Below are 57,671 nucleotides of genomic sequence, written 5' to 3'. Positions count from 1 at the left end.
GCAGCCTCGTCCGCGCCGCCGATCAGATGCACGCGGCATCCGGCGGCCTGCAGTTGCTCCGCCAGCTCGCGCGACGGCTCCTGCCCCGCGCAGATCACCACGTTGTCCACCGGCAGCGTCTGCTCGACGCCGTCGATCGTCACGTGGAAGCCGTCGTCGTCGATGCGCCGGTACGTGACCGACGACGACATCCCGACGCCGCGCGCCTTCAGCGCCGTGCGGTGAATCCATCCCGTGGTCTTGCCGAGCCCGTCGCCGACTTTCGACGCCTTGCGCTGCAGCAGATGCACGTGCCGCGCCGCCGGTTCGGGCCGCGCTTCGCCCAGGCCGCCCGCATTCGCATACGACCGGTCGACGCCCCATACGCTGAAGAACCGGTCCGCATCGACCTGCTCGCCGCCGTCGCGATGAACGAGATACTCGGCGACGTCGAAGCCGATCCCGCCCGCGCCGACGATCGCGACGTGGCGACCGACGGCCTTGTCGTCGCGCAGCACGTCGAGATAGCCGAGCGCCTTCGGATGCCCGATGCCGTCGATCGGCGGCGTGCGCGGCACGATGCCCGTCGCGATCACCACTTCGTCGAATGCACCCTGCAACAGCATCTCGGCGGTCGCACGCGTATTGACGTGCAGCGCGATGCCGCGCAGTTCGATCTGCCGGCGGAAATAGCGCAGCGTCTCGTTGAACTCTTCCTTGCCGGGCACCTTCTTCGCGATATTGAACTGGCCGCCGATCTCGGCGCCGGCTTCGTACAGCGTGACCGCGTGACCGCGTTCGGCCGCCGTGACCGCGAAGCCGAGGCCCGCCGGCCCCGCGCCGACCACCGCGATCCGCTTGCGCCGCGGCGCCGGCTGGATCACGAGCTCGGTTTCATGACACGCACGCGGATTCACGAGACACGACGTGATCCGGCCGCTGAACGTATGGTCGAGGCATGCCTGGTTGCAGCCGATGCACGTGTTGATTTCGTCCGCGCGCCCTTCCCGCGCCTTGCGGACGAACTCGGCATCGGCGAGGAACGGCCGCGCCATCGACACCATGTCGCAATAGCCGTCGGCGAGCAGTTGCTCGGCGACTTCCGGCGTGTTGATCCGGTTGGTCGCGACGAGCGGGATGCGGACCTTGCCCATCAATTGCCGCGTCACCCACGCATACGCGGCGCGCGGCACCTTGGTCGCGATGGTCGGAATGCGCGCCTCGTGCCAGCCGATGCCGGTATTGAGGATCGTCGCGCCGGCCGCTTCGATCGCCTGCGCGAGCCGGATCACCTCGTCGAGCGTCGAGCCGCCTTCGACGAGATCGAGCATCGACAGCCGGTAGACGACGATGAAGTTCGCGCCGACACGCTCGCGCACGCGCCGCACGATCTCGACCGCGAAACGAATGCGGTTCTCGTACGCGCCGCCCCACGCATCGTCGCGATGGTTCGTGCGCGCGGCGATGAATTCGTTGATCAGGTAACCCTCGGACCCCATGATCTCGACGCCGTCGTAGCCCGCATGCTGCGCGAGCGCCGCACATCGCACGAAATCGGCGATCGTCTCGTCGACCTCGTCGCTCGTCAATGCGTGCGGCGTGAACCGGTTGATCGGCGCCTTCAGCGCGCTGGGCGCGGCGAGCGCCGGGTGATACGCATAGCGCCCGAAATGCAGGATCTGCAATGCGATCCTGCCGCCCTCCGCGTGCACCGCGCGCGTCACGACACGATGGCGTTCGGCTTCCGCTTCGGTCGTCAGCATCGCGCCGCCCGGCGCCGGACGGCCGCGCTCGTTCGGCGCGAATCCGCCCGTGACGATCAGGCCTGCCTCGCCCCGCGCACGCTCCGCATAGAAAGCGGCCATCCGCTCGAAGCCGTTCGGCGCTTCCTCGAGGCCGACGTGCATCGACCCCATCAACACGCGATTCCTGAGCGACGTGAAGCCGAGTTCGAGCGGGGTCGTCAAATGCGGATAACGGGAGGTCATCGGGGCGTCTCCATCTTTTATGCAACAAGTTGCACGAATGGTAGCGCGTCGATTCCGTTTATGCAACATGTTGCATAAACGGCCCTCTGTCGCTTGTGCCGCGGCCCCGATATGGCAAGATGCGGTTCACTGCGCAGCCTCCTTCGATCCGACATGTCCCTGCCTCACGCGCTTCTTACCGCCCTCGCCGAACGCCCCGGTTCGGGGTCCGAGCTCGCCGACCGTTTCGATCGCTCGATCGGCTATTTCTGGCAGGCGACGCACCAGCAGATCTATCGCGAACTCGGGCGTCTCGAAGAGATGGGCTGGATCGAATCGCTGCCCGCCGAATCCGGTCGCGGCCGCAAGCGTGCGTACCGGATCCTGCCGGCCGGCAAGAAGGAACTGCGCCGCTGGATCGCCGAACCGGAAGATCCGACGCCGCTGCGCGAGGCATTGATGGTGCGCCTACGCGCGGAAGCCGTGCTCGGGCCGGCCGGCCTCGAGGACGAGATCCGGCGGCGCATCGCGCTGCATCAGGAAAAGCTGGATTTGTATCTGCAGATCGAGGCGCGTGATTTTTTGGCGGCCGGCGATCCGGCGGACGGCGATTCGGCCGCTGACGATTCACGCACGAAGCGCCTGCAGCATCTGGTGCTGCAGGCCGGCATCGCCAACGAACGGTTCTGGGTCGAGTTTTCGCAGCACGCACTCGACACGCTGCGTTTGCCCAAGGATTGAAGCCGCTGACGAATGGCGGGCGGCGTTCGCTTCAGCGCCGCTCGGCATCGTGCGCCAGACTAACCGGGCGCGACGCCTTCACACCAGATCGCACCGCGCCCGCTCTCATGAAGCCCAGGCCGCGCGGCCTGCGTCGCAGCGCCGCGCGGCGAACCCGGATCACGCATCCGGAAAAATCACCACCTTGCCTTTCACCTGCCGGTTCGCCATACGCGCGATCGCGTCGGCCGCGCCGTCCAGCGGCACGCGTTCGGTGATCGCGGGCCGCACCTTGCCGGCCGCGAACCATTCGGCGAGCAGCCGCATGTTCGCTGCATGTTGCGCCGGATCGCGGCGCACCGCATCGCCCCAAAACACGCCGAGTATGTCGCGCTCCTTCAGCAGCGCGAGGTTCAGCGCGAGCTTCGGAATCTCGCCGGCCGCGAAGCCGACCACGAGGAACCGGCCGCGCCACGCGGTCGCACGCAGCGCCGCCTCGCTGTATGCGCCGCCCACCGGATCGTAGACGACGTCGGCGCCGCGCCCGCCGGTCAGTTCGTCGACGCGGCGGCGCAGGTCTTCGGTCGCATAGTCGATCGTCTCGTCGGCGCCCGCTTCGCGGCACAGCGCGAGCTTGTCCGCGCTCGACGCCGCCGCGATCACGCGCGCGCCGAGCGCTTTCGCGATCTCGATCGCGGCGATCCCGACGCCACCGGCCGCGCCCAGCACGAGCAACGTCTCGCCCGCCTGCAGGCGCGCACGCTGCTGCAACGCGTGCAGCGACGTGCCGTAGGCGAGCACGAGCGCCGCGCCCTGCTCGAACGTCATGCCCGGCGGCAGCGCGGCGAGCTGGTGCGCGTCGGCCACGCACTGTTCCGCAAACCCGCCGTGGCCGGTAAACGCCATCACCGAATCGCCGGGTCGCCATGCAGTGACGCCCTCGCCGACCGCGTCGATCACGCCGGCGAACTCGGCGCCCGGCGAAAACGGCAGCACCGGTTTCACCTGATACAGCCCCTGGACGATCAGCGCGTCGGGGAAGTTCAGCGACGCCGCCTTCACCTGGATCCGGACTTGCCCGGCAGCCGGTTCGGGAATCGCGACGTCCTCGATGCGCAAGCGGTCGATCGGGCCGAATGCGGTACACAACAGGGCTTTCATGCGCTTCTTTCTCCTTGCGCGGCGTGGCCGGGCATCGGTACGGTATGCGGGATCCCCCCGCGCGGCCGGCTCACGACGCGTATGCGACGCCCAACGGCATCGGCCACATCGTCAGTATTCCGGAAGGTCGTTGAAGGCACGGTCAGAACCACGCGTCGCGCATGTCGAGCGTCGTCGTGTCGACGCTCGACAGCAGGTCGAGCTGCGCATCGACCTTCGGCAGTTCCCAGCGGAAAAAGTACCGGGCCGCCGCGCGCTTGCCGTCGTGGAAATCGCCGTCGCGCCCGTGCGCGGCGAGCGTCACGTCGAGCCACAGCCAGGCGACGACGAGATGGCCGAACGCTTCGAGATACACGCTCGCGTTCGCGAGCCGCGTCCGCGGATCGCCGATCGCGCTCAACCGATGCGTGACGTCGCCCAGCCGCGCCCAACGCCGCGCCAACGCATCGGCGTGCTCGCGCGTGCCGGCATCCAGCGCTCGCGCGCGTTCGACGGTCGCGCCAACGCGCGCATCGAGTGCGCGCAGCGACGCGCCGTCGTCCTGCACGACCTTGCGGCCGAGCAGATCGAGCGCCTGGATGCCGTGCGTGCCTTCGTGAATCGGATTCAGGCGATTGTCGCGATAAAGACGCTCGACCGCGTAGTCGCGCGTGTAGCCGTAGCCGCCGTGCACCTGGATCGCAAGATCGTTCGCGGCAAGACACCACTGCGACGGCCAGCTTTTCGCGATCGGCGTCAGGATATCGAGCAGCCGCGCGGCATCGGCGCGCACCGCCGTATCGTCGTGCGCACGCGCTTCGTCGACGCGTTTCGCGCAATACAGGATCAACGCGAGGCCGCCCTCGACATACGCCTTCTGCGCGAGCAGCATGCGCCGCACGTCCGGATGGTCGACGATCGGCGCCTGCGGCGCGGCCGCATCCTTGCCGGCCGGCCCGAGCGGGCGCCCTTGCGGACGGTTGCGCGCATAGTCGAGCGCATGCAGATAGCCGGTGTAGCCGAGCGCCACCGCGCCCGCACCGACCCCGATACGCGCCTCGTTCATCATGTGGAACATGTAGGCCAGGCCTTGATTCGGTTTGCCGATCAGATAACCGATCGCGCCCGCACACCCTTCCGGCCGATACCGCGTGCCTTCGCCGAAATTCAGCAAGCAGTTGGTCGTGCCGCGATAACCCATCTTGTGGTTCAGCCCGGCGAGCACGACGTCGTTGCGCTCGCCGCTCGCGCCGCCATCGGCGCCCGTCAGGAACTTCGGCACGATGAACAGCGAGATGCCGCGCGTGCCGGGCTGCAGCCGGCCGTGTTCGTCGGGGATCTTCGCGAGCACCAGATGGACGATATTCTCGGCCAGTTCGTGCTCGCCGCCGGAAATCCACATCTTGTTGCCGGTCAGCCGGTAGCGCGGGCCGAGCGGCGAATCGCATTCGAAATCGGCGCGCGTCGCGATGTCGGACAGCGACGAGCCGGCCTGCGGTTCGGACAGGCACATCGTGCCGAGGAAACGCCCTTCGAGTTCCGGGCGAGCGAACGCGTCGATCTGCGCGGCGCTGCCGTGCGCGACGAGCAGGTTCGCATTGGCGACGGTCAGGAACGGATACGCGGCCGTCGCGATGTTCGCGGCCTGGAAGAACAGGAACGACGCGGCTTCGACCAGTTTCGGCAAGCGCATGCCGCCGAGCGCTTCGTCGTGCCCCGCGGCGATCAGCCCGGCGCCCGCGAACGCGCGCACGGCCGGTTCGACTTCCGGGATCAGCGTCACGCGCTCGCCGTCGAACCGCGGCTCCTCGCGATCGCCGCGCGCCGCGTGCGGCGCGAACAGGTCTTCCGCAATCCGCTCGCTGGTGTCGAGCACCGCGTCGAAGGTTTCGCGACTGTGCTCCGCGTAGCGCGGCAGCGCGACGAGCGCTTCGGCGTCGAGCCAGTCATACAGCAGGAACGCAAGATCGCGTCGCGACATCAACAGGCTCATCGTGCTGCCTCCCGGGGTGCCGGCCGTGTCGGCCTAATGAAGGGTTGCGTGGCTCCAAGTGCTGGCAGGAATTTAGCACGGTCGTTCGCAAACAACAACGATGCGCACGCCGGTCGGTCCACCTATACGGGAAGTCGGCCGGGCCGCACGATGCGGCCCGGCGCGGGACGGCTGTCGCGTCAGCCCGCCTGCGGTTTCGCGAGCTGATCGGCAACCGGCAGGCTGCGGATGCGGGTGCCGGTCGCCGCGAAGATCGCGTTGGTCAGCGCCGGCGCGACGGGCGGCAGGCCCGGTTCGCCGACGCCGCCGAGCGGCGTCGCGTAGTCGTCCGGCGCGACGAGATGCACGCGGATTTCGCGCGGCGCCTCGTTCATCCGCAGCACCTGGAAGCCGTTGAAGTTACTCTGCTCGGGGTGCCCGTCCTTGAACGTGATCTCGCCATGCAGCGCGATGCCCAGCCCCATCACGACCGCGCCCTCGAGCTGCGAGCGCACCCGTTCCGGATTGACCTGCGGCCCGCAGTCGATCGCGATGTCGACGCGCGGCACCGAGATCCTGCCGTCCGCATCGACCTGCACCTCGCACACCGCCGCCGTGTACGACACGAAGCTGCGATGCGCGGCGATCCCGAGCCCGTGCCCCTTCGGCAGCTTGCGCCCCCAGCCGGCTTCGCGCGCGACCGTCTCGATCACGCGCCGCAGCCGGCCCGTATCGACCGGATACAGCGCGGGATCCTCGCCGTAGTTCACGTTTTTCACCGTGATGTGCGGCTCGAAACGCCGCGCGGGCCCGATCAGGTCGAGCAGGAAATCCTTCGGATCGCGGCCGGCCGCATGCGCGAGTTCCGACACGAAACTCTGGATGCCGAACGCATGCGGGATGTTGTACACCGAGCGGAACCAGCCGATTCGCGTGTGCGCTTGCGCGGCCGGATTCTCGATCCGCACGTTCGGAATCGCGAACGGCAGATCCGCGATACCTTGCGCGAGCTCGCCCGGCTGCTCGTGCACGACGCCGGCGCGGAACGTCGACTGGATCGACGGCGCGACCGTGCGATGCTGCCACGCGACGACCTTCCCCGCCGCATCGATCCCGCCGTCGAACGCTTCGAGCGACACCGCGTGGAAGTAGTCGTGCGCGATGTCGTCCTCGCGCGTGAACGTCAGCTTCACGGGCACGCCGGCCGCCTTCGACAGCAGCGCGGCTTCCACCACGTAATCGGGCTTCGACTTGCGGCCGAAGCCGCCGCCGAGCAACGTCACGTTGACCGTCACGCGCTCGGTCGGCACGCCGAGCGCCTTCGCGATCTCGTCGCGCGTGGTCTGCGGCGCCTGCGTGCAAGTCCACACTTCGCAGCGGCCGTCGGCCACCCGCGCCACCGCCGCGGGCGGCTCCATCGTCGCGTGTGCCAGATGAGGAACGTAGTACGTCGCGCGCACGCGCTTCGCGGCGCCTGCGAGTGCGGCCGCCGCATCGCCGTCGTTGCGGATCACGTCGCCCGGCTGCGCGGCGGCCGCTTCGAGCGTCTTGCGATACGCGGCCGAGTCGTAGCCCGCATGCGGGCCGCGCTTCCAGTCGATCTTCAACTGCGCGCGGGCCTGGATGGCCGTCCACGTATCGCGCGCAATGACGGCCACGCCGCCGAGCGGCTGGAAGCCGGACGGCAGCGGCGTCGACGCCAGTTGCACGACCTTGACGACACCCGGCAGCTTCTCGGCGGCCGATGCATCGAACGACGCGACCGTGTCGCCGTACGCCGGCGGGCGCGCGACGACCGCATACAGCATGCCGTCGAGCCGCGTATCGATTCCGTACCGCGCGCGGCCGCCGACGATGTCGCGTCCGTCGATCAGCGCCGTCTTGCCCTTGCCGATGTAGCGGAATTCTGTCGGCGCCTTCAACGCCACGCTTTTCGTATCGGGCACCGGCAGCGCGGCTGCCTTCGCGGCCAGTTCGCCGAAGCCGAGCTTGCGCCCGCTTTGCGTGTCGACGACCTCGTGCACCGCCACCTTCACGTGGCGCACATCGACGCCCCACGTCGCTGCCGCGGCCTGCGCGAGCATCGTGCGCGCGGCGGCCCCCGCACGGCGCAGCGCGGCGAAGCTCTGGCGCAGGCTGCGCGAACCGTCGGTGTTCTGGTTGCCGTAGCGCGGCTCGTCGCCGACCGCTTGCGCGACCTTCACGCGCGACCAGTCCGCGCCCAGCTCGTCGGCGACCACGAGCGCGACGCTCGTGCGTACGCCCTGGCCCATCTCGGAGCGGATGCAGGTCACCGTGACGGTGCCATCAGGTGCGATCGCAACGAACAGGTTCGGATCGTCGCGCAAGCCGTGCGGCATTCCCGCGCCGCCATATTGCGGATTCGCGCTGACGGGCGGCTGCACCGGCGCGGCCGCCTGCGCGAGCGACGGCACGCCGAACGCGAGCAGCAGCCCGCCCGAGGCGAAGCCGAGCAGCAGCGCGCGGCGGCTTTCGTTGTGGACGGAGAGTTCGGGCGCACTCATGCGTCACCTCCGCGACGCACGGCCAGCCGGATCGCCGCGCGAATGCGCGTATAGGTGCCGCAGCGGCAGATATTGCCGGACATCGCATCGTCGATGTCGGCGTCGGTCGGATGGGGATTCGTCTTCAGCAGCGACGCGGCCTGCATGATCTGCCCGGACTGGCAGTAGCCGCATTGCGCGACGTTCAGTTCCTGCCACGCCTGCTGCAACGGGTGCGTGAGATCGGTCGACAGCCCCTCGATCGTCGTCACGCGCCTGGACGCCGCCGCCGCGACCGGCGTGACGCACGCGCGGATCGCGACGCCGTCGAGATGCACGGTGCACGCACCGCATAGCGCCATCCCGCAGCCGAACTTGGTGCCGGTGTGGCCGAGCACATCGCGCAGATACCAGAGCAACGGCATATCGGGATTGCCGTCGAAGTGCTGCTCGCTACCGTTGACGGTCAGCGTGATCATCGTTCACCTCCTGGTTGCGATGCCCGCCGGGCGGGCAACGAGTGGGGTTTCGAACGGCGCGGCGCACATTCCGAACGATCAGGCAGGCGTGGCGCCGTTTCGTCGACCGTATCGCGTGCAGGCACGGTCGGGCGGATGCTGCGAACGATGCCGCCGGCCGGTTGCCTGCGCAGCCTTTCCCCTTCGCGCCGGCCGGCGCGCGTCCGCATGGATCGCCGCCCGCATTATCGAACCATTTCGGATTCGACGTCGGATCGCGGCGATTCGGGCGTTTCAGGCAAGGGGGACAAGGCACGGCCAGGGAACGGGCGTGTCATTGGAGGAGCTTTCGAGTGCATCGGATGCGTGCGTTCCGGTCGCGCATAGGCAAACATCCGGCCGACCTCGCGGCCGGACCGGATGCTTGATGTCTACGGCGAACGCGCCGCAACGCGCTACGGCACGATCTTCCTCACGGCGAGCGCAGCGCCTGCAACCCGAGCGTGAGCGCGTTGAACGGCATCTCCACGGCGCCCATCGAGAAGCTGGTCGTCTTCGTGGGCACGCCGGGCGTACGCATCAGCGCGTGAACGATCCGCTCGCTCGCATGGCCGTCGCCGTACGGATTGCTCGCGCGCGACATTTCCTCGTACGCGCTCTCGCTGTCGAACAGACGCGACGCCTCCCACACGATCCGGTCCTGATCGGTGCCGACGAGCCGCGCGGTGCCGGCCTGAATCGCTTCGGGCCGCTCGGTCGTCTCGCGCGTGACGAGCACCGGCTTGCCGAGCGCCGGCCCTTCTTCTTGAATGCCGCCCGAATCCGTGATGATGAAATGCGCGCGCGACATCAGGAATACGAACGACAGGTATTCCTGCGGCTCGATCAGGTAGATGTTGGGCACGCCGCCGAGCCGCGCGCGCGCCGGCTCCTGCACGTTCGGGTTCAGGTGCAGCGGATAGACGAACTGCGCATCGCGATAGCGGTTCGCCAGCGTGCACAGCGCGTCGCAGAAGTGCCGGAACGGTTCGCCGAAACTTTCGCGGCGATGGCCGGTGATCAGCACGACACGCCGCGACGGTTCGAGAAACGGGAAGTATGCGGCGATCTTGTCCGACAGCGAGGCGGTGCGATCAAGCATGCGCTTGACCTCGTGCAATGCATCGATCACGGTGTTGCCGGTCAGCGAGACCGCCCCGCCCGGCACGCCCTCGCTCAGCAGGTTGTCGCGGGCCTGCCCGGTCGGTGCGAAATGCCACGACGACACCGCGTCGGTCACGCGGCGATTCAGCTCCTCCGGCCACGGCGACCAGATGTCGCCGCTGCGCAGGCCGGCCTCCACGTGACCGACCGGCAGATAGCGATAGAACGCGGCCAGGCTCACCGCGAGCGTGGTCGTCGTATCGCCGTGCACCAGCACGACGTCCGGCCGAAAATCGTCGAAGACGATGCCGATCGCCTGAAGAATCCCGGTCGTCACGTCGGTCAGCGTCTGGCCTTGCCGCATCAGGTTGAGATCGTAGTCGGGCTTGATGTCGAACAGCGTCAGCACCTGGTCGAGCATTTCCCGATGCTGCGCGGTCACGCACACCCGGGCGTCGACATCCGTCTGCGCCTTCAGCGCACGCACCAGCGGCGCCATCTTGATGGCCTCCGGCCGAGTCCCGAACACAAGCAAGATCTTCTTCATCGTTATCCTCGTTTAGCCGCTTCGCGCCCGGCGATCCCGCACGCGGCGCGAAGCATGTATTCGGGCGGCGCATCCCGTACTCGCACGCGATCGACATGCGGCGGTGTGGCGGGGCGAGCGCACCGCTTCGTCCGCGCGGTTCCGGCCACACGAATCGTCGTACTACGGGCATCCCGTTGCACTGGATCAATCACGTCATGAGTCGTTCCTCGCTGTGTCGAGCGTTACGTCCTCCCACACCAGCAATATTCAAACCAGCCGGCTCGCGTCGCGGCCCGCTTCGCTCCGCGACCCTTGCCCGCGGACGGTGCGTGACGGAATGTTTCACAACTGCTACGGACACCCGCATCGCCGGATCGACGCGACAACGATAAACGCCCGGACGCGCGCGCGATCCGTCTGACGACGCCGTCCGACGAATCGCGCATGCATGTCGCGCGGCCGTGACGCAGCGGATCGCGTCGACCTTTCGACACGCGTTGCGTCGCCTCGCTTCGCCACTTTCGTCTGTGCAGTGCGCGGCCCGCACGCGGGCGTCGACCGCCGTCGCGCGCGCAGGATTTCGTCGACGCCCGACACCGCCTTGCATCACACGAATCGTGGAGCGGGAAATGTTGCGAATGTGTAACGCAGACCGGAAACCGGCAAATACATCGGAGTCCGGTCCATTCGTCTCATGTGAAAGCAGCGCGTCGCGACCGCCCGGCCGACACGCGCACGCCGAACGACATGCGACGGACCGGCATCGCAAGCCGCACCCGGGAAGGTGGTATCAGCCGGTTGGCCGGCCGGGGCGCCGCGCTCGATGCTCGACCGACCGTGCGGGGTCGGATGCCACGCGCGCATGCTGATTCGTCAGTGAATCAAAACACGCCGGCGCAGCGCATGCCGTATTCGTTTCCCTCGCGCGGCCCCTTGCTGCGCGCGGCATCGCGGCAGATGGCTCACGCCTTGCTTGATGTCGGACAGGTGCGTCCCGAAGCACTCGCATCGCAGCAGACAGACGGGGACGCCAAAGCAACGCAGCCGGGAGACGACGCGACGCATCCGTCCGGGGCAAGCCGAAACCGCCCCGTGCGACGAACGCGCCATCGCTTCCCATTGACGTCCGCGCGATCCACGGAGCGCCTTCAGCTCTCATCGGTCGTCGTTGCGGGCACGGGGATCGGGACATGAAGAAAACGCGGGCGGCGTCACTTTGCGAGCAAGGCATCCTGCTGCTGATCGTGCTTGCCTGCTCGCTGATCGTGCGCGACACCACCTCGCAGGCGATCGCCGAACCGGTCCGGTTCGGTGTGCCCGCCGCAACCGCCGCAACGGTCGCAACCACCGTGATCGCGATGGAGCGCACCGCGCTCGACCGCGTGACGCCCTCGCTCGTCGCGCCGGCCTCGCCCGATACGGACGCGTCGCTCGAGCCGCCGCCCGCCGCCACGCCGGACATCGCGTTCGATCCCGAACTGCTGCTGATACCGTGCGTAGCGTACCTGTGGCTGTTCACGCTGTTGACGTGCGCGTATGCCGCACGGCATTACGTATTCAGCCTCGACCGCCTGTTCAAGCCGCAGCACGCGCCCTACCGGACGATGACCCACGGCGATTGGCCGCGGCTCACGGTCTTCGTCGCCGCCCACAACGAGGAAACCGTCATCGTCGATTGCCTGATGGCGCTGCTGGCGACGACCTACCCGCGCGACCGGCTGACGATCATTCCGGTCAACGACCGCTCGACCGACAATACGCGCGCATTGATCGACGAAGTCCGCGCACTCGCGCCCGAGCTGATCCAGCCGTTTCACCGCGAGACCGGCAAGCCGGGCAAGGCAGCCGCGCTGAAAGATGCGCTGCGCTTCATCCGCGGCGACATCATGGTGGTATTCGACGCCGACTACCTGCCGCGCCCCGGGCTGCTGAAGGAGCTCGTCGCGCCGTTCTTCGACCCGGAAATCGGCGCGGTGATGGGCCGCGTCGTGCCGCAGAACGCCGACAGCAACCTGCTCGCGCGGCTGCTCGATCTCGAGCGCGCGGGCGGCTACCAGGTCAACCAGCAAGCCCGCAACAATCTCAACCTGGTGCCGCAATACGGCGGCACGGTCGGCGGCATCCGCAAGAGCGCGCTCGATGCCGTGGGCGGCTGGCGCGACGACACGCTCGCCGAAGATACCGACATGACCTACCGCCTGCTGTTGAGCGACTGGCGCACGGTCTATCTGAACCACGCCGAATGTTACGAGGAAGTGCCCGAGCGCTGGGCCGTCCGCGCGCGTCAACTGACGCGCTGGGCGAAGGGCCATAACCAGACGATGCTGCGCTATCTGGTTCCGGTGCTGCGCAACCCGCTGATCTCGCGACGCTGCCGGCTCGACGGCGCGCTGCTGCTCGGCGTGTTCACGATGCCCGCGCTGCTCGCGATCGCGTGGAGCGCGGCGCTCGCGCTCTACCTGTTCAACGGCGTCAACTCGACCGCCCTCGGCCTGCTGCTGTCGCTGTTCGCGCTGTTCTCGTTCAGCACCTTCGGCAACTTCGGCGTGTTCTTCGAGATCGTCGTCGCCGCGCGGCTCGACGGCCGCGCGACGCGGCTGCGGCTCGTGCCGGTCAACGTCGTCGGCTTTTGCGTGACGATCGCGGCGGTCGTCTCCGCGCTGTGGGGGCTCGCGCTCGACGCCGCGTTCCGCCGCGAACTGAAATGGGACAAGACCGAGCGTTTTCGCCGGCAGTTGAAACCGGAGCGATGAACGATGACGACCTTCAACGTAATGGTGCCGGTGGCCGGCGTGCTCACCCTGCCGTTCCTGCCGATGCTGCATGAACTGATCCGGCGCAGCGACGTCGCGGCGCTGCCGATCGGCGACGGGCCGTTCGTCGACCAGGCGCTGCTCGCCGCACGCTGGCACGACGCGCTGCGCGCGCACGTGGCCGGCACGCCGCCGGCGGATGCATCCGCCGCGCCGCCGTGGCAAGCGCTCGGGCTGGCCGTCCAGCATGCGGATGCGATCGACGTCGCCCGCGACGCGCATCGCGACGACGTGCTCTACGCCGATCGTTCGATCACGCTCGACGACGGCGCGCGGGCCGCGTACGCGTTCGCCGACCAGCGCATCGACATTCGCGCCGGCGCGACGATCGGCACGCTCGCGCATGCGCCGCTGATCGACGTCGACGACGCGGTGCTGCGCGGCGTCGTGGTCGGCGACACGGTGCGCCTGCGCGGCGCCGGCGGCTTCACGTGCCTGTATGGCGAGCCGCTCGTCTTCGGCGCGGCGCCCGGCCCGCGGCCCGCGGACACACCGGCCGCCCCGCGCCGCGCGATCACGCTCGCTCGCCACTTCGCGTCGCTGCCGCATCGCTTCCTGCACGGCCGTTACCTGCTGCCATGCGACGTTCGCCTGCCCGCGCACACGGTCGTGCAAGGCAACCTGATCGTCGAAGGGACGCTCGTCCTCGGCGAAGGCTGCGTGCTGCGCGGCAGCGTCAAGGCGCATCGCGTCGAACTCGAACGTCACGCGTTGCTGCACGGCGCGGTATTCGCGCGCGACGACGTGCTGCTCGCCCACGCGAGCTGCATCGACGGCGTCGTGTCGGCCGGCGGCCTGCTGCGACTGACGGGCGCGCGCATCGGCGTCGCCGGTCATCCGGTCAGCGCGTGCGCGCGCGACGTATCGATCGTCAATCATGCCTGCGTGCATGGCGATCTCGTCGCGTGGCGCAGCGGCTGGTTCCATACATCCCGTTAAGGAGCGCCTCATGTCCGATCGCCCCAGCCATCGCGGCCCGCACGTGCCGGTTGCCACCCTCGCGATGCTGTGCGGCGTCGCCTTCGGCGCGCCCGCGGCACTGGCGGAGCAGCCGGACGATGCCGCCGCCGCGCCCGCCGTGCAGCCGCCGCCGCCTACGACCGTCATCACGCCACGGATGCGCGACGAATCGATGTTCGTGCGCGTGGACGCCGAAGGCCTGCCGGACGGCGTGCCGCTCGCCGAGTTCACGCCCGAGGATACGAACCGGCCGCCGCTGCCCGATGCAGTCGTCACCCATGTGCAGGCGCCGCAAGAATCGCACACCGAACTGTCGCTCGGCTATTCCAGCGCACATCTGACGCACGGCTACGGCGACTGGTACGGCGTGCACCTGCGCGGCGTCTACCAGGATGGCAACCGCACCGTGCTCGGCGAACTGGCGCAACTGCACCGCTTCGGCGAGAACACGCAGCTCGGCGCGCTGACCTACGTGCAGAACTTCGGCCCCGACTGGTTCGGCGGGATCGGCTTTTCCGGCACCACGTCGGGCACGATCCTGCCGAGTGCGCGCGTCGACGCGTCGATCAACCGCAAGCTATTGCCCGACCGTTCGCTGGTCGTGTCGCTCGGCGCCGGCTACGCGTGGAACCGCAGCGGCCACCGCGACCAGCTCTATCACGCCGGCGTGATCTGGTACGCATTGCCGAAGTGGATTTTCGAGGCGGGCGCGAACTATACGGTCGATTCGCCGGGATCCGTGAAGGCGCCCGCCTACTACGGCGCCGTCACCTACGGCGAGGTCGGCAAGAGCGTGATCGTGCTGCGCGGCGGCGTCGGCCGCGAGGCGTATCAGGTCACCGGCTCAGGCTCGCAGATCGCGGATTTCCGCAGCCACGAGATCACCGCGAAATGGCGCTACTGGGTCACGCGCAAGTGGGGGACGCAACTTGAATTCGCGTACTACCACAACCCGTACTACTCACGAATCGGCGGCGAGTTCAGCGTCTTCTATCGCTGGTAAGCGGGCCGGCGCCATGCACACGCATCCCGTCCGTCCTCCCGTCGACCGTTCGCTGCGCACCCACGCGTACCCGCAGCGCTGGCTGTCGTCGATCGCGCTGGTGACGCCCGTACTGTACGCATCGCTCTGGTTCGGATTGCCGCTGGCGTGGCGCTACTGGCGCGCGGTGATGGCGTGGGGCGCGCGCCAGATCGATCCGGCGCTTCACGTGATCGTGATCGCTTATCCGGCCGACGCACCGCGCGTGCCGCTGCTGTCGATCGACGTCGCGGCCCGCATGCCGGGCGACACGCTGCTGGCCGCCACCGCCGCGCTCTGCATGATCGGCTTCGCCGCATCGTTCATCCGGCGCGCGCGCTGGTTGCCCGTTGCATATCTGTTACGTATCGCGAGCTTCACCCAACTGCTGATCTGCGCGTACTTCTGGCTCGCGCCCGGCACGTTCCCGTACGTCCCGCAACTGCATCTGCGCGACATGTTCGTGCTGCACGGCGCGGCGATCGCACTGATCCCGCTGGTCATGGCCGCGCTGTACTACCCGCTCGATTTCTCGTTGCTGCAAAAAGCCTGCGCGTCGCTGCTGGTGCTCGGCTACTTCGTGTTCGCGCTGCCATTCGTGATGCTGCTGCACGCGACGATCGTCCATCACGGCTCGCTGCTGTTCTTGCCGTTCTGCTATTTCCTGCTCGGCGGGCCGCTGCTGATCGGCCTGCTGGTCACGCTCTATACCTACTGCGCGAGCTGGCCCGGCGCACTGACGCGCGATCGCGATTCCGTCTGCCGATAGCGCGACCGAACGCGCCGTATCAGCGATGAAACGAATCCGCCGGGTTTGCGACCGTGCCGCGCAACCCGCATCGCAAGAAGCCAGCAGGACCGGGCCTCCTGCGCCAATGGCACGTTGTTCGCTTCTTTCAATGCGTCGCATCGAGTCCTCTCACGGGCGAAGGCAGCGCGGCGCACCGGCGCATTGGCGCGGCCGGACCGCCTGACACGCACCGCTCGATACCCGACGAACCGGACAGCCGCACACACCTACGGGGCTGGAATGCTCGACCTGGCGGCACGCGTATCCCGGCTGCCGCCCGCCCCCATTCCTTGAGCGAGGAGCACACCATGTTGGCAAAGTCAGGCAAGTTCTTGCGGATCCTGTTCGCGCTGTTCGCGCTCGCGTTCGCATTCAGTCCGGGCGGCGTTCAGGCGGCCACCAACCAGCTTCTCCTGTTGGTGCCCGATACGCTGACGCTGCCCGATTCGCGCGTATCCGCATGGCTCGACAGTGCCCAGGAGGAAGGGCTGCAGATCAAGGTGATGACCGACAGCCAGTTCATGGCGGCCGGCGCGACGCTATCGCAGTATCCGGGCCTAATCCTTCCCGATCAGGTGCATACGACGGCCTCCGACGCACTCGTGACGGCGATTCAGAACTACACGCTGAACGGCGGCAAGGTGATGCTCGTCTACGATTTCGGCGTGCTGAATTCGGCCGGCTTCTACGTCAGCCCGAAATCGCGCTTCAGCAGCATGGCCGGCGTGGACTACGTCCTGTATGACCAATACGGCGGCAACATGATCGGTCTGGGCAACGTAACCGGCATGAGCAGCTGGCTGCGCACGCTCCAGGTGCCCCCCCGGCAAGTCGATGGCGTGGACCACGACGTCGCCGACCACCACGACCGCGACTGCGCTCGCATCGACGAGCACCTCGGGCACGACGACGAATTCGACATCGGGCACCGCGCAGTTCCTGGCCGCGAGCCCGTCGAACCCCGGCGGCCTTGCCAACTACAACCACGGCGCATGGTTCCAGTACACGACGCCATCCACCGGCAGCGGCGTGCTGAACCAGACGGCCCCGAAGCTGACCGGCACCGTGACCGGCAAGCTGAAGAAGACCACGACGTATACGGCCAATTCGCTGCTGAGCACGTCGACCGGCAAGACGGCCACCGCGCTCGCGTCGACGCTCGCCACCACCACCGACACGCTAGAAGGGATCTCCGGCTACGTGTACGGCTTCCTCACCTATCCGAGCTTCGTCACGCAGGGAACGTACACCGGCACGACGATCCTCACCTCGCCGACCTTCGGGCTGGTGTCCGGCTACAACGCGTACGGCAACGGCGGCGTGCTGTTCGTCAATCTGCCGCTCGCCTACCTCGACGGCCAGACCGACGGCATGCTGATTCACGGCTACCTGCATTATTTCGGCACGCAGATGCTGAACCTGCCGTCGCTGTCGCCGCTGCCGAAGGCGATGGCGGGGCTCGTGTTCAACTGGCACTTCTGCGCGGGCGACCAGATCCAGCCGGCGCTTCAGCTGAAGAATCTCGGCGTGTGGAACAACGGGCCGTTCTCGCTCGTGATCACGGCAGGCCCCGATGAAGCGGCCTTCGGCGACGGTGGCGGCATCAATCTCGCCAACAACCCGACCGCGCAGAATCTGCTCAAGTATTTCGTGAGCAAGGGCCATCGCGTCGGCAGCCACGGCGGCTGGATCCACGACTACTGGGGGGCGAATGCGAGCGAAACGAACGCGAGCACGTTCACGCAGTACCTGGCGATGAACCACCAGGCCGTCCAGGCAGCGACGGGCTTGCCCGATGTCGAGTACGCGGCGCCGGAAGGCAACACGCCGACGTGGTCGGTCAACTGGCTCGAAAGCAACGGCTTCAACGGCTATTACTTCACCGGCCACACCGGCTCGGCGCCGACCCGCGCATACCGCAACGGCGCACTGTTGAACCCGGGCCTGTGGGCTTACCCGGTGATGCCGTTCGGCAAGTACGCGACGTTCGAGGAATTCCAGCAGTACGCGGTGCCGACCGCCGACGTGAACAACTGGTATGCATCGCTGATGAACTTCGTCGTCGCGAACCGCACGAGCCGGCTGATCTATGCCCACCCGCTCGGCGCGTCGTCCTACACGTCGACGCTGTCCGCGATCTTCAACCAGGCCAACATGCTGAAGCTCACGGGGCAGTTCAAGTGGTACACGATGAGCGACATCACGATCTTCGATCGTGCACGCCTGAACGTCACGTGGTCGGCCACCGATACGGGCAGCGGCTGGGCGTTCTCCGCCAGCCACCCGGCCAGCCTCGCGAACATGACGTGGCTGCTGCCGAAGAAAGCCTTCGGGCTGCCGTTGATCACGCAAGGCTTCGGCAGCGTCGTCATCACCGACTCGACGTACTGGCTCGTGACCGCGAACAGCGGCACCAGCCTCAAGTTCACCAGCGCCAAGGTGCACTGAGCCGCGACATCGACCCACCCGCCGGCGCGCGCCGCGGCCAACGCCGCGCCCGGCGGAATTTGCGCAGGACCACCGCGCAGGAGCCCCCCATCATGAACCGGCCCGCGCTTTTCCCGGCTGCCCGCGCACGCGCGGCGGCCATCGCCCGGCTATGCCGCTCGTGGTGCATCGCCTGCTGTGTCGCCGCCTGCGGCGTCGCACCGCACGCGAGCGCCGCCGAACTCCAGCTCAGCGGACGCTACCAACGCCCCGACGGCGCGATCACCGTGCGTCTGAACGGCGCCGGCATCGATCCCTATTTCGCGGCGAAGGCCCTGCTCGGCGCCGCCGACGCGGGGCTCGACGCCCGTCAGGCCGCGCTCGCATGGATCGCATGGTTGCTGCCGCGCCAGCGTCCGGACGGCGGCTTCGATCGCTACTGCATCAAGAGCGGCCAGTACAGCGCCTGCGCGGAAGCCGACGCCGACGACGCGATGATGGCGACCTGGATCGAACTGCTCGCCCGCTTCGCGCCGCCCGACGGCCTGCCCGCCGCATGGGAACTCAGCCTGAATCGCGCCGGTGCGCATCTGGACACGCTGCTCGGCAAGCCCGCAGGCGTGTATCAGATCTCGTCGACGCTGCACGTCGCGCTGCTGATGGACAACGTCGAGGTACACAGCGCGTTCCAGGCGCTCGCCGCGTATTACGTGCGGCGTGGCGACTACACGCGCGCCGGCCCGTGGAGCCAGCGCGCCGACCGGCTCGCGTCCGCGATCCTGAAGGTGTTCTGGCGCGGCACGCAGTCCGGCTTTCGCGCGAGCACGCAGCGCATCAGCGACACGACCTTCTATCCGGCGAAAGTGGCGCAGATCTTTCCGCTCCTGTCGGGCATTCAGGTTCCGCAGCAATCGAACGATGCGATCTACGCGCAGTGGATGCATAAGTACGGCAAGACCTGGCTGCAACTCGCCAGCTCCGATTATCCGTGGGGCTTGATCGCACTGGTCGCACTCAAGATGAACGACAGGAACACGGTCGCGTGCTGGCATGCGCTATCGGGCCCGTACCGGCACGGCGCACACTGGAACGTTCTGGAGGAAGCGCTTTACCTGGCATTCGAAAGCCGGATGGCCGACCCGGTCGCGCCCGCGAAATGCGGCTTCACGACGGCGGCGACAACGGAGACCGCGTCACGCTGATCCACGCGTGCGCACGGTCCGGGGGAATCTACAGGGAAGGAGACGTGTCATGTGTGGCATCGTCGGCGCGGTCGCGCAACGGGACATCGTCCCGATTCTGATTGAAGGTTTGCGCCGCCTTGAATATCGCGGCTACGATTCATGCGGCGTGGCGACGGTCGTCGACGGCCAGGCACGCCGCGAGCGCAGCATGTCGCGCGTCGCCGATCTCGACGCCCACGTGCGCAGTGCCGGCCTGGCCGGCAGCACCGGCATCGCGCACACGCGCTGGGCCACCCACGGCGCGCCGGCGACCTGCAACGCCCATCCGATCTTCTCGCGCGACGAAATCGCGCTCGTGCACAACGGCATCATCGAGAATCACGAAACGTTGCGCAAGCAACTATCCGGCGAACACTACGAATTCGACGGCCAGACCGACACCGAGGTGGTCGCGCACCTGATCCACAGCAAGTATCGCGGCGACCTGCTCGCCGCCGTACGCGACGCGACCTCGCAACTGCGCGGCGCCTATGCGATCGCGGTGTTCAGCAAGCACGAGCCGCAGCGGCTGATCGGCGCGCGGGCCGGCTCGCCGCTCGTCGTCGGCGTGAAGGACGGCGAATGCTTTCTCGCGTCCGACGCGCTCGCGCTCGCCGGCATCACCGACCGCTTCATCTTTCTCGAGGAAGGCGACATCGTCGAACTGACGCCGGGCGGCGTGCGCGTGCTCGATCGCACCGGCACGCCGATCGAACGCGCGATCCAGACCGTTCCGTCCGTGCAAGGCGTGGTCGAGCTCGGGCCGTACCGGCATTTCATGCAGAAGGAAATTTTCGAGCAGCCGCAGGCCGTGGCCGCGACGATACCCGATGCCGGACTGTTCGATCCGGCCGTATTCGGTCCCGACGCCGCGCGCGCATTCGAGCAGATCGACAACGTGCTGATCCTCGCATGCGGCACGAGCCACTACGCCGGCCTGACTGCACGCCGCTGGCTCGAGACGATCGCGCGCCTTCCCGCGCAGGTCGAGATCGCGAGCGAATACCGCTACAGCGACGCGCTCGCGATGCCCAACACGCTGGTGGTCAGCGTGTCGCAATCCGGCGAGACCGCCGACACGCTCGCCGCGCTCAAGTATGCGCAGGCGCTCGGCCATATCGACACGCTGGCGATCTGCAACGTGCCGACCAGCGCGATGATGCGCCAGACCGGCCTGCGCTTCCTGACGCGGGCCGGCCCGGAAATCGGCGTCGCGTCGACCAAGGCGTTCACGACGCAGCTCGTCGCGCTGTTCATTCTCGCCGTCACGCTCGGGCGGCTGCGCGGCTACGTCGACGATGCGCAACTCGCGCGCTATACGACGCAGTTGCGGCGCCTGCCGGGCGCGCTCGACGACGTGCTGGGGCTGGAGCCGCAGATCGCGCGCTGGGCGGCGGAATTCTCGCAGCATGAAAACGCGCTGTTTCTCGGGCGCGGGCTGCACTACCCGATCGCGCTCGAAGGCGCGTTGAAGCTGAAGGAGATTTCGTATATCCACGCGGAAGCGTATCCGGCCGGCGAGCTGAAACACGGGCCGCTGGCGCTCGTCACGCATACGATGCCCGTTGCGACGATCGCGCCGAACGATGCGCTGCTGGAAAAGCTCAAGTCGAACATGCAGGAAGTGCACGCACGCGGCGGCCAGCTTTATGTGTTCGCGGATGCCGATACGCGGATCGACAACGGCGAAGGCGTGTCGGTGCTGCGCATGCCGGACTACTACGGGTTGTTGTCGCCGATTCTGCACGTCGTGCCGTTGCAGTTGCTCGCCTATCACGCGGCGTGCCTGCGGGGCGCGGATATCGACAAGCCGAGGAACCTGGCGAAATCGGTGACGGTGGAGTGACGAGTGGTGCCGTGACGCACGCGGGCCCTTGAAGGTCGCCGACCGAGCGACCGGGCCCGCGCTGCGCGCTGCACGCTGCACGCCGCGTTCTCGATTCGTGCCTTGTCGAATCCCGAATACTTCGTACAATATTGAGAACCCATGTCGTCCAGTCCACGGTGAAAAGGCCGGCCGGGCCGCCTTCGCCCCGAATCGGGTCGCCCCGTTCGGCAAACGACAACGCAAACCTACCGCGCAACGCAGGCCGAATCTCTCCGGGGGGCCGCCACGTGTCGACGCAAGCCAGGAAGCCGCTGATATCGCTCGTCGTGCCTTTTCACGACGAAGAAGAAACGATCGACGCATTTTTTGCCGAAACGCTGCCCGTTCTCGAATCGGTCGCGTCGGCGCGCTTCGAGATCGTCTGCGTCAACGACGGCAGCCGCGACGGCACGCTGGACCGGCTGCTCGCGGTCGCCGCCGGCGACCCGCGCATGCACGTCGTGGATCTCACACGCCGCTTCGGCAAGGAAGCGGCGCTCACCGCGGGCCTCGACGAAGCGGCCGGCGCGGCCGTGATCCTGATCGACGCCGACCTGCAGGACCCGCCCGCGCTGATTCCCGCGATGCTCGAACGCTGGCGCGCAGGCGCCGAGGTCGTCGCCGCGAAGCGCACCGACCGCCTGTGCGACCCGCTGATGCAGCGCGTGGCCGCCGCGCTCTACTACCGCGTGCACAACCGGCTCTCCGAAGTCGAGATGCCGGAGAACGTCGGCGATTTCCGGCTGATGGACCGCGAGGTCGTCGACGCGCTGCGTGCGTTGCCGGAACGGCGGCGCTTCATGAAAGGGCTGTTCGCGTGGGTCGGCTACCGTACCGAGATCGTCGAATACACGCGCGCGGCGCGTAGCGGCGGCCGCTCGAAATTCTCCGGATGGCGGCGCTGGAATTTCGCGCTGGAAGGCATCACGAGCTTCAGCACGGTGCCGCTGCGCGTGTGGACCTATATCGGCCTCACGTTCGCGATGCTGTCGCTCGCGTATGGCGCGTTCATCGTCGTGCGCACGCTGCTGTACGGCAATCCGGTGCACGGCTACCCGTCGCTAATTTCCGTCGTGCTGTTCGTCGGCGGCATCCAGCTGATCGGCATCGGCGTGATCGGCGAATACCTCGGCCGGATCTATCACGAATCGAAGCAACGCCCCGTCTATCTCGTGAGGCGGCACTACCGAGCCGAGCGCGATGCGGCCGCTCGACCGGCATCGAAGCTGCTGCCGTTTCCGCTCAAGCGCGCGCACGCGGCGCGGCGCCGGGCCGCGACGCCGGCGGCCGTGGGCATCGCCGCCCGCAAGACGTCGTTCAAGTAGCACCGGGCGCGTCAATTGGACATCCTCCGGCAATCGACACGCCCGACCGAGCGGCCGGCCGTCGCGTGGCTCACGCCGCGACGCGTCGTCCTGTACAGCGCGATGGTGCTGATGTCGTACGCGGTGTTCATTGCGATCTGGACCGCGGTCGCGCGTCACGCGTCCGCCACCGGCGGCGTGATGCCGCGCCCGGGCGCCGATTTCTCGGTGTTCTGGTCCGCGTCGTACGTCATGCTGCACGGCGCGCCATCGCAGGCATACGATTTCTCCGCATTCTCGCGGCTGATGACCGCGCTGTTCCCGCACCTGCCCCACGACGTCTTTGCGCCGTGGCTGTACCCGCCCACCTATCTGCTGCTCGTGACGCCACTGGCGCTGCTGCCGTTCGCGCTCGGTTATCCGCTGTTCGTCGCGTTCGGCGTGTTGATGCTCGGCCTCGCCGCGTGGCGCGTATCCGGCCTCCGCGCGATTCCCGGCGCGGCGCACGCCGTCGCATTCGCGCTGATCGCCGCGCCGTGCGTGTTCGTCACCGCGACGCTCGGGCAGAACGCGTTCCTGACCGCATCGTGTGCGGCGCTCGCCGTGTATTGGGCCGACCGGCGGCCGCTGTGGGCCGGCCTCTGCATCGCGCTGCTGTCGGTCAAGCCGCAGATGGCGCTGTTGTTTCCGTTTGTGCTGGTCGCCGTGCGCGCCTGGCGCACGATCATGTGGGCCGCGCTCGCGACGGGCGCATTCGTCGCGTCCAGCGTGCTCGTCTGCGGCGTCGCGTCGCTGCGCCTGTTCGTCGCGAGCGCCGGCCTCGTCCGTTCGATCATCCTGGAGCATGGCGTCGTGTTCTGGCTCGCGTCGCCGACGCCGTTCGCGGCGTTCCGCCTCGCGGGCGTGCCGCTCGGCGCCGCGTATGCCGCCCATGCCGGCATCGCCGCGATCGCGATCGCCGCCGCGTGCATCGTCTGGACGCAATCGCGCGACACCCGCGTTCGCGCGGCCGTCCTCGCGGTCGCGACGCTCGTGGCGAACCCGTACGTGTGGCACTACGAACTCGCGTGGCTCGCGATCGCGATCGCCTGCATGCTGTCGATCGGCTGGCGCGACGGCTGGCTGCGCGGCGAACAGGCCGCGATCGCGCTGATGTGGGCACTGCCGATCGCCGACTACCTGAACCCGTGGCTGCAACTGCCGCAAGTCGGCCCGGCCGTGACGCTCTTCGCACTGCTGATGCTGCTGCGCCGCGCGCGGCACGACGCGCTTACCGCTTACAACGCGAGCCGCGGCGGTACGTACACGCCGTAATACGGCCCGACGCCCGTCGCGACGCCGGTCATCTTCACACCGGCGACGAAGTGCCCCTGGATGTACTTGTAGGTGCCGCCCAGCGACACGTCGATGCGGAATGCGGCGAACGCGACGATCGGCACGTAGGTGCTGCTCGACGTCTGCGTGACGACCGGCAGCACGACCGTCGTGCCGACCGGCACCGACGTATAGAGCGTCGCCTTCACGCCGGTCGCAAGATAGATGCTGTCGCCGATATTGAGCGTGGTCGGGTTGCCGGTCACCATCAGGCCGCTCATCGTCGTCGTGTCGGTCGCGGTCGACTGGAACGACGTCCACTGGCCGCCCATGCACAGCGTGCCGTACGTCTGCCCGTTCGTGATCGAAAACTCGTACGGCAAACCCGTCAGCGGATTGATCAGCGGCTGGTTGGTCGCCGCGTTCCAGTACTGGTTGTACACGCACTGGTCGATCGCGATCGGAAAGAGCCCGCCTGCCGCGACACCGCCCGGCGCGGCGAGCACCGCGATCGCGGTCGCGCCGCCGGATGCGCCGGGGATGCCCAGCAGCCCGCCGAGCAGCAACGGAATCGAGCCGCCGTTGACGCCCGGCGCGCGCGATACGGTCACCTGCACGGCCGGCACGTCGTAGGGGCCAGGCGTGATCGTGGTCGGCTGCATCGACGCCGGTGTGCGCGTCACGTTCCAGTAGCCGGCCGTCACCGTGCCGGTCGCCAGCGGCGCGCCCGCCGCCGAATTCCGCGCGATCACGCCGTTCGCCGCCGGCGCGGCCTGCGACCAGTTCAGCGCCCCGCCGGTCGGCGACATCATCGCATCGGCCGCGGCGAGCGCGGCCGCGTCCGCGGCATTCTGCAACTGATTGCGCACCGTGGCGATCCACGCGATGTCGATCGCGAGCGCGCCGAACGACAGCAGCGGAATCAGGAACATCAGGAAGAACAGCGCGACGGAGCCGCGCTCGCGCGCCGCGCCGCCGGACGGCTTGTCGGCCGCGTCATTCATACAGCATCACCGAGCTGGCGGTGAGCGTCACCGGGCCGGTCAGCGCGCTGAATGCCGAACCGAGCACCATCCCGGCATACGTGTAGGTCACCGTGACCGTCAGCGCGGTGCCCGCCGTCGTGCCGTTCGCCTGCGTCACGGTCACGGTCGGCGTCGTCGGCGTGCCGCCGGTGATCAGGCTGTTCTGCGTATAGCTCAGCGCGACGTTCGCGATCTGCGTCGGGGTCAGCATCGGCACGCGCAGCACGACGCCGGCCCGCGCGGCTTCGCGGCTCGCGTTCGTGATCACGGCCTTGTCGCACAGCAGCAGGCTCACGTCGATGATGCCGATCAGCACCATCAGCAGGAACGGCAGCATCAAGACGAACTCGAGGGATACGACGCCGCGCGCGTGGCGGCCGCGCATCGCCGCGCGTGTCATTTTGCGGCCCCCGCGGCAGGTGGCATCGTATGCGGCTCGAGCGCGGCGCCCTTCAACGGCCGCGCCGCATCGGCCGCCGGGCGCGCCGCGAGCTGCGCACGCACCGCCTGGTACACGCGCAGATTGTCGGCCACCGCCGACGCCGGCAGATCCGCGGACAGCAGCTTCTTCGCCGAATCGGTGTTGCCGAGCACGCCATACGCGAACGCGAGGTTCTGGCGCGCCTGCCACGGCGCATCGGGCAGCCCGGCCACGTCGAGCAGCACGTTCACGCCCTCGCGCGGACGATTGCTCAGCACGAGCGACAGCCCGAGGTCGACACGCAGCCCCTGCGCGTCCGGATGGGCGCGCAGCGCGTCCCGGTACACGGCCTGCGCGTCCTCGTGGCGGCCCTGTAAGTCGAGCACCGTGCCGAGCCCTTCCGCCGCGAGCGGAAGGTTCGGTTGGGCGGCGAGCAAGGCGCGATAGCGTCCGGCGGCCTCGTCGAGCCGCCGCTGCCGCAACGCGACGCGTGCGAGCCCGACCTGCGGCCCGAGTTCCGCGGGCGCCTGCTGCCGCGCCTGCTCGTAGAGCACGCGAGCGCGCTCCAGATCGCCGGCGCGGTAGTTGACGTCGGCGAGCCCTAGTTGCGCCGCGAGCGAGTCGGGATGCCGGGCAAGCACCTTCCCGTACAGCGTCGACGCGAGATCGACGTTGCCGCCGGCCAGCGCGCTGTCGGCAATGCGCAATTCGGCCTGCGGGTCGTCGCTCTTGTGCGACAGCGCCGGCCGTGTCTGGATGCCCGGCGCGCAGCCACCGGCCAGCAGCGGCAACACGGCCGCGAAAGCGAACGCGCATGGGACGAAGCCTTTCATTTGAACACCTCGAGCAGGCGGATGGCCGCCGGGCCTGCCGCGATCAGGCCGACCGTCGGCAGGATGAACAGCATCATCGGCAGCGTGATCTTCGGCGCGAGCTTCGCGGCCTGTTCCTCGAGCGCGACGATCTGCTCGGTGCGCTCGCTACGCGACAGGGTGCGCAGCGCCTGCGTGATCGGCGTGCCGAATCGCTGCGATTGCGTGAGCGTCGTGGCGAGCGAGCGGGCCGACGGGAAATCGACGCGGAGCGCGAAATGCGCGAGCGCTTCGGACACGTTGCCGCTCAGCGTCAGCTCGTCCGCGCAGACCGTCAGCTCGTCGGCGAGCGGCGGGCAGATGCGCGCGAGTTCACGTGCGACGCGCCGCACGCCCGACACGAGGCTGTTGCCGGCCATCGTGCAGATCACGAGCAGGTCGAGCGCATCCGGAAAGCATGCGGCGATGATGCGGCGGCGGCGCCGGATCATCGCGCCGAGCACGTATTCCGGCACGATCACGCCGATCACGAACGCGGCGATCATCGCCACCGCGCGGATCACGAAGTATTCGCCGAAGCGCGGAATATACGGGCTGAACACGATCGCGACGCCGGCGAACAGCACGCCGCAACTGAGCTTGATGCCGATCATCGACGACACCGCACGCCGTTCGCGAAAGCCCGCGCGCGTCAGCTGCAGCCCGAGCTTCGCGCGCTGCATCGGATCGAGCACGGGCAGCCGCTCGCCGAGCTGCGCGAGCCGTCGCGTCAGGTCCTGACGCACGTCGCCCGGCAGACGCCCGCCTGCCACCGACGGCGGCCGCTGTCCGGCGGCCTGCTGCACGCGCACGGCGATCCGCCGGCGCGTGCCGCCGCCCGGCGTCGCGAGCGCCGCCGCGACGCACGCGATCAGCAGCAGCAGTTCGAGGCCGTGGGCGGCCAGCATCGACATCGTCATCGCGCGGTATCCAGTTTCGAAATCTTGTGAATCGTCATCAGGCCGATCGTCAGCAGCACCACCGCGATCGTCAGCATCACGCGCCCGGCATGCGTGTCGAACAGCAGCATCACGTACGCGCGGTTCACGAGGAACAGCGCGCCGACCATCACGAACGGCACCGCCGAGATGATCTTCGTCGTGATCCGCCCTTCGGCCGTCAGCGCGCGCGTCTTCAGGCGGATGTCGCGACGCGTGCGGATGATGCTCGACAGCTCGTCGAGCGTCTCGCCGAGGCTGCCGCCTGTCTCGCGCTGCAGCAGCAGGTAGACGGTGAAGAACGAGAAGTCCGCGATCATCAGCCGGTCCGCCGCGTGCGTCAGCACGTCCTTCAGATCCGCACCGACGCGCAGGCTGTCGCCCATCGTGCGGAAGGTCGAGCGCACCGGCTCGGCCGCGCTGTCGCCGACCGTGCTGATCGCCTGCGTGACCGGAATGCCCGCGCGCACCGCCCGCACGATCAGGTCGATCGCATCGGGGAACGCCTCCAGAAAGCGCAGCCGGAAACGCTCGACCAGCATGCGGTAGCTCGCGCGCATCGCGATCAGCGGCAATCCGGCGTAAATCGCCGGATGCACGACGCTCGGCAGCGCGACGAGCTTCACCGCGACGATCCCGGCGATCGCGCCGGCGATCGTGCTCGCGATGACGATCCGCAGCCCGCGCTCGCCGCCGACCGCCCGCACCCGCGTCACGTAGCGCTGCACCCATGCGCGCATGCGGGTTTGCCGGCGCGGCAGGTTGAACAGCGCGACACCGGACCCGGCGGCCTCGCCGGCGTCCCGGCCCGCGAGCGCGGGCGCCAGGCGCTGCAGCCGCGCGCGAATGCGCCGCTCCGGCGTATGGCGCGCACGCTCGAGCAACGCGGACAGCCCGAGACCCACCGCGAGGATCGCGACGAACGCGCCGAGCGTGAACAGGTCGGCGGCCCTCATTGCCGGAATGCCTCGGAAAGCGCGTCCTCGACGCCGTAGTACGCGGCCCGCGGCGCGAACGCGGGCCGCAGCGACGACGCCTCGAACACACCCCTCACCGCGTCGCGCGTCGTATCGCCTTCCTGGCGGAACGCGAACAGATCCTGCGTGATGACCACCTCGCCTTCCATCCCGACGATCTCGGTGATCCGCGTCACGCGGCGCACGCCGTCGCGCATCCGCTCGATCTGCACGAACAGGTGCACGGCGCTCGCGATCTGACGCCGGATCGACAACAGCTGCAGGTTCGCATTCGCCATCATGACCATGCTTTCGAGCCGGCTGATCGCGTCGCGCGGCGAGTTCGCGTGGATCGTCGTCATCGAGCCGTCGTGGCCCGTGTTCATCGCCTGCAGCACGTCGAACGCCTCCGCGCCGCGGATTTCGCCGAGGATGATGCGGTCCGGCCGCATCCGCAGCGCGTTGCGCACGAGATCGCGCTGCGAGATGCCGCCGAGCCCTTCGGTATTGTCCGGGCGCGTTTCGAGGCTCACCACGTGCGGCTGCAGCAGTTGCAGCTCGGCCGCGTCCTCGATCGTCACGATTCGCTCGTGCTCCTCGATGTGCTGCGACAGCGCGTTGAGCAGCGTCGTCTTGCCCGACCCGGTGCCGCCCGAGATCACGATGTTCAGCCGGCATGCGCACGCGATCTTCAGGACCTGCAGCATCGCGTGCGAGATGTTGCCCTGATGCGCCATCCGCGCGAGCGTGATGTCGCGCTTCGCGAACTTGCGGATCGAGATCGACGCGCCGCGCATCGCGATCGGCGGCAGCACCACGTTCACGCGGCTGCCGTCGGCGAGCCGCGCATCGACCATCGGGCTGCTCTCGTCGACGCGGCGTCCGACCGCCGCCGCGATCCGCTGCGCGACGCTCGTCACGTGCGCGTTGTCGCGAAACTTCAGCGACGTGAGCTCGAGCCGGCCCGCGCGCTCGACGTACACCTGGTCGGGGCCGTTGACGAGGATGTCGGACACGGTGTCGTCGGCGAGCAGCGGCTCGATCGGCCCAACGCCGAACATGTCGTTCAGGATCGCGTCGACGATCAGCACCTGCTCGCCCGCGGTGATCTTCAGGCGCTCGCGCTCGACCGTATGCGCGGCCACCTGTTCGATGCCGGCGCACACTTCGTCGCGCGTCTTCATCAGCGCGGCCGACATGTTCATCGACGCGAACACCGCGGTGCGGATCGCATCGAACTTGCCGGAACGAATCAGCGCCTCCTGCGTATCGGCCGTCGCAGCCGCGCGCGCGGCTGCGGCCGAAGGTGCGGACGTGGACAGGGACGCCGGCACCGGGCTCGCGGCCGGCGCCGGCGCGGGCGCCTCGTCGCGCGGCGCGGCACGGGACCCCGCCGGCACGGGGTCCGGCGTCGGCTGCTTGCGGGTACCGAACGTCACGATCCCTTCCTCCATTTGACGAAGCGCGCATACCACGGCTCGGCGACGGCCATCGATTCGCCGGTGATGCCGTTCGCGAGCAGCCGGATCTCGTCCAGGAAACCGCGGCGTTTCGAGCCTTCGATCGGCTCGCCGAGGTTCTCCGCGATCGCGAGCGACTGCGCGTCGTGCGGCAGCTCGCGCAACCGCACGCCGCCGAACGCGTCCTCGAAATCGGTCGGCGCAACGCGCCCCTTGACCGGCTCGAGCGGATTGTTCAGCACCATCGACAGCATTCGTTCGCCCGGCATTTCCTTCACGAAGCGCGCCAGCCGCGCGGTTTCGTACGCGGCGTGCACCGACCGGTCGGCGACGATATAGACGAGATCGGATGCCGTCAGCGCATCCTCGAACAGCTTGCCGGCGCGAACGCCCACGTCGAACAGCACGTAATGGAAGCGGTCCTTCAGCATGTCGACGAGCTGCGCGATCGCATCGTCGCGCAGCAGCGCGTCCTCGCCGTACGCGAGTTCGGCCGACAGCATGTGCAGGCGGTCGCCCTTCGTGACGAACATGCGGTCGAACAGCGCGTCGTCGGGGCGCCGTTCCATGTTCAGCAACTCGATCAGCCCGTTGTTGCTCGACAGCCCGAGCATCGAGTTCGCGCCGCCGCCGTGCAGGTTCAGGTCGACGTAGGCGACGCGCCGCCGCTTCTCGCCCGCCAGGCAGCGCGCGAGGCTGACCGCGATCGTCGTCGTGCCGACGCCGCCGCGCGCGCCGACGAAGCTCACGATCTTGCCGGTGCGCCCCTGCACGACCGACTCCGTCATGGTCAGCGCGCGCCGCATCAGCTCGACGGTCAGCGGCTTCACGATGTAGTCCTGCACGCCGATGCCCAGCAGGTTGCGGAACAGCCCGACGTCGTTCTGCGTGCCGATCGCGACGACCCGCACCGACGGATCGCATACGTCCGCGAGCCGCATCAGGTCGGACACCGGCAGCACCGAATCCGACACGTCGACGATCAGCTGGCGCGGCGAGCGCTCGTGCTGCTGCAGCAGCCGGATCGCGTCGTCGCAGTTGCCCGGCTGCACGTGGGCGCGCGTGATCGACAGGTCCTGCGCGACGCGGCGGATCACATCCTCGCTGCCGGCATCGGACACGACCGCGATGAGGTCCGCCGCTCCGGCGGAGGCGGCGTGCTTGGCGTTCTGGCGGTCGAGGACGTTCATGGGCGGCATCGCGATCGCATCGGAAGTGGGTCAATGGCCGGGCGAGCCGGTCGTCGTCAGCGTCTTGCCCGGCGCGGGCTGCTTCACGCGATCCTCGACGTAGCGGCGCACCGCGTCGGCCGCGACTTGTGCATCGGCGCCGCCGTACGGCACGGGCGCGACGAGGTCTTCCGGCCGCGCGAGCATCGTCGCGAGATTCGTGTAGGTCGCGCAACCGAACGGCACGCCGGGACGCCCGAAGCCGGCGTCGACGAGATGCGACGGCTGCATCAGCTTCGCGCAGTCGGGCGGCACCGCACGGACGCCGTCGAAACCGATCGCGCGCGCATCGGGCAGGTTGATCGGCGGCGGCGTCGACAGGCAGGCCGCGAGCGCCAGCGACAACGGCGCGGTGAACAGGGTTCGGACTCGCATGCGTGCTCCTCCGGTCAGTACACGAAGCCCGCCGCGCCGACGAGACGCGGCGTGTCGCCGGTCAGCAGGTCAAGCCCGAGATTGCGCTGGATCGCGAACTCGAGGTCGCTGCTCGGCCGCGCGACGGTGTCGATCGCCTGCTCGAGCTGGCCGGGCCCGGTCGGCTGCACGATGTACGGCGTCACGATCACGACGACCTCGGTCTTGTTGTCCTGGAAGTTCTTCGACGAAAACAGCCGGCCGATGATCGGCAGCCGGCCGAGCCCCGGGATCTGCGACACGGTATTGGCCGTCTGGCTCTGCAACAGCCCGCCGATCGCGAAACTCTGCCCGCTCGACAGCTCGACCGTCGTCTCGACGCGCCGCACGGTGAGCCCCGGCACCGTGATGCCGCCGGTCGTCACGCTGTTGTTCGGGTCGACCTCGCTCACCTCCGGGCGCACCTTCAGGCTGATCCGGTTGTCGGCGAGCACGGTCGGCGTGAAGTCGAGCGACACGCCGAACGGCTTGAACTCGACCGAGATCGCGCCGGTCGTGTTGCCGGCCTGCGCGACCGGAATCGGAATCTCGCCGCCCGCGAGGAAGCTCGCCGTCTGCCCGGACATCGCGGTGAGGTTCGGCTCCGCGAGCATCGTGATCAGCCCTTCCTGATCGAGCGCGTCGAGCACGACGTCGATCGACCAGCGCCCCGTATGGAAGCCGCCCGCCACCGAGTACGCGCCGGTCGGCGACAGGTTGAACAGCCGGTTCGTCGGGTCGAACAGCGTGCGTCCGTTGAATAGCCCGCCGATGAAGTTGCCGGCCGCTCCGAGCGAACTCCAGTTGATGCCGAGCTGCTGCGTGACGTTGCGGCTCACCTCCGTCACGCGCACGCGCAAGTTCACCTGGATCGGGCGCGACAGCGTGAGACGGTTGACGATCTTTTCCTTGTCGTTCACGTAAGGCGCGAGCGACTGCATCACGGCGTCCGCGTCGGCCGCGCTCGGCACCTTGCCCGACACCATCAGCGAGCCCGGCGCGCCGGACACCGACAGCTTCAATTGCGGAAAGCGGCTGTCGAGCACCGTCTGCAGCGACGCGGTGTCGACCTGCACGATCACGGTCCGGCGCAGGATCGGCCGATGATTCGCGCCGAGCGCGATCAGCGTGGTCGTACCGGCCTTCTTGCCGAACACGAACACGGTGCGCGGCGACGGCACCTGGATGTCCGCGATGCTCGGGTCCGCGACGAACATCGCGGTCGCGGGTTCCGGCAGCGACAGCATCTCGCCCTTGCCCGTCGCGATCGACAACGCCGCGCCGGCGTCCGCCGCCTGCGTGCGCTGCGCGAACGCGACGCCCGGCGCGACGAGTGCGGCCAGGCACCAGAAAGCGATCCAACGAACCATGCGCACCATGCGTGTTCCCGTCAAATGCCAGCCGCCGAGCGGCCGGTTCCGATTCGACATCTCGTCATCGCGTCACTGCGCGACCGCCGCCCGCGGCACTTGCGCCGCCGTGTCGGCGGCCGCATTGCCCACCGCCGGCGCGGCCGGTGCAACCGGCGTGCCCGGCGTGCTCGGCGTGCTCGGCGTGCTCGGCCAGCCGGACGGCAGCGGCGGAACGCCCGGCATGCCGAGGCCACCGCCACCGCCGCTACCGCCACGCGAGCCGTCGTCCACCGACGAGCCGCGATAGATCACGACCGTGTTGCCCTGCGGTGCGGGCCGCATGCCCGTGTCGGTCTTCGCCGACGGCGCCCGCGTCGCGTCGCGGAACGCGCGCGATACGTCGCCGGCCCACACCGGCGGCGTATCGGGCTCCTGTTCGTCGCCGCCCGCCACCTGATGGCGGTCGCTCGTCGCGAAGCTGCGCAGCGCGAGCGACAGCGAACCGAGGCGTGTCGCGACCAGCACGACCTGCGCGGTGCGCGGCGCGACCTCGAGCGTGACCGTGCGCGCACGCACCGGCGCGTCGGGTGCGCTCGCGGCCGTCTTCGCACGCTGGAATTCCGAGCCGACCGCGAGCACGCGCGCGCGGCGCACGACCGTCTCGGCTTCGAACGTGCCGGGCGTCGTCGCGGAGCCGCCGATCTGCTGCGTGAGCACGACGTCGACGAAGTCGCCCGGCTGGATCAGCCCCGCGTTGCCCGACACGTCGTCGACCGGCACCGAGATCGCGCGCATGCCGGGTTGCAGCGCCGCCGCGAGAAAATCCGGCGCGCCGGCCGGGATCACGTTGTCCGCGCGAATCGGCGCACCGGCGTCCACGCGGTTGCGCAGCAGCGCGCCCTTGAGGTCCGCCCCCGGCTGGGATTCGACGAAGGCACCGGCCGGCACCTGTGCCAGCGGCATGCGCTTCCACGCGAGATCGTTGTCGCGCAGCAGCAGCCCTTCGGGCAGATCGGCCGCCGCGACGCGCACGTTGACGTCGCTTGCCGCGCCGGACGCCGACGGCGTCGACGCGGCGACATAGAGCTGGCGCAGGAGGAACGCACCGATGGCGGCAGCAATGATCAGCACGGCCATTCTCAGAGGTTTGGACATGGCGGCGTGCGTCCCCGCTAGGTGAGCGAAACCGCGTGAGGAAACGGCGCCCAGACGGCCAGTGCGCCGCCGAGCGAGAGCGCGATGCCGTACGGCACGCCGCGCGTGTCGATCGCAGGCGACGGCGCGATGCGGCGACGCTGCCACGCAACGGCCGCGAGCATGGCCAGGCCGCATGCGAGGCCACTCGCCGCGACGACCGTCAACACCGGGAATGCGAGCGCCGGGCCGGCCCACAGGAAGACGGCCGCCGCCAGTTTCACGTCGCCGCCGCCGATCCAGCCGGCGTGACGCAGTCCGGCGAACAGCAGCAGCATCGCCGCGGCGGTCGCGACGTGAACGGCGAGCTGCGCGAGCCCTTCACGCGCGAGCGCGGCCGCGACGAAATACAGCATCGCGAACGCGAGCACCGTGCGGTTGGACAGGCGCCGCGTGCGCACGTCCTGCAGCACGAGCGACATCAGCACGAGCGTCGCCGCCGACTGTACGAGATGGAGCATCGGAGAGCCGTCCGTCGGCGCGCCCCGGCTGGATACGTCGTACCGCTGCGGATCCGTGTGTTCGTCGGCGGCGCGCGGGTTCAGGAAGATCAGATCAGCGCCGTGACCTTGTTCATCAGCGACGTGAACACGGCAGGCAGGCCCCCGGTGTTGCTGCTCAGTATCACCCCGACCGCCGCCAGCGCGACGACGACGATGCCGGCGAGCACCGCATATTCGAGCGAGCTGACGCCGCGTTCATCACGCAGCAGGGATTTGACGTAGTGCAGCATGACAACCTCCGTGTGACGGGGTCGTTGATCGACCGTTGAATGTAAAGACGCGGCGTTGCTTCGGCGGCGTTCACTGCGTTTCGCCCATTCACGACTCATGCGGCAGGCCTGTCGACGGGCCGTTCGCATCCCCCGGAATCCTTTCGATCGCTGCTGCGCGAGTTCGGCGGCAATGGAATCCGCCATTACCCGCGCTCGCTTGTTGCCTGCCCGCCTCGGTACGATGCGGATCAAGCCGTTCGTCTAGGGTATAGACAATTTTTTTAGCGTTTTCAAATAATTTAGCGTCGAAATGTATTTATGGAAATGCCTGTTCACACGTGAATCGAGATCCGGAAGTCGGCGTATTGTCGCGGCTCCGCACCATGTGATCACTGCCCACGTTAATAGTCTTACGGCGTCGGGCGGAACGATTTTCCGAATCGCGCACAATTTACGCTTGTGTTCAATTTTTTATTGCCGGACAGCCGTCTTTATTGACCGGATATCGCATTCGGTAGCCACCCGGCGTCGCGCGAAACACGTTCGGCGATGGAAGGCGGCGGGCGACCGCACGGGATCGCGTTTCCGGTATTTCGATACGGCTGTCAATGCGTCGCTTTGTTGCGTAAATCGGAGATGCACAAGCACGGCGGGTCGATCATCTAACCGCTGATTGCTGGCGACCCGGGAACGCATGGAGCCGTGTTAGCTGCAAGTACGCGCTGCTCCGCGCTGTCGCGGCCCGAAGACCGCCGCAGACCTGATTCGCCCCAACGACCGAGGGGCCTAATATTGGTAAATTCGAGATATCGTCGCTCAGCCATGCCGCGGAATCGGGACGAATCTTGCAGACTGCCAATTTGTTCGAGTTTTCTTCGGGATGCTCGACAAAGCCCTTCCCGTTGGTCCCGAATCGCTCGGCTGGGCAAGCCTGTCACACCGTACATGCGCGAGAACTGCAATGCGATCAATTGCCGTAGAGGCTCGAACGACCCATCGGAGTATCTGGCTCGCCACGTTGCTGATCCTTGGGTTGAATATTGGCGGTTATGGCACCGGGTGGTACCACTACAACGAGGTTCTCGCGGAGGGTTTTCGCCTATGGAGACCTGGCGGCGACGGGGACGTGGGTCTTTACGTGCGCGGCGCCATGGCAGCCGATTATTCGCTCATCAGAGCGCCCTCCGTGACGGATTGGCCGATGGTCGCCGTCTATATCTGTGTCGTGGCCTTGTTGCTTTGGGGCATTTGGCGTTCCCCAATCGCGCTCGTTCGCTGGGAACTGGGAGGCGTCGCCGCGTTTTTCGGCGCACTGGTTGTCATCGGTTACGGTATCGATCCGATCACGACGCGTCTGACCATCAGCGGGCAGAATCATTTGATCGTCCAGGGCACCCGGCAGGTCTCCGCTGGACACCCCGTCGAACTCTGTTCGATACGAAACATCTGGATAGAATCGCACACTGGCAGGAACAGCCATTACATCGTAGAGGCCGGCATTTTTCCTGCCGAGGCGGCAGCCCGACCGGATGCAAACGAGCTGGTCATTTTCGACACCGCGACCTCGGCCCGAGCCTTCGCCAACGACCTTAATGAAGCGCGTCAGGCGAATTGCCGCAAGTAGGCGTTTCCTGCCCCATCCGCCCGCCCCCATTTCGCTCGGAACGGCAGGAACTGACGACGCGGCAGGTTCGCCGGCTGGTGGCTCGGCTGTGACCTCCTCGGTTGCCGTAAATTATGGCTCGAAGATGTCTATAAAAGGCTGGCCGGTCCAGAACCGGCCGTGGCTACTAGTCGACCTTGAAGATAGACACTGCCGCTTTCAGGCTTGCCGCCTGGTCGGCCATCGACTGGGCCGCAGCCGTAGCTTGCTCGACCAAAGCGGCATTCTGCTGGGTCACCTCGTCCATTTGGGTAACGGCGACATTGATTTGCTCGATTCCCGTGGTCTGCTCGCCAGAGGCGGAGGCGATCTCACCCATGATGTCCGTGACACGTTTCACCGATCGGACGATCTCCTCCATTGTCGCTCCAGCGTTCGAAACCAGATTTGAACCTGCCGCGACGTGAGATACCGATGTTCCGATGAGCTCCTTGATTTCCTTCGCCGCGACCGCACTTCGTTGTGCCAAGGTTCGGACTTCACCCGCGACAACTGCGAAGCCTCGTCCCTGCTCGCCCGCACGCGCTGCTTCGACCGCTGCGTTGAGCGCAAGGATATTGGTCTGAAACGCGATACCTTCGATGACCGAGATGATCTCGGCCACCTTGTGCGAGCTGGATGCGATGTCTTCCATCGTGCTGACCACCTGCTTCACGGCGCCTCCCCCCGACGAAGCGGTTTGTGAAGCCGCCGCCGCCAAAGTGCTTCCTTGACGAGCATTGTCCGTGTTTTGCCTCACCGTCGAGGTGAGTTCCTCCATGCTCGCAGCCGTTTCTTCGAGCGAGGCAGCCTGCTCTTCCGTGCGCTGAGATAGATCGACATTGCCCTGCGCCACCTCCGCAGCGGCGACGGAAATGGACTCTGCGGACGCCTTGATGCCCTGAACGATCGAGGTGAGCTTGGCGCGCATCGCCTCGAGTGACGCCATCAAGCTCGATGAGTCACCGCGCGCCAGCGGCAGATCGACCATGAGGTTTCCGCCGGCGATCTGCGCCGCGGCATGTTGAGCCACGGAGGGCTCTCCACCCAACTGACGCAGGATACTGCGAGCAATGAGGATGGTTGTCGCGATGGCGACAAGCAGTGATCCGCCAACGATCGCCGAGATCAGCGCGCGAACGCTCGCGTACATCGCAGTCGCATCTTGTTGCGCCTGCTCGTTAAGCTGATCTTCGAAATTTGCCAGCTCTACTGCGCGTGCAAGCCATACCCGCTGCACGGGTCTCGCATTCTGCAAGAGTTCCTTGGTTGCCCCGGCCGCGTCGTTGTTCAGGCCGAGCTCTGCTGCTTTTCTTAATGGAGGCAGTGCTGCTGCCTCGTCTTGCTTGAGGGCAGCGATGAGCGTCCGTTCCCGTTCCGTCGTTCCGGCCTCATCCGCGAACATACGCGATAGTTTCTGGTAGGCGTCTGCGTAAATCTGCTCCTGTTTTTTGATGCGGTCGCCCTCCAGAGCCATATCACGCTGGTCGGTAAGCAACGCCAGATTCCGCACGGCGATCGCGCGATCCTGTATCGATGAGCGTAGTTGGTTGGCCAACCGTGCTTCCGTATTGTTTATTCGCGCAATGGCGTCAAGTTGGTTGTTCAATTGCCACAGTCCGTAAAACGCGGTCACGGCGATTGCCACCAGCAGGGCCGTCAATAACCCGAATCCGATAGTCAGGCGGCTAGATACTTTCATATTTCTCATAGAGGTTCCCGGGGCGATGATGAATGGTCCATACAAGTTGTTTACGACAAAATTCAAACTCGCTGAAGGGAACTCGTGACCGACGGCAGTGGGAACCCCGTGCTCCGTCGCGTGGGACCGCCGATGACCGTCATCGTCGATTTGCGTGCGGCTCCGGACGCCCAATCGATGCCGCGGGGCGCACAGCAGAAAATGCCGGAGCTATCCGTACAAACGCCGCCTGCGTACTTTTAGGAGAGGAAATAGAAGGCGCATGCAGAATTCCCACCCTGTAACATCCTTCGCTGTCCGACAAGCTTGGATCGAGCGCGGACCGGAGCCCGACCTGGAGCGCCCGATGAATACCCTCGCCGAACCAGCTGTCACTGTAGTGGTCAACTAATCCCGGACATTGCGTTAAGTTTTTCTTCCGCAACCGCCGGCGCCAGTCCGTCATTGAACTGATGCGGCCGTATCCAGTTGTACCGGTGCATCAGGTAGTGGCTGATGTCCCGGTGTGCCTCCTGCGCCGAAATGTAGCCCACTGACGGTAGCCATTCGGTCTTGAAGCTGCGGAACAGCCTCTCCATCGGAGAGTTATCCCAACAATTTCCTCGACGGCTCATGCTTTGCTGTATCCGATAGCGCCAGAGGTGCTGACGGAATTTCCGGCTTGCATATTGGCCGCCTTGATCCGAGTGAAAACAGCAAGCCTTGCGGTCGGCCACGTTGCTCATAGGCCATCTCCAACGCCTGCACGACCAGATCGGCATCAGGGCGTGTCGAAAACGCCCAGCCAGCAACCCGACGCGCGAACAGGGCGAGTACTACGGCCAGATAATGCCAACGTCCCTGCGCCCAGACATACGTGATGTCACCACACCGCACCTGATTCGGCGTACCAACCTCGAATTCGCGATTGAGATGGCTGCGATCAAGAAGCTGTACCCGGGTGCGCTGCACGGCGTGGATTTTCTCGTTGGTCAGCCTGTCGATCAAAACACAGGTGAGCTTATAGGCCTGCCGTGGATCGCTGCGTGGAAGCGGCCGGAACCGCAGCCAGATGACGAATTGATTCACAAAGAATTTGCAGCGAACGAGGCTGAATTTCGTGCAATCGTCATCCGTGAGCAGCGGGACGCGTGCCTTCGCGACTCCGATACTCGAACTGCGGTCCCGCCTGACGCTCCACGGTCGGTGCAAGAACAAGCAGCCCAGTGGGTGGAGTACCGCCAGAAGTTGCGCGACATACCGACCCAGCCCGGATTTCCGTTTGACATAGTGTGGCCGGAGCCGCCGCACCCGACTTAAACGTGTTAGTCCCCGAGCGGTCGGCAATGGTCGCTAGGCTACAATCGGCCCGACGTGAGTCGAACCTGTCGACTGGCCAGCGACAGAAACAATGAATCTCAATAATCGTAGACCGTGAAGCTTTCCCGAATCCCCGAGCTTGATTTGCTTCGGTTCATCGCCGCCCTTGCTGTCGTGTTTTTTCACTATGCATTCCGGGGCTATGCTGCCGATGACCTGACCACCATGCACTATCCGCCGATGGAACCGCTCGCTCGATACGGTTTCCTCGGTGTGCATCTGTTTTTTATGATCAGCGGCTTTGTCATCCTCATGACGGCCGGCGACGCGAGCATCAAAAAATTCATCGCGTCGCGCGCAGCGCGCTTGCTGCCGGCGTTTTGGGTTTGTTGCACGGTCACCTTCCTTGTGACGCTCGCAATTGGTGGAGACCGCTTCACGGCGACGTGGCCGCAATACGTCGTGAATATGTTGACGCTCGGTGGCGGTTTCGGCGCGGACCCGATCGACGGTGCGTACTGGTCGCTCGGCACAGAATTGCGGTTCTATCGGTTGGTCGCGATCGTGCTGATCATCGGCCAAATCGGTCGATCAGAGCGATGGTTGTTCGGTTGGCTAGTTGCCACCGTGCTCGTCGAGGCGTTCCCGTTCATTAAGCTCAAGACCTTCTTGGTGACGGATTACGCAGGTTTCTTCATTGCCGGTGCAGCGTGCTTCCTCATCCGGGCACACGGCCTATCGCGATCGCGGATCACGCTCGTATGTGCAGCCTGGGCGCTATCGCTATATCAGGAACTTCAGCTCTTGCCGTACTTCAGCGAGCATTTCGGGCCGGATCTGAATCCAGTGATCGTGGCGGTTGTGATGACATCGTTTTTTGTGGTGCTGCTCATTCTCGCGCTTCGCCGGACGCCGATTTTAACGAGTCGACGATGGGTCTGGTTCGGTGCAGTCAGCTACCCGCTTTACTTGATCCACCAGAACGTTGGTTACATGCTTTTCAACATCGTCGGCAGCGCGATCGACCGCAACGTCTTGTTCTGGGCGGTCATAGCGACGGCAATCGGCTTTTCGCTGTTATTGCATGTTGGCGTGGAAAAGCCTGTCGCTGGAGCGCTCAAGCGAAAGTTAGTGTATTGGCTTGAAGCAGTGCAAAACTACGGGGCAGCGCTGCGTAGGCGCGCGCGACAGTAATCGACGCTCGACTCGATGGTCGCCCGTTACCGTAGGACCGTTGGAAGATATTGATGTCGAGAAAGAGCGTGGCGACGTGCCTGGTGCTGTGAACACCCGACCCGCCCCGCAACCGCAGTCGATGCCTGCGAATCCGGCAAGCCCACGCTACCCCTGCAGAGGCGGCGTAAGGCTATCTCTCCGGGATCGAGAAGGTAAACAATTGGAATCGTCAGCACCGATCGTCCCCCTGGCTCGGCGGTAAGCGCCGGCTGGCCGATAAACTCATCCCGCTGTTTCCGCCGCACGAATGCTATGTCGAGGCGTTCTGCGGTGGCGCTGCGCTGTACTTCCTCCGACCTGTGCCGGCACCCGTCGAGGTCATCAATGATGTCAACGGCGAGTTGGTCAACCTGTACCGTGTCGTCCAGCACCATCTCGAAGAGTTCGTGCGCCAGTTCAAATGGGCGATCAGCAGCCGGCAAGTATTCATGGCAACAGATGACGCGACCGGAAACCCTGACGGACATCCAGCGTGCTGCCCGGTTCTTCTACCTACAGCACCATGCTTTCGGTGGGAAGGTGGCCGGCCAGACGTTCGGGACCGCTACGACCGCGCCGTCGGTCAACCTGTTGCGGATCGAGGAGCAGCTCTCAGCGGCCCATCTACGCCTGGGCTGGAACGCATGTCGAAAACCTGCCTTGGCGCGAGTGCGTGAAACGGTACGATCGGCCGCACACCTTCATCTACCTGGACCCGCCGTACTGGCAGACAGAAGGCTGCGGGGTGCCGTTCGATTCTGGGGAGTATGAGGCGATGGCCGCGCTGATGCGCAAGGCGCGCGGCAAGGTCACGGTGTCGATCAACGACCATCCGGACATCCGGAGGGCGTTTGATGGCTTCCACATGCTTGAGCTGGACATTCGCTACTCGGTCGCCAATAGACATGGGCGGCCGGATACAAGCGGCGAGCTGGTGATTACGAACTGGGAGCCTGGGGTGATGGGTGGCCTGTTTTAGCGCCAATTCGACCGCAAAGGCCGTTTACGCGCGTGGTGACAATTACGCCGCTAAACAGTGCCAAAGCGGGCGCGACGTTACACGCGAGCAACTCTCCAAGCGCGGCAATGCACGATTGCGACTGGCCTTCTGGATGGCAGGCATGGCGCAGACCTTCGATTTGACTGGCCCGCCCTACACGATTCGAACGTGTGACCTACGGCTTAGAAGGCCGTTGCTCTATCCAACTGAGCTAAGGGCGGTCGGGGAGAAAAGACACGGCGTGACGCGGACCGCATTCGGCACGGGCTTTTGAGTCACGAAGCAGCAGCACCGCCCACTGCCCCACGACACCTCAAACCCCCGAAACAAAACGGGCCCGGCATGAAGCCGAGCCCGAAATTATACCCGATCATCGCACCAGATCACGCGAGACCGGTGCCCACGGCATCAAACCGGCTGCGGATGCAGCATGAACCAGCCGAGACAGAACACGCCGGCGATCACGCAATACACGCCGAACGACGCGAGCCGGCCGCGCCCTTCGAAATAGCGCATCAGGAACCGCACGCTCAGATACGCGGCGATCGCCGTCAGCACGCCGCCGAGCAGCGCATCGGCGAGCTGGTCGCGCGCATGGAACAGCTTCGGCAATTCCAGCACGCCCGCGGCAAAGATGATCGGCGTGCCGAGCAGGAACGAGAATTCCGCCGCCTTCTCCGCCGTCAGGCCGGCCACGTTGCCGGCGATCATCGTCAGCCCGCTGCGCGAAAAGCCGGGAATCAGCGCGCCGATCTGCGCGAGGCCCACGAAGAACGCCTGCTTGAAGGTCATCTTCTCGGGCGGCTGATGCGCGCGGCTACGCTGGATGCGATCGCCGACCCACAGCAACACGCCGTTGACGATCAGCGCGACCGCGACGATCCGCAGATCGTGAAACACGCGCTCGATGCGCTTCTCGAGCAGCAGACCGACGATGCCGGTCGGGATCGTGCCGATGATCAGCGCCCACATCAGGTGCCCGTCGTCGTTCTTGCGGCCACCGAGTTGCGCGAAGAAGCCGCCGATCAGCGCGATCCAGCGCGCGCGGAAGTACCACAGCAGCGCCAGCGCGGTGCCCAGATGGAGCGCGACGAGGAATGGCAGCAGTTGCGGCGCGTGCTTGTCGATGTGCATGCCGAACAGCGCCGGCACGAGCAGCGTGTGGCCAAGGCTGCTGACGGGGAAGAGTTCGGTGACGCCCTGCAGGACGCTCAGGAATACCAGAAACCAGAGGCTCACGCATCGGTCCTTTTAGTGAAGATTAAGCGGAAGGAAGGCGGACGACGCGATGCGCGTCCTGAAAAACGCGCCCCGATTATGCCGAGCCAGGATTACTGCGCCAAGGCATTTGGCAGGATATTGCGGCGATGCACACAAACACTTGCAATTTGTAAGCGAGCAGAAAGCAAAAAGCCCGCCATTTGCATGGCGGGCCTGTCGACTTCGGCAGGAATTGCCGTCAGCGGCCGAGCTGATAGAAAAATAATACCGTGCTGCCGGTAAACATGCCGAACAGTGCGATTCCCATTGCCATTGCCAGATCCATGGCCCCCTCCACGAAGTGTCATGACCCGGCAACATCACCGGTTTAGAGGCATTATCCCGACGGTTGACAGTGTTAAAAACTCGCAATTTCCCGAGAAGGGTTTTCCCCGAGCGGCCGCGGCCCGATAATGGAACGCACGTTGCTCCCCTCACCCGCCCAACCCGATTCGCCATGCCGATCTTCCAGCAACACGACATCCACGAACTTCACGCCGGCCCGTCGCTCGTCCGGGTCGCCCCGCAATTCGGCGGCCGCCTCCTGTCCTGGCACGTCGATGGCGAACCGCTGATCTTCTGGCCGGAAACCGCCGACTGGAGCAACCTCGCCCGCGTGCGCGGCGGCAATCCGCTGCTGTTCCCGTTCCTCGGCCGCCACCGCGTCGACGGCGAGATCGGCCGCTGGCGCGACGCGGCCGGCGTCGTCCGCGACCTGCCGATGCACGGTTTCGCGCGCGATCTGCCATTCGACGCGCACCCGTCGGCCGACGGCGCCGCGCTGTCGATGACGCTCGACGCGAACGACGCGCTGCGTGCGAGCTACCCGTTCGATTTCCGGTTCGAAACGACCTACCGGCTGGCCGACGCGCATACGCTCGACGTCGCGCTGACGACGACCAATCGCGGCGACACGCCGCTGCCCTATTACGCCGGCCACCATTTCTATTTCGCGCTGCCGCACGGCGAGCGGGCCGACACCGTCCTCGAGCTGCCGCCGACGCACCGTTGCCAACAGCGCGAGGACGGTTCGATCAGCCCGTCCGAACCGGGCCAGGCCCGTTATCGCCTCGACGATCCGGACATCCTCGATCGGTTCCATTGCCTCGACGGCCAGCCGTCCGCGCCGGTGCGCATCGTGATGCCGGGCCGCCGCCGCACGATCGACATCGCACTGGACGTGCCGGGCTCGATCCCGTGGTACGCGGTCACGACGTGGACCGAAAAGCCGGATTCGGATTTCTATTGCGTCGAACCGTGGCTCGGCCTGCCCGATGCGATCCACAACGGCCGCGGGCTGCGGATGCTCGCGCCGGGCGCGACCGAAACGGCCACGCTTCGGATCCGCGTTGCGCCGCTCGCCGGCTGATTCGACACGCACCGAACCGGGGCGCGGAGCCGCACCTGCCACCGAAACTGCGGTGCGCGGGTCGAACCCGTTAAAATCTGACGTTTTGTGTTGCCTGCCGCGTCACGCGCGGCGGGGTTTTGCGAGGTTCAATGTTCGGAACAACAACGAAGCGACTCTTCGCAGCCGCCTGCGCCGCCCTGCTCGTCGCGTGCGGCTCCGCGCCCGTCGGCCCCGGGTTCTATCGCGTCGAGCGTGGCGACACGCTGTACAAGATCGCGCGCGACAACCGCACGTCGGTACAGAACATCGTGCGCTGGAACCAGATGACGAACCCCGACGCGATCGAAGTCGGCCAGGTGCTGCGCATCGCACCGCCGCCCGGCACGACCACCGCGTCGAGGCCGTCGACCACCGGCACCGGCAGCGCGGGCCGCGCCCGCCCGGCACCGTCCGCGCCGGTCGAATCGGCCGTGAAGCCGGCCACGAGCATTGCGCTGATCTGGCCGGCGGCCGGCAACGTCGTGCGCACGTTCGACGGCTCGAAATCGAAGGGCATCGACATCGCGAATTCGCCGGGCACGCCGGTGGTCGCGGCCGCGCCGGGTGTCGTGGTCTACGCCGGTAACGGGCTGCGCGGCTACGGCAACCTGATCATCCTGAAGCACAACGCCGATTACCTGACGGCCTACGCGCACAACCGCGCGCTGCTGGTGAAGGAAGGCCAGTCGGTCACGCAAGGGCAATCGATCGCGGAAATGGGCAACAGCGACAGCGATCGCGTCGCGCTGCATTTCGAGCTGCGCTACGGCGGCCGCTCGATCGATCCGTCACGCTACCTGCCGGCGCGCTGAGCGCGCGACAGACGGCACGCGACGCCGGCGCGCATCGCGTGCCGTCGCGTCGAAAACGGAAAAAGTCAAGTCAGCGCTTGCGCAGACGTCCGGTGAAACGGCCGGACAACGGATCGACGTGACGAGCAAACGCCACCAGCACCCCGATTCCAATCAGGCTGAACCCCGCAGCTATCAGAAGCAAATCCATGGTCACACCACTGTTTTGTCTTGATGTTATGCGTCATTGTCGAATCGTGCACTGAGCCTCACCTATTGGACGAGTCCGAACATTCCCTATCAGGAAACACCATTGTCGATTCGTCTACGTGAATTCCTGATGTAAGCCGTTCACCCGACGCCACGCTCGACACCCGGAGACCATGCGATGCTGCCCGCCGCCGATTGCTACGACCAGCTCCTCTCCCGCTTCCAGTGGGGCATTCCGGCGCGCTACAACATCGGCGTGGACGTGTGCGACAAATGGGCCGACGGCAGCGGACGCCTCGCGCTGATCCACGAAACGGCGCAAGGCGACGTTTTCCGCGTCACGTTCGAGGACCTGAGGAATGCTTCTAACCGGCTCGCGAACAGCTTTGCGCGCGCCGGCCTGCGGCGCGGCGACCGGATCGCCATCTTTCTCGCGCAAGGCCCCGAAACGGCGATCGCCCACCTTGCCACGTACAAGTTCGGCGCGATCGCGGTGCCGCTCTTCACGCTGTTCGGCGTCGATGCGCTCGAGTACCGGCTCGCGAACAGCGAGGCCGCCGCGCTCGTCACGGACGCGGCCGGCTACGCGAAGATCGCGCCGCTGCGCGCGCAACTGCCGGCGCTGCATACCGTCTACTGCATCGGCGACGATGCGCCCGACGCGCCGGGCGTACTGCGCTACGACGCGGCGCTCGCCGCCGAAGCGCCGGATTTCGTGCCCGCGGATACGGCCGCCGACGATCCGGCCGTGATCATCTATACGTCCGGCACGACCGGCAAGCCGAAAGGCGCGCTGCATGCGCATCGCGTGCTGCTCGGCCACCTGCCGGGCGTCGAGATGTCGCAGCAGTGCTTCCCGCGCGACGCACGCCTGTTCTGGACACCGGCCGACTGGGCATGGATCGGCGGGCTGCTCGACGTGCTGCTGCCGTCATGGCATCACGGCGTGCCGGTGCTCGCGCGCCGCTTCGAGAAATTCGACGGCGACGCGGCGTTCGCGCTGATGGCGCGGCACGGCGTCACCCACGCGTTCCTGCCGCCCACCGCGCTGAAGCTGATGCGCGCCGTCGCGGCGCCGCGCGAACGCTACGCGCTGTCGCTGAAATCGGTCGCGAGCGGCGGCGAATCGCTCGGCACCGAACTGACCGCGTGGGGCCGCGACGCGCTCGGAGTGACGATCAACGAGTTCTACGGGCAAACCGAGTGCAACATGGTGCTGTCGTCGTGTGCGGCGCTGTTCGATGCGCAACCCGGCGCGATCGGCAAGGCGGTACCCGGTCATGCGGTCGCGATCGTCGATGCGGACGGCACGCCGCTGCCGCCCGGCGCCGAAGGCCGCATCGCGGTGCGCCGCCCCGACCCGGTGATGTTTCTCGAATACTGGCGCAACCCCGGCGCGACGCACGACAAGTTCGCGGGCGACTACCTGCTCACCGGCGATACGGGCACGATCGACGCGGACGGTTTCGTGCGCTTCGTCGGCCGCGACGACGACGTGATCACGAGCGCCGGCTACCGGATCGGCCCGGGCCCGATCGAGGACTGCCTGCTCACGCATCCGGCGGTGCGAATGGCGGCCGTCGTCGGCGTGCCCGATGCGACGCGCACCGAGATCGTCAAAGCGTTCGTCGTGCTGAACCCCGGCCACGTCGGCGACGACACCCTCGTCAGCGCGCTGCAGGCGCACGTGCGCACACGGCTCGCCGCGCACGAGTATCCGCGCGCGATCGCGTTCGTCGACAGCCTGCCGATGACCGCGACCGGCAAGATCGTGCGCCGCGCGCTGCGCGATGCGTGAGCGGCCCGGCCGCGCTCGGCCCGCCCGGCCGGATGGTTTATAGTGGCGCCACGCAGCCTTTCCAAGAAACCGATGTCCTCTGATCAACACGCCACCGCGGGCGCGTCGCACAGCCCGCTCTACGCCAAACTCCTCGGCGAGACCGCCAAAATCGACTGGTGCGATCTCGAGCGCTTCTTCGCGCAGGGCAAGCTGTTGTCGATCGCACGCGACCTCGATCTCGTCAGCGTCGCGGAAGCCGTCGCCAGCGACGACGCCGAACAGGTCACGCGCTGGCTGTCGTCCGGCCTCGTCGCGCGCATGCCGGCCGAGACCGCCGCCGACTACGCGGCGCGCAATCCGGAGCTGTGGGCGGTCGTCGTGTCGCCGTGGGTCTGCGTGCAGGAACGCGCCTGACGCGTCCGCCATGTCCGACTCCGCCTTACCGCACGGGGCCGGCGGCGCGTCGGCCGCCGTCACGCATCGGCGCGTCCTCGCGCTCGCGTTCCCGATCGTCGTCGCGAACCTGACCCAGCCGATCCTCGGCGCCGTCGACACGGCCGTCGCCGGCCACCTCGACGGCGCGCAATATCTCGGCGGCGTCGCGCTCGGCGGGCTGTTCTTCAATTTCGTGTTCTGGGGCTTCGGCTTTCTGCGGATGGGGACGACCGGGCTCGTTGCGCAGGCACATGGCGCCGGCGACGCCGCCGGGATCCGCCTGAACCTGCTGCGCGCGCTGATCGTCGCGTTCGCGCTCGGCGCCGCGGTACTGGCGCTGCAGGTGCCGCTGCTGTCGTTCGCGCTTTCCGCGCTCGGCGGCAGCGATGCGGTCCGTGCGACGGCCCTCGCATACAGCCATGCACGGATCTGGAGCGCACCGTTCGCGCTCGCGAATTACGTGGTGCTCGGCTACCTGCTCGGCATGCAGCGCGTCCGCCTCGCGCTCGTCGCGCAGGTGTTCATCAACGCGGTGAACATCGCCGCCGTGCTGCTCTACGTGTACGGCTTCGGCTGGGGCATCGCGGGTATCGGCGCGGCGACCGCCACGGCGGACGCATGCGGCTTCGCGCTCGGCGCGTGGATGCTGTGGCGGCTGCGGCCGCGCGGCCTGGCGCCGCTCGCGGTACGCGCGCTTGCCGACCGCGCCGCGCTCAGGCGGCTGATCGCGCTCAATCGCGACATCTTCCTGCGCACGCTGTGCCTGCTCGGCGCGTTCGGGTGGTTCGCGCATCTCGGCGCGAAACAAGGCGACGCGACGCTTGCCGCGAATGCGCTGCTGCTGAATTTCCAGACCTTCATGGCATACGGCCTCGACGGATTCGCACATGCGGCCGAGGCACTCGTCGGCGCGGCGGCCGGCGCGCGCGATCGCCGCGCATTCCGGCAAGCCGTGCGCGTCACGCTGTTCTGGTCGGCACTCGGCGCGCTGCTGTTCGCGCTCGTTTACTGGGCAGCGGGGAGCTGGATCGTCGCGCGCCTGACCGACCAGGCCGAAACCCGCGCCGTCGCGCTGCGCTACCTGCCGTGGGCCGCGATCTCGCCGATCGTGTCGGTCTGGGGTTTCCTGCTCGATGGCGTGTTCATCGGCGCGACGCAGACGCAATCGCTGATGCGCGCGATGGTCGTGTCGTTGTCGATCTTCATCGCGGCCACGCTCGCAGCCGTCGGAACGTTCGGCAATCACGGCCTCTGGTTCGCACTGCTGCTGTTCATGGCCGCGCGCGGCGCGACGCTCGCGCGCTACCTGCCCGCGCTGTTGCGACGCATTGGCGCCGACCCGCAGGCCGCGTCCGCGGCCCGCGCGTGACGGCGGGCCGGCCGAGTGTTACTGCACCGGCTTCGGCGACGGCGCGTCGAGCATCGATGGCGGCGTCATGTCGGTCGGCACACCGTGATAGTCGGCGGGATCTTCCGGCGGGTGGCCGCGGCGCGCCTGGCGCGGATCGCTGCTGCAGGCGGCAAGGAGGGACGCGGCCAGCACGGCCAGCATGAAACGGGTCATCAGGTCAGGCTCCGGAAAACGGCGCGCCCATCGCACGCCGGGACCGCGCCGAGTCTAGCGGAAATCCGGTTTCGGGGTTGCGCCGCGCATGTCCTACTATGTACGCATGGCGCTGTGCCGTTGAAAGGAGGCTGCCATGTCGTCTGAAGAAATCGCGGGCCTGATCGGCCTGTTCATCGGTCTGATGGTGCTGGCCGCCCTGTCGTACTTCGAGTCGCGCGAATACAAGCGCAGCCACGAAGGCGAAGGGATGATCCACGACTGGATGGCGGAACACCACCTGCTCGACTGGCGGCGCAAGCACTGAGCGCGTCGCGGCCGTCCGGCCCTTCTGCAGGGCTGCGCGAACGTACCGCCCTGCGGTACGGTAGTCATTGCGTGTGGCTGAAATTATCGGGGCTCGATACGCACCCATGGACCGGATACACGAACGCCGTCGCGCAGGACTTGCCACGCGACGGCGCTCGCTTGCGTGCGCCACAGGTCGCCGGCGCGACGCGGTTCAGACCGCTTAGCCCAGGAAGTGGCGGGCGTAGCGCGCGTTGATGTCGGACAGGCGGAACAGGGTCAGGAAATCCGCGCAGTTGAAGTCGGGATCCCAGGCCGGTGCGCCGCAAATCTTCGCGCCGAGCCGCAGGTAACCCTTGATCAGCGGCGGCGGCGCGACGACGGTGCCCGTCTGCAGTTCGTCGACCGGCAAAGCCGTGTGCGGGAACGCGCGATACTCGGGCGCCGTCAGCGAGCCCGCCGACAGCGACTGGTACAGGTTCGCCGCGTAGTGGCCGCCGTCGGCCATCGACACGCTCGCGCAGCCCAGCATCGTTTCGTAGCCGTTCTGCATCATGTACGCGCCCAGGCCGCCCCACAGCGCCATGATGACGGCGCCGCTGCGGTAGTCGCTGTGCACGCACGAGCGGCCGACCTCGACCATCTTGCCGCGCAGGTGCGTGAGGCGCGACAGGTCGAATTCGCCTTCGGCGTACAGGCGGCCGACGCGTGCCGCCTGGTGCGGCGGCAGCACGCGGTACGTGCCGACGACTTTCAGCGTGTCGAGATCGCGGACCAGCAGGTGGTCGCAATATGCATCGAACGGATCGACGTCGAGACCGGACGGGCCGCTGACCTGCGCGCCCATTTCTTCGGCGAACACGCTGTAGCGCAGGCGCTGGGCTTCGCGCAATTCGTCTTCCGTACGCGCCCATGCGGCGCGCAGGCGATATTCCGATGTGACGGTTTCACTGGCGCGCGGCAGGTGGCGCCGCGACGTGTCGAGGGGCAGCGAGGCAAAAGGGAGCGTAGGCGTCGGCAGTTCTCGCATTAGGCTTTCCTGATCGTAAGGAATAGGACGACATGCCCGCCAATGTAGTAACCGGCCGTGACCGTTACGTGGCACGACCATGTCTTTTCAATGACGTGTCGCCGAATTGACTTTAGCAGAAAGCTTGCAAAACCGTATGATCAATCCCTTCAAACCCATTCAGGCAAGCTTTACACGAGTTCGGGCGTCAAAACCGCCCGCAGCACGGCCTGCCGGCTGCCGTCGCGCGTGCGGCTCGCGAGCCACACGATTCCGCCCTTCTTGACGCTCCAGCTGTCGTCGTCGCCGGCGATCAATTGCGCGGCGACGCTGCCGAGCGTCGGCTGGTGGCCGACGATCACGACCGTCGGCGCGATGCCTTCCGGCCAGCCGGCCGCCGCCAGCACGTCGTCGACGCTGCCGCCCGGCGCGAGCGCGTCGATGGTCCGGTACTGGTCGGTCAGTGCCTCGACGGTCTGCACGGTGCGCGCCGCCGGGCTCGCGAGGATCACGGTATTCGTCTCGAGCCGGCCGCGCAGCCATTTGGCCATCGCCTGCGCGTCCTTGCGGCCGCGCACGGTCAACTGCCGCGCGAGATCGCTCGTCGCGTAATCTTCGGCTTCGGCGTGGCGCCACAGGATCAGGTTCATCATGATGTCTCCTTGCTTCGGCGAGCGGTCGCGCGCGCATGCGTGCGGGCCGGCCGATTGTCCCGTGAATTGTCGCAAATCGCGGGCCGCTCACCGCCGCGGCATTTACCCGCATATCGTGATTGACCGATGCGGCCATTCGACGTTATTATCTTTGGCTCGTCGGAGCGTAGCGCAGCCTGGTAGCGCATCTGATTTGGGATCAGAGGGTCGTAGGTTCGAATCCTATCGCTCCGACCAAAGGAATCAAAGGGGTTACATGCCAAAAGCGTGTAACCCCTTTTTCCGTTTACGGGCGCTTTTTACGAGCCCTTGAATCGCCTGCCGCTTTTCAGGACTCGCCGCAGCGCGGGCCGAGCACGCACCAACCGCCGCGTCGACGCGCCCGCGCCTCCTCGCGCAGCCCGCGCACGGAACTTGCTGGAACACGCGATAATACGTGTGAACAATCCGCATCCGCGCATGAAAAACAACATTCTCGAAACCGCTCTGTGTGCGTCGCTGCTCATGCTCGCCACCGCCGGCCCTGCGTCGGCGAAAGCGCTCGACGACGCGCTCGACTGCCATTCGACCGGCCACAAGTTCGTCGCGCCGCTGCTCGCGGCCGGCGACATCCAGTCGGAGCCGATGCACGTCGAATCGAATTCGGTCAATGCGTTCCGCACGAACCGCTCGCTGACCGCATACGGCTTCGGCGTCTACGTCGTGCTCGGCTATCAGGCGAACGACCCGATCTTCCGTCCGGGCGACGGCAAGCCGATCGGCGACTGGGCTTACGGTGTCGTCGTGCGCGGCACGAAGAGCGCGGTCGAGGAAGCCGTGCGCAAGGCCGGCAGCGACGCAACCGTCAAACAGGCTTTCCCGTTCCTGACCGCGATCGTCTGCTCGTCGGATTGAGCGGCCGGTCAGCGCCCGCGTTGCGCGGCCGCTGACGATCGTACGGAGCGACGCCTGACGGGCGCCGCCATCGGCACACTCCAGCGGAACCCGCCGTACCTTCCGGGCCCGCTATCGGGCCGCTATCGCCCTGTCACGCGCCGGTATAAACCACGCGATACGGGATACCGACTTTCTCCCACTCCGCCGCCTCCTGGCTGAGGCTGTAGTCGGTCAACGGGTTCTGCTCGACCCACGCGTTCGGCAGGCGCACCTCGTACCCGCCCTTCTTCATCTGCGAAACGGAAATATCGGGCAGCCCCGCATCGGTCCGGCGCCGGCACAGCAGCGCCGCGAGCCGCAGGCAGAACAGCAGCGGCCACTCGACCTCGCGCGCCTGCGACAGCTTGCCGAGCTTGCCCGCATGGCCGAGCACGAGCGCGGCGAGCCGCGCCTGGTCCGTGCGCGAGAAACCCGGCATGTCCGCGTTGCTCGCGATATAGGCCGAATGCTTGTGATACGCGCTGTGCGAGATCGACAGGCCGATCTCGTGCAACGCGGCGGCCCAGCTGAGGAACATCCGCCCTTCCTCCCGCGCTTCCTCGTCGTCTTCCTCGAGTTCGTCGTAGAAACGCGCGGCGAGCGCACCGATCCGCTCGGCCTGCGCACGGTCGACGCCGTAGCGGCGCGTGAACCCCTCGACGGTCACCGCGCGCATGTCCTCGTGCTGCGTCCGGCCGAGCAGGTCGTACAGCACGCCGAGGCGCAGCGCGCCGTCGGTCGTATCGACGTAGTCGACGCCCAGCTCCTCGAACACCGCCAGCATGATCGCGAGGCCACCCGCGAGCACGGGCACGCGGTCGGGCTTCAGCGCGATCAGCTTCAACCGGTTGACGTTCTCCGACTTGATCAGCGCACGCTTCAGCCGCTCGAGGCCGCCGCGCGAAATGCCGTGCGTGATGCCCGGATCGTTGAAGCCGTTCGCCTCGACGAGCTCCGCGAGCGCGCGCGCGGTGCCGGACGAACCGATCGCCTGGTCCCAGCCGGCCTTCTTGTATTCGCTCGAAATGATCTGGATCTCGCGCTTGGCCGCGAGCTCGGCCTGCCGCATCGTGTATTCGTCGACGTTGCCGGCCGGGAAGAAGGCGCGGCTATGGCTCACGCAGCCGATATAGAGGCTCTCCATCACGATCGGCGTGTAGTGCGAGCCGATGATGAATTCGGTCGAGCCGCCGCCGATGTCGACGACGAGCCGCTTGCCGGCGCTCGCCGGCACCGAGTGCGCGGCGCCCGCATAGATGAGGCGCGCCTCTTCGCGGCCCGCGATCACTTCGATCGGGAAACCGAGCGCCGCCTCCGCCTCGCCGAGAAATTCGGCGGCGTTCTTCGCGACGCGCAGCGTGTTGGTTGCCACCGCGCGCACGTGATCGGGATGGAAATCGCGCAGGCGCTCGCCGAACCGCTTGAGCGCCTCCCAGCCACGCTCCTGCGACGCGCGATCGAGCATCTTGTCGCTCGACAGCCCCGCGGCCAGCCGAACCGGCTCGCGCAGCGCGTCGACGGGATAGATCTGGCTGCCCGCCGGCGTTTCCTCGACGCGCCCGACGATCAGCCGAAAGCTGTTCGAGCCGAGATCCACGGCAGCCAGCAAGTGGGGAGTTGTAACCATCAGAAGGGGGCTCCGTGCGCGTTCTTCCGCGGCAGCCGTTCCGGCCACCACGGGCGATCAATCAAAGGCGACATTTTAAGCGTGGAACGCTTGCCGCTGCCACGCTTCACGGGCATGCACACCGCGCCATTCCATATAGCCGAAACATTTATGCGACGAAAGCGTTCGGGCGTAGAATTTCCCGATATAAAACCATGATTGTCATCAGCACGTCATCGTACCGTGAGAGTTTCCGAGCGTCCTTTCGAATCATCGCCTGAATTACCCCCTACTCTGCCGATGTCCGTCCGTTACCCGCTTCTCAATCGTGAACTCGGCATCCTCGGTTTCAACGAGCGCGTGCTGGCCCAGGCGGCCGACCCGCAAGTCCCGTTGCTCGAGCGCCTGCGCTTCATCTGCATCACCAGCAGCAACCTCGACGAATTCTTCGAAGTCCGGATGGCCGGCCTGCAGGAGCAGATCCGCGACAATCCCGGCGCGCTGACACCCGACGGCATGTCGTTACAGCACGCATACGATCTCGTCGTCGAACGCGCGCAGCGGCTCGTGCATCGACAGTACACGATGCTGCACGAAACCGTGCTGCCGGCGCTCGAACAGGAAGGCATCTACTTCCACGCGAGCGACACGTGGAACGACGAGCAGCTCGAATGGGCGCGGCGCTACTTCCTCGACGAACTGCTGCCCGTGCTGACGCCGATCGGCCTCGATCCGGCCCACCCGTTCCCGCGCGTGCTGAACAAGAGCCTGAACTTCGTCGTCGAGCTCGAAGGCCGCGACGCGTTCGGCCGCCAGGCCGTGATGGGCATCGTGCAGGCGCCGCGCGCGCTGCCGCGCGTCGTGCGCATGCCGCATGCGCTGTCGGGTTTCGAGCATGGCTTCGTGCTGCTGAGTTCGTTCATGCAGCGCTTCGTCGGCGAACTCTTTCCGCAACTGGTCGTGAAGAGCTGCAACCAGTTCCGCATCACGCGCAACAGCGAGCTGTTCGTCGACGAAGACGAAATCACGAACCTGCGTGTCGCGTTGCAGGGCGAACTGCCCGCGCGCCACCTCGGCAACGCGGTACGCCTCGAGGTATCGGCCGACACGCCGCTGCACATCGTGCGACGCCTGCTCGAGGAAAGCGAACTCGGCGACAAGGATTGCTATCGCGTCGCGGGTTCCGTGAACCTGGTGCGCCTGATGCAGATTCCCGATCTCGTCGACCGCCCCGACCTGAAGTTCGCGCCGTTCATCGCGTCGACGCCGGCGGCAATCGCCAACGCGCCGACGATGTTCGACGCGATCGATGCCGGCGACATCCTGCTGCACCACCCGTACGAGAGCTTCCAGCCCGTGCTCGAGCTGTTGCAGCAGGCCGCGAAAGACCCGAGCGTCGTCGCGATCAAGCAGACGATCTACCGCACCGGCACCGACTCGCCGCTGATGGACGCGCTGATGGAAGCCGCGCGCAACGGCAAGGAAGTGACCGTCGTCGTCGAGCTGCTCGCGCGCTTCGACGAGGAGACCAACATCAACTGGGCGTCGCAGCTCGAAGCCGTCGGCGCGCACGTCGTGTACGGCGTGGTCGGCCACAAGTGCCACGCGAAGATGATGCTGATCGTGCGGCGCGTCGTGCAGGCCGGCAAGGCGTCGCTGCGCCGCTACGTGCACCTCGGCACCGGCAACTATCATCCGCGCACCGCGCGCCTCTACACCGACTTCGGGCTGATGACGGCCGAGCAGAAGATCTGCGAGGACGTGCATCACGTGTTCCAGCAATTGACCGGGATCGGCGGTGAACTGACGCTGCACGAGCTGTGGCAGTCGCCGTTCACGCTGCATCCGCGCATCATCGATTCGATCCGCGCGGAGATCGACAATGCGCAGGCCGGCAAGCGTGCGCGCATCGTCGCGAAAATGAACGCGCTGCTGGAGCCGTCGGTGATCGCCGCGCTGTACGAAGCGTCGCAGGCCGGCGTCAAGGTCGACCTGATCGTGCGCGGCGTCTGCGCGCTGAAGCCCGGGGTGCCGGGGCTGTCGGAAAACATCACGGTGCGCTCGATCGTCGGCCGCTTCCTCGAACACCACCGCATCTACTACTTCCACGCGGGCGGCGCCGAGCACGTCTATCTGTCGAGTGCCGACTGGATGGACCGCAACCTGTTCCGCCGCGTCGAAGTCGCGTTCCCGATCCGCGAGCGCAAGCTCAAGCGGCGCGTGATCGCCGAAGGGCTGTCGGTGTGCCTCGGCGATAACCAGTCGGCATGGCAGATGCACAGCGACGGCCACTATCGGCGCCGCCGCACCGGCAAGACGATCCGCAACGCGCAGCTCGGGCTGCTCGCGAAGTTCTGCTCGTGAGCCGCCGGTGCGATGCGAGTCGCGCCGACGCATCGCCATGAAAAAAAGCAACCCGCGGGTTGCTTTTTTTCGACCGCCGAGCCGCTACGCGATCATGCTTCGTAAGCGGCCGGCCGGATCGCGATGACGCGCGAGCCCGGGAACCGCGCGGTGAACGTACTGCCGCGCCCTTCCTCGCTCTGCACGTACAGATGCGCGTCGTGCCGCTGCAGCACGTGCTTGACGATTGCGAGCCCGAGGCCCGTGCCGCCGGTATCGCGCGAACGGCTGCGATCGACGCGGTAGAAGCGCTCGGTGAGCCGCGGCAGGTCGGCGGCCGGAATCCCGAAGCCGCTGTCCGTGACGGAGAACACGCCCTGCGCGCCCTCGCGCCGCCACGATACGACGATCTTGCCGCCGTCCGGCGTGTAGCGGATCGCATTCGTGACGAGATTCGCGAACGCGCTGAACAGCTCCGTCTGCGCACCCGTGACGCCGAGCGTCTCGTCGATCGAGAACGCGATGTCGTGATGCCCGTTCGACAGCGTGTGCGCATCTTCCTTCAGGTGGTCGAACACCGCCCGCATGTCGATCGCGTGATCGACCGGCGGCTTGCTCTCGCCCTCCAGCTTCGCGAGCACCAGCAGGTCGGTCACGATGTGCCGCATCCGCGACGCCTGCTGCTCCATCATGTCGAGATAGCGCGCGCGGTCGTCCTCGCTCAGCGGCAGCTCGCGCATCGTCTCGAGGAAGCCCGACAGCACGGTGAGCGGCGTCTTCAACTCGTGCGACACGTTCGCGACGAAGTCGCGCCGCATCGCGTCGGTGCGCTCGAGCTCGGTGATGTCCTGCGTGAGCAGCAGCTTGCGGTTCTCGCCGTACGGAAACACCTGCACGGCCAGCACGTTCTGCCGCGAGTCGCCCATGCCGCGCATCAACAGCGTCTCGTCGTAATGCTGCGCATTCAGGTAGCGGACGAAATCGGGATGGCGCACCAGGTTCGTGATGTGCTGGCGCAGGTCGCGCTTCGCATCGAGGCCGAAATGGACTTCGGCGATCGCGTTGCACCACTCGATCTGGTCGTGGTCGTCGAGCATCGCGACGCCGTTCGGCGAGGCCTGGATCGCCTGGATGAAGCGCGAATGCTGCTGCTCGACCTGCCGCACCTGCGCATGCCACTGCTTCGCGAGCTTGTGCAGACGATAGTAGATCTCGCCCCAGATGCCCGGCGCGCTCGGCACTTCGCCGTAGACGGGCGCATCGAGCAGGCGCCACAGACGCTGCGTATGGAAGGTGCTGAAAAAGCCCTGCGCGACCAGCATCACGACCACGAACACGAGGCCCGCGGTCGGGCCGGCGAAGACGCCGACCAATACGCCGATCAGCACGAGCAGCACGAGCGACACCAGAAAGCGCGCCCAGATGATGTTCATGATTCAGCGTCCGAAAGAAGGAACGACACGCCGCGGCACACGGCATGCCCGAATACGTTACGCGTGCTTCGCGAGGCGGTAGCCGCTGCCGCGCACGGTTTCGATCATCGCATCGCAGCCGGCCGGTTTCAAGGCCGCGCGCAGTCGTTTGATGTGCACGTCGACGGTGCGCTCCTCGACGAACACGTGGTCGCCCCACACCTGGTCGAGCAGTTGCGTGCGGCTGTGCACGCGCTCCGGATGCGTCATGAAGAAATGCAGCAGGCGGAACTCGGTCGGGCCGAGATCGAGCTTGATTTCGCTGCCGTCGCCGTGCGCGGCGACGCGATGCGTGGCCGGGTCGAGGCGCAGCCCGTTGATCGACACGACGTCCTCGGTCAACTGCGGCGCGCGGCGGCGCAGCACGGCCTTGATGCGCGCCATCAGTTCCTTCGGTGAAAACGGCTTCGTCACGTAGTCGTCCGCGCCGAT

The 57,671-nt window shown here is 66.9% G+C and carries 46 protein-coding genes, 2 tRNA genes and 4 pseudogenes (2 of these 52 running past the window's edge); 24 read left to right on the top strand and 28 right to left on the bottom strand.

Translation table 11 applies throughout. The features are described from left to right. Positions 1 to 1,967, bottom strand: partial view of an FAD-dependent oxidoreductase gene (locus tag CFB89_RS06435; RefSeq protein ID WP_089467175.1) — the 5' portion only. It extends 58 nt beyond the left edge of the window; the window shows 1,967 of its 2,025 coding nt (coding positions 1-1,967); it begins with the start codon at positions 1,965 to 1,967; the stop codon falls past the left edge of the window. A gap of 153 nt (positions 1,968 to 2,120) precedes the next feature. Between CFB89_RS06435 and CFB89_RS06430 the strand changes: the two genes are divergently transcribed. Further along, positions 2,121 to 2,687, top strand: a complete 567-nt coding sequence (locus CFB89_RS06430) for a PadR family transcriptional regulator (RefSeq protein ID WP_179233382.1) — start codon at positions 2,121 to 2,123, stop codon at positions 2,685 to 2,687. 159 nt (positions 2,688 to 2,846) lie between these two features. Here CFB89_RS06430 and CFB89_RS06425 read toward each other — a convergent pair whose 3' ends face one another. The 5 genes from CFB89_RS06425 to wecB all read right to left on the bottom strand — a co-directional run bounded on the left by CFB89_RS06425 (position 2,847) and on the right by wecB (position 10,430). Next, entirely contained in the window at positions 2,847 to 3,827 is a 981-nt protein-coding gene (locus CFB89_RS06425) for an NADPH:quinone oxidoreductase family protein (RefSeq protein ID WP_089467173.1), read from the bottom strand. A gap of 142 nt (positions 3,828 to 3,969) precedes the next feature. Further along, complete coding sequence (locus CFB89_RS06420) at positions 3,970 to 5,799, bottom strand: acyl-CoA dehydrogenase (RefSeq protein WP_089467172.1); 1,830 nt, start codon at positions 5,797 to 5,799, stop codon at positions 3,970 to 3,972. A gap of 179 nt (positions 5,800 to 5,978) precedes the next feature. Beyond that, positions 5,979 to 8,303, bottom strand: coding sequence for a xanthine dehydrogenase family protein molybdopterin-binding subunit (locus CFB89_RS06415; protein WP_089467171.1), 2,325 nt, complete (start codon positions 8,301 to 8,303; stop codon positions 5,979 to 5,981). Beyond that, the gene (locus tag CFB89_RS06410; protein WP_089467170.1) at positions 8,300 to 8,761 is read right to left on the bottom strand and encodes a (2Fe-2S)-binding protein; all 462 of its coding nucleotides are present in this window, start codon (positions 8,759 to 8,761) and stop codon (positions 8,300 to 8,302) included. Before CFB89_RS06410 ends, CFB89_RS06415 begins: the two co-directional genes overlap by 4 nt. Positions 8,762 to 9,212: 451 nt before the next feature. Further along, entirely contained in the window at positions 9,213 to 10,430 is a 1,218-nt protein-coding gene (gene wecB, locus CFB89_RS06405; protein ID WP_089467169.1) for a non-hydrolyzing UDP-N-acetylglucosamine 2-epimerase, read from the bottom strand. Between the two features lie 1,172 nt (positions 10,431 to 11,602). Here wecB and CFB89_RS06395 point away from each other — a divergent pair. The 9 genes and pseudogenes from CFB89_RS06395 to CFB89_RS06355 all read left to right on the top strand — a co-directional run bounded on the left by CFB89_RS06395 (position 11,603) and on the right by CFB89_RS06355 (position 24,131). Further along, positions 11,603 to 13,165 (top strand): glycosyltransferase family 2 protein, encoded by a 1,563-nt coding sequence (locus tag CFB89_RS06395; protein WP_089467168.1) that lies wholly within the window; start codon positions 11,603 to 11,605, stop codon positions 13,163 to 13,165. Positions 13,166 to 13,168: 3 nt separating this feature from the next. After that, positions 13,169 to 14,164, top strand: a complete 996-nt coding sequence (locus CFB89_RS06390) for a polymer-forming cytoskeletal protein (RefSeq protein WP_089467167.1) — start codon at positions 13,169 to 13,171, stop codon at positions 14,162 to 14,164. A 10-nt stretch (positions 14,165 to 14,174) separates the two neighbouring features. After that, positions 14,175 to 15,188 carry a YaiO family outer membrane beta-barrel protein gene (locus CFB89_RS06385; RefSeq protein WP_089467166.1) on the top strand — a complete coding sequence of 338 codons (1,014 nt, stop codon included), beginning with the start codon at positions 14,175 to 14,177 and terminating at the stop codon, positions 15,186 to 15,188. Between the two features lie 13 nt (positions 15,189 to 15,201). Further along, on the top strand, positions 15,202 to 15,975 hold the full coding sequence (locus CFB89_RS06380) for a hypothetical protein (RefSeq protein ID WP_089467165.1): 774 nt from the start codon (positions 15,202 to 15,204) through the stop codon (positions 15,973 to 15,975). 329 nt (positions 15,976 to 16,304) lie between these two features. Then, positions 16,305 to 18,444 (top strand): annotated as a pseudogene (locus tag CFB89_RS06375) (hypothetical protein). A 92-nt stretch (positions 18,445 to 18,536) separates the two neighbouring features. After that, positions 18,537 to 19,625, top strand: a complete 1,089-nt coding sequence (locus CFB89_RS06370; protein WP_089467164.1) for a hypothetical protein — start codon at positions 18,537 to 18,539, stop codon at positions 19,623 to 19,625. A gap of 49 nt (positions 19,626 to 19,674) precedes the next feature. Continuing rightward, positions 19,675 to 21,492, top strand: coding sequence for a glutamine--fructose-6-phosphate transaminase (isomerizing) (gene glmS / locus CFB89_RS06365; RefSeq protein WP_089467163.1), 1,818 nt, complete (start codon positions 19,675 to 19,677; stop codon positions 21,490 to 21,492). Positions 21,493 to 21,761: 269 nt separating this feature from the next. Next, positions 21,762 to 22,838 (top strand): glycosyltransferase family 2 protein, encoded by a 1,077-nt coding sequence (locus CFB89_RS06360; RefSeq protein ID WP_089467162.1) that lies wholly within the window; start codon positions 21,762 to 21,764, stop codon positions 22,836 to 22,838. Between the two features lie 15 nt (positions 22,839 to 22,853). Next, complete coding sequence (locus CFB89_RS06355) at positions 22,854 to 24,131, top strand: glycosyltransferase family 87 protein (protein WP_373559857.1); 1,278 nt, start codon at positions 22,854 to 22,856, stop codon at positions 24,129 to 24,131. Here CFB89_RS06355 and CFB89_RS06350 read toward each other — a convergent pair. The 12 genes from CFB89_RS06350 to CFB89_RS06295 form a co-directional block, all read right to left on the bottom strand. Beyond that, positions 24,095 to 25,135, bottom strand: coding sequence for a TadG family pilus assembly protein (locus CFB89_RS06350; RefSeq protein WP_089467161.1), 1,041 nt, complete (start codon positions 25,133 to 25,135; stop codon positions 24,095 to 24,097). The two genes, CFB89_RS06355 and CFB89_RS06350, sit on opposite strands and share 37 nt — an antisense overlap. Then, positions 25,128 to 25,556 (bottom strand): TadE/TadG family type IV pilus assembly protein, encoded by a 429-nt coding sequence (locus CFB89_RS06345; protein ID WP_089467160.1) that lies wholly within the window; start codon positions 25,554 to 25,556, stop codon positions 25,128 to 25,130. The genes CFB89_RS06350 and CFB89_RS06345 overlap by 8 nt, the downstream gene beginning before the upstream one ends. Then, complete coding sequence (locus CFB89_RS06340; protein WP_089467159.1) at positions 25,553 to 26,410, bottom strand: lipopolysaccharide assembly protein LapB; 858 nt, start codon at positions 26,408 to 26,410, stop codon at positions 25,553 to 25,555. Before CFB89_RS06340 ends, CFB89_RS06345 begins: the two co-directional genes overlap by 4 nt. Then, the gene (locus CFB89_RS06335; RefSeq protein WP_089467158.1) at positions 26,407 to 27,348 is read right to left on the bottom strand and encodes a type II secretion system F family protein; all 942 of its coding nucleotides are present in this window, start codon (positions 27,346 to 27,348) and stop codon (positions 26,407 to 26,409) included. The genes CFB89_RS06340 and CFB89_RS06335 overlap by 4 nt, the downstream gene beginning before the upstream one ends. Further along, positions 27,345 to 28,322, bottom strand: a complete 978-nt coding sequence (locus tag CFB89_RS06330) for a type II secretion system F family protein (RefSeq protein ID WP_089467157.1) — start codon at positions 28,320 to 28,322, stop codon at positions 27,345 to 27,347. Before CFB89_RS06330 ends, CFB89_RS06335 begins: the two co-directional genes overlap by 4 nt. Then, positions 28,319 to 29,776, bottom strand: coding sequence for a CpaF family protein (locus CFB89_RS06325; RefSeq protein ID WP_373559856.1), 1,458 nt, complete (start codon positions 29,774 to 29,776; stop codon positions 28,319 to 28,321). Before CFB89_RS06325 ends, CFB89_RS06330 begins: the two co-directional genes overlap by 4 nt. After that, positions 29,758 to 30,981, bottom strand: coding sequence for an AAA family ATPase (locus CFB89_RS06320; protein ID WP_089467156.1), 1,224 nt, complete (start codon positions 30,979 to 30,981; stop codon positions 29,758 to 29,760). Before CFB89_RS06320 ends, CFB89_RS06325 begins: the two co-directional genes overlap by 19 nt. Before the next feature lie 21 nt (positions 30,982 to 31,002). Next, positions 31,003 to 31,386, bottom strand: a complete 384-nt coding sequence (locus CFB89_RS06315; RefSeq protein WP_089467155.1) for a CpaD family pilus assembly lipoprotein — start codon at positions 31,384 to 31,386, stop codon at positions 31,003 to 31,005. A gap of 14 nt (positions 31,387 to 31,400) precedes the next feature. Next, a complete protein-coding gene (locus CFB89_RS06310; RefSeq protein WP_089467154.1) occupies positions 31,401 to 32,783 on the bottom strand; it encodes a type II and III secretion system protein family protein in 1,383 nt (460 codons plus the stop codon). Positions 32,784 to 32,846: 63 nt separating this feature from the next. Then, the gene (gene cpaB / locus CFB89_RS06305) at positions 32,847 to 33,911 is read right to left on the bottom strand and encodes a Flp pilus assembly protein CpaB (RefSeq protein ID WP_089467153.1); all 1,065 of its coding nucleotides are present in this window, start codon (positions 33,909 to 33,911) and stop codon (positions 32,847 to 32,849) included. Between the two features lie 17 nt (positions 33,912 to 33,928). After that, positions 33,929 to 34,411, bottom strand: coding sequence for a prepilin peptidase (locus CFB89_RS06300; protein ID WP_089467152.1), 483 nt, complete (start codon positions 34,409 to 34,411; stop codon positions 33,929 to 33,931). Between the two features lie 89 nt (positions 34,412 to 34,500). Then, the gene (locus CFB89_RS06295) at positions 34,501 to 34,683 is read right to left on the bottom strand and encodes a Flp family type IVb pilin (protein WP_059573845.1); all 183 of its coding nucleotides are present in this window, start codon (positions 34,681 to 34,683) and stop codon (positions 34,501 to 34,503) included. A gap of 862 nt (positions 34,684 to 35,545) precedes the next feature. On the opposite strand from CFB89_RS06295, the gene CFB89_RS06290 reads away from it, so the two are divergent. After that, a complete protein-coding gene (locus CFB89_RS06290) occupies positions 35,546 to 36,289 on the top strand; it encodes a hypothetical protein (protein WP_144030066.1) in 744 nt (247 codons plus the stop codon). A gap of 166 nt (positions 36,290 to 36,455) precedes the next feature. On the opposite strand, the gene CFB89_RS06285 is transcribed toward CFB89_RS06290, so the two are convergent. Then, positions 36,456 to 38,018 carry a methyl-accepting chemotaxis protein gene (locus CFB89_RS06285; protein WP_089467150.1) on the bottom strand — a complete coding sequence of 521 codons (1,563 nt, stop codon included), beginning with the start codon at positions 38,016 to 38,018 and terminating at the stop codon, positions 36,456 to 36,458. A gap of 374 nt (positions 38,019 to 38,392) precedes the next feature. Next, positions 38,393 to 38,921, bottom strand: a pseudogene (locus tag CFB89_RS06280) (IS3 family transposase); the annotation flags it as partial. On the opposite strand from CFB89_RS06280, the gene CFB89_RS35740 reads away from it, so the two are divergent. From CFB89_RS35740 to CFB89_RS35735, 4 genes and pseudogenes are all read left to right on the top strand, one after another. Continuing rightward, positions 38,838 to 39,308, top strand: coding sequence for a phage tail assembly chaperone (locus CFB89_RS35740; RefSeq protein ID WP_373559855.1), 471 nt, complete (start codon positions 38,838 to 38,840; stop codon positions 39,306 to 39,308). The pseudogene CFB89_RS06280 and the gene CFB89_RS35740 sit on opposite strands and share 84 nt — an antisense overlap. Before the next feature lie 114 nt (positions 39,309 to 39,422). Next, a complete protein-coding gene (locus CFB89_RS06270) occupies positions 39,423 to 40,502 on the top strand; it encodes an acyltransferase (RefSeq protein WP_256979588.1) in 1,080 nt (359 codons plus the stop codon). Between the two features lie 185 nt (positions 40,503 to 40,687). After that, positions 40,688 to 41,502: pseudogene (locus CFB89_RS06265) on the top strand (DNA adenine methylase). Continuing rightward, positions 41,489 to 41,608: pseudogene (locus CFB89_RS35735) on the top strand (hypothetical protein); the annotation flags it as partial. The pseudogenes CFB89_RS06265 and CFB89_RS35735, both read left to right, overlap by 14 nt. A 59-nt stretch (positions 41,609 to 41,667) precedes the next feature. Here the strand turns inward: CFB89_RS35735 and CFB89_RS06260 are convergent. Then, positions 41,668 to 41,744 (bottom strand) — tRNA-Arg (locus CFB89_RS06260). A gap of 187 nt (positions 41,745 to 41,931) precedes the next feature. Continuing rightward, complete coding sequence (locus CFB89_RS06255; RefSeq protein ID WP_089467148.1) at positions 41,932 to 42,762, bottom strand: undecaprenyl-diphosphate phosphatase; 831 nt, start codon at positions 42,760 to 42,762, stop codon at positions 41,932 to 41,934. A gap of 478 nt (positions 42,763 to 43,240) precedes the next feature. On the opposite strand from CFB89_RS06255, the gene CFB89_RS06250 reads away from it, so the two are divergent. From CFB89_RS06250 to CFB89_RS06230, 5 genes are all read left to right on the top strand, one after another. Further along, on the top strand, positions 43,241 to 44,152 hold the full coding sequence (locus tag CFB89_RS06250) for an aldose epimerase (RefSeq protein WP_089467147.1): 912 nt from the start codon (positions 43,241 to 43,243) through the stop codon (positions 44,150 to 44,152). Positions 44,153 to 44,283: 131 nt separating this feature from the next. After that, positions 44,284 to 44,985 carry a peptidoglycan DD-metalloendopeptidase family protein gene (locus tag CFB89_RS06245; RefSeq protein WP_089467146.1) on the top strand — a complete coding sequence of 234 codons (702 nt, stop codon included), beginning with the start codon at positions 44,284 to 44,286 and terminating at the stop codon, positions 44,983 to 44,985. A gap of 367 nt (positions 44,986 to 45,352) precedes the next feature. Next, positions 45,353 to 46,972 (top strand): acyl-CoA synthetase, encoded by a 1,620-nt coding sequence (locus CFB89_RS06240; RefSeq protein ID WP_089467145.1) that lies wholly within the window; start codon positions 45,353 to 45,355, stop codon positions 46,970 to 46,972. 72 nt (positions 46,973 to 47,044) lie between these two features. Next, positions 47,045 to 47,368 (top strand): DUF2288 domain-containing protein, encoded by a 324-nt coding sequence (locus CFB89_RS06235; protein ID WP_069617121.1) that lies wholly within the window; start codon positions 47,045 to 47,047, stop codon positions 47,366 to 47,368. A gap of 10 nt (positions 47,369 to 47,378) precedes the next feature. Further along, positions 47,379 to 48,758 carry an MATE family efflux transporter gene (locus CFB89_RS06230; RefSeq protein WP_089467144.1) on the top strand — a complete coding sequence of 460 codons (1,380 nt, stop codon included), beginning with the start codon at positions 47,379 to 47,381 and terminating at the stop codon, positions 48,756 to 48,758. Positions 48,759 to 48,776: 18 nt separating this feature from the next. Here CFB89_RS06230 and CFB89_RS34780 read toward each other — a convergent pair whose 3' ends face one another. Further along, a complete protein-coding gene (locus tag CFB89_RS34780; protein WP_089467143.1) occupies positions 48,777 to 48,953 on the bottom strand; it encodes a hypothetical protein in 177 nt (58 codons plus the stop codon). Positions 48,954 to 49,089: 136 nt separating this feature from the next. Between CFB89_RS34780 and CFB89_RS34775 the strand changes: the two genes are divergently transcribed. After that, entirely contained in the window at positions 49,090 to 49,260 is a 171-nt protein-coding gene (locus tag CFB89_RS34775; RefSeq protein WP_179233380.1) for a hypothetical protein, read from the top strand. A gap of 204 nt (positions 49,261 to 49,464) precedes the next feature. On the opposite strand, the gene CFB89_RS06220 is transcribed toward CFB89_RS34775, so the two are convergent. After that, the gene (locus CFB89_RS06220; protein WP_034206968.1) at positions 49,465 to 50,271 is read right to left on the bottom strand and encodes a GNAT family N-acetyltransferase; all 807 of its coding nucleotides are present in this window, start codon (positions 50,269 to 50,271) and stop codon (positions 49,465 to 49,467) included. 170 nt (positions 50,272 to 50,441) lie between these two features. Then, positions 50,442 to 50,903: a phosphohistidine phosphatase SixA gene (sixA, locus tag CFB89_RS06215; RefSeq protein WP_089467924.1), complete on the bottom strand. Its 462-nt coding sequence runs from the start codon at positions 50,901 to 50,903 to the stop codon at positions 50,442 to 50,444. A gap of 160 nt (positions 50,904 to 51,063) precedes the next feature. Between sixA and CFB89_RS06210 the strand changes: the two genes are divergently transcribed. After that, a tRNA-Pro gene (locus tag CFB89_RS06210) sits at positions 51,064 to 51,140 on the top strand. Positions 51,141 to 51,362: 222 nt separating this feature from the next. After that, positions 51,363 to 51,797 (top strand): hypothetical protein, encoded by a 435-nt coding sequence (locus CFB89_RS06205; protein WP_089467923.1) that lies wholly within the window; start codon positions 51,363 to 51,365, stop codon positions 51,795 to 51,797. A 133-nt stretch (positions 51,798 to 51,930) separates the two neighbouring features. Here the strand turns inward: CFB89_RS06205 and ppx are convergent, their stop codons facing one another. Then, a complete protein-coding gene (ppx, locus tag CFB89_RS06200; RefSeq protein WP_089467142.1) occupies positions 51,931 to 53,445 on the bottom strand; it encodes an exopolyphosphatase in 1,515 nt (504 codons plus the stop codon). A gap of 279 nt (positions 53,446 to 53,724) precedes the next feature. On the opposite strand from ppx, the gene ppk1 reads away from it, so the two are divergent. Further along, positions 53,725 to 55,788 carry a polyphosphate kinase 1 gene (gene ppk1 / locus CFB89_RS06195; protein WP_089467141.1) on the top strand — a complete coding sequence of 688 codons (2,064 nt, stop codon included), beginning with the start codon at positions 53,725 to 53,727 and terminating at the stop codon, positions 55,786 to 55,788. 92 nt (positions 55,789 to 55,880) lie between these two features. Here ppk1 and phoR read toward each other — a convergent pair whose 3' ends face one another. Next, positions 55,881 to 57,200, bottom strand: coding sequence for a phosphate regulon sensor histidine kinase PhoR (gene phoR, locus CFB89_RS06190; protein ID WP_089467140.1), 1,320 nt, complete (start codon positions 57,198 to 57,200; stop codon positions 55,881 to 55,883). A 57-nt stretch (positions 57,201 to 57,257) separates the two neighbouring features. Beyond that, positions 57,258 to 57,671 carry the 3' portion of a phosphate regulon transcriptional regulator PhoB gene (gene phoB / locus CFB89_RS06185; protein WP_006750313.1) on the bottom strand. The gene runs 288 nt beyond the window's last position, so 414 of the gene's 702 nt are visible here — the last part of the coding sequence; the start codon falls outside the window, past its right edge; the stop codon is at positions 57,258 to 57,260.

The sequence above is a fragment of the Burkholderia sp. AU16741 genome, assembly GCF_002223345.1.
In the GTDB taxonomy this organism is placed as follows: domain Bacteria; phylum Pseudomonadota; class Gammaproteobacteria; order Burkholderiales; family Burkholderiaceae; genus Burkholderia; species Burkholderia sola.
Note: the sequence above shows the minus strand (reverse complement) of the source record. Positions and strands in the feature narration are given on the sequence as shown.

Coding starts and splice junctions, on each gene's coding strand:
- CFB89_RS06245 (WP_089467146.1), top strand. CDS start 44,284: ATGTTCGGAACAACAACGAAGCGACTCTTCGCAGCCGCCTGCGCCGCC.
- CFB89_RS34780 (WP_089467143.1), bottom strand. CDS start 48,953: ATGACCCGTTTCATGCTGGCCGTGCTGGCCGCGTCCCTCCTTGCCGCC.
- ppx (WP_089467142.1), bottom strand. CDS start 53,445: ATGGTTACAACTCCCCACTTGCTGGCTGCCGTGGATCTCGGCTCGAAC.
- CFB89_RS06370 (WP_089467164.1), top strand. CDS start 18,537: ATGAACCGGCCCGCGCTTTTCCCGGCTGCCCGCGCACGCGCGGCGGCC.
- CFB89_RS06235 (WP_069617121.1), top strand. CDS start 47,045: ATGTCCTCTGATCAACACGCCACCGCGGGCGCGTCGCACAGCCCGCTC.
- CFB89_RS06425 (WP_089467173.1), bottom strand. CDS start 3,827: ATGAAAGCCCTGTTGTGTACCGCATTCGGCCCGATCGACCGCTTGCGC.
- CFB89_RS06290 (WP_144030066.1), top strand. CDS start 35,546: ATGCTCGACAAAGCCCTTCCCGTTGGTCCCGAATCGCTCGGCTGGGCA.
- CFB89_RS06410 (WP_089467170.1), bottom strand. CDS start 8,761: ATGATCACGCTGACCGTCAACGGTAGCGAGCAGCACTTCGACGGCAAT.
- CFB89_RS06350 (WP_089467161.1), bottom strand. CDS start 25,135: ATGAATGACGCGGCCGACAAGCCGTCCGGCGGCGCGGCGCGCGAGCGC.
- CFB89_RS06320 (WP_089467156.1), bottom strand. CDS start 30,981: ATGCCGCCCATGAACGTCCTCGACCGCCAGAACGCCAAGCACGCCGCC.
- CFB89_RS06345 (WP_089467160.1), bottom strand. CDS start 25,556: ATGACACGCGCGGCGATGCGCGGCCGCCACGCGCGCGGCGTCGTATCC.
- CFB89_RS06300 (WP_089467152.1), bottom strand. CDS start 34,411: ATGCTCCATCTCGTACAGTCGGCGGCGACGCTCGTGCTGATGTCGCTC.
- CFB89_RS06315 (WP_089467155.1), bottom strand. CDS start 31,386: ATGCGAGTCCGAACCCTGTTCACCGCGCCGTTGTCGCTGGCGCTCGCG.
- CFB89_RS06250 (WP_089467147.1), top strand. CDS start 43,241: ATGCCGATCTTCCAGCAACACGACATCCACGAACTTCACGCCGGCCCG.
- CFB89_RS06330 (WP_089467157.1), bottom strand. CDS start 28,322: ATGAGGGCCGCCGACCTGTTCACGCTCGGCGCGTTCGTCGCGATCCTC.
- CFB89_RS06335 (WP_089467158.1), bottom strand. CDS start 27,348: ATGACGATGTCGATGCTGGCCGCCCACGGCCTCGAACTGCTGCTGCTG.
- CFB89_RS35740 (WP_373559855.1), top strand. CDS start 38,838: ATGCCAACGTCCCTGCGCCCAGACATACGTGATGTCACCACACCGCAC.
- phoR (WP_089467140.1), bottom strand. CDS start 57,200: ATGAACATCATCTGGGCGCGCTTTCTGGTGTCGCTCGTGCTGCTCGTG.
- CFB89_RS06395 (WP_089467168.1), top strand. CDS start 11,603: ATGAAGAAAACGCGGGCGGCGTCACTTTGCGAGCAAGGCATCCTGCTG.
- CFB89_RS06380 (WP_089467165.1), top strand. CDS start 15,202: ATGCACACGCATCCCGTCCGTCCTCCCGTCGACCGTTCGCTGCGCACC.
- CFB89_RS06240 (WP_089467145.1), top strand. CDS start 45,353: ATGCTGCCCGCCGCCGATTGCTACGACCAGCTCCTCTCCCGCTTCCAG.
- ppk1 (WP_089467141.1), top strand. CDS start 53,725: ATGTCCGTCCGTTACCCGCTTCTCAATCGTGAACTCGGCATCCTCGGT.
- CFB89_RS06230 (WP_089467144.1), top strand. CDS start 47,379: ATGTCCGACTCCGCCTTACCGCACGGGGCCGGCGGCGCGTCGGCCGCC.
- CFB89_RS06430 (WP_179233382.1), top strand. CDS start 2,121: ATGTCCCTGCCTCACGCGCTTCTTACCGCCCTCGCCGAACGCCCCGGT.
- CFB89_RS06325 (WP_373559856.1), bottom strand. CDS start 29,776: ATGGAGGAAGGGATCGTGACGTTCGGTACCCGCAAGCAGCCGACGCCG.
- CFB89_RS34775 (WP_179233380.1), top strand. CDS start 49,090: ATGTCGTCTGAAGAAATCGCGGGCCTGATCGGCCTGTTCATCGGTCTG.
- CFB89_RS06340 (WP_089467159.1), bottom strand. CDS start 26,410: ATGAAAGGCTTCGTCCCATGCGCGTTCGCTTTCGCGGCCGTGTTGCCG.
- CFB89_RS06220 (WP_034206968.1), bottom strand. CDS start 50,271: ATGCGAGAACTGCCGACGCCTACGCTCCCTTTTGCCTCGCTGCCCCTC.
- CFB89_RS06385 (WP_089467166.1), top strand. CDS start 14,175: ATGTCCGATCGCCCCAGCCATCGCGGCCCGCACGTGCCGGTTGCCACC.
- cpaB (WP_089467153.1), bottom strand. CDS start 33,911: ATGTCCAAACCTCTGAGAATGGCCGTGCTGATCATTGCTGCCGCCATC.
- CFB89_RS06205 (WP_089467923.1), top strand. CDS start 51,363: ATGAAAAACAACATTCTCGAAACCGCTCTGTGTGCGTCGCTGCTCATG.
- CFB89_RS06420 (WP_089467172.1), bottom strand. CDS start 5,799: ATGAGCCTGTTGATGTCGCGACGCGATCTTGCGTTCCTGCTGTATGAC.
- CFB89_RS06295 (WP_059573845.1), bottom strand. CDS start 34,683: ATGCTGCACTACGTCAAATCCCTGCTGCGTGATGAACGCGGCGTCAGC.
- wecB (WP_089467169.1), bottom strand. CDS start 10,430: ATGAAGAAGATCTTGCTTGTGTTCGGGACTCGGCCGGAGGCCATCAAG.
- sixA (WP_089467924.1), bottom strand. CDS start 50,903: ATGATGAACCTGATCCTGTGGCGCCACGCCGAAGCCGAAGATTACGCG.
- CFB89_RS06390 (WP_089467167.1), top strand. CDS start 13,169: ATGACGACCTTCAACGTAATGGTGCCGGTGGCCGGCGTGCTCACCCTG.
- glmS (WP_089467163.1), top strand. CDS start 19,675: ATGTGTGGCATCGTCGGCGCGGTCGCGCAACGGGACATCGTCCCGATT.
- CFB89_RS06285 (WP_089467150.1), bottom strand. CDS start 38,018: ATGAGAAATATGAAAGTATCTAGCCGCCTGACTATCGGATTCGGGTTA.
- CFB89_RS06415 (WP_089467171.1), bottom strand. CDS start 8,303: ATGAGTGCGCCCGAACTCTCCGTCCACAACGAAAGCCGCCGCGCGCTG.
- CFB89_RS06310 (WP_089467154.1), bottom strand. CDS start 32,783: ATGGTGCGCATGGTTCGTTGGATCGCTTTCTGGTGCCTGGCCGCACTC.